The organism is Arthrobacter sp. 4R501 (assembly GCF_002929755.1).
Classification (GTDB): Bacteria; Actinomycetota; Actinomycetes; order Actinomycetales; family Micrococcaceae; genus Arthrobacter.
The window spans coordinates 57198-113227 of record NZ_PJIW01000012.1 but is presented as its reverse complement, the minus strand read 5'-3'; the positions used below and the strand labels follow the sequence as shown (position 1 = coordinate 113227).

Genomic DNA, 56030 nt, shown 5'->3' with positions numbered 1-56030 from the left:
TCGGGCTGGGCCTTGCCAGCGCCGTCGGGGCGGCCCGGGCAGTGGAGGACGGCCGCACCCTGGTGCTGGCCTCCGGCGACGGCGGTTTCCTGATGGGCCTGTCCGACCTCGAATCGCTGATCGGTGCGACGAGCAGCGCCGTCGTGGTGATGTACAACGATGCCGCCTACGGAGCCGAAATCCACCAGTACGGCTCCCAGGGCCTGACCCAAAAGCCCATGCTGATCCCCGAGGTGGACTTCAGCGGCATCGCCCGCGCGCTCGGTGCCGAGTCGGCCATCATCCGCTCACTGGCGGACCTTTCCGCACTCACGGACTGGATCGACGCCGGCGCCAAGGGAACCTTCGTGGCCGACTGCCGCATCACCTCGACCGTCAGGGCACCGTGGCTGAGCGAGTGGATGGAAGCCTCGAAGGCCGCGAAGGCGGCTGTGGCGGGCTAGCTGGTCGTGCCTGCCGCACACACCCGGCGGGCCGCCGTCGTACTTTACGACGGCGGCCGGCTGGCAGGGTGCCAAACTCCCCAATTGTCCCGGGCGCCTATTGTCCCGGGGCGCGGTAGGCCGGCGTCTTCTTGGCCGCTTCGTCGAGGTCTTCCACAGACGGGAGCGGCTTCAGGCGGACGTTGACGCTCCCCGTCGAATTGATGAGCAGCGACAGTGCTGCGGCACTGGCATCGTCCGGCGCCTCAAAAACGCCGAGGACGTCATAGTAGCCAAAGGCGTAGTAGAAGCTTTCCAGCGTTCCCCCAACGGAGCTGAGGGCCTCCACCAGGGCATCACGCCGCTTGGTTCCGCCTTCCTGCATGAGTTCCATGGCCGTGCAGGAGCGGCCCAGATCCGGCCCCTTATCCCGTGGAAACGGGGTGAATGACCCCGCTACCGCCGACGCTATTCCTCCGGATCCAGGCCGTCAATACACGGGGATACCTCTCCGGACCCGAACCTCGTCCCGGGCATCGGCGAGAGAATCAGCATCGGAGCGTTCCACCTGTGGGTGGCGGTCCTTGCGTCAGTGCGATGGCATCTGGGGAGATCCAGCAGCGGCTTTCCCCAAAAGCCAGCCCCACCAGATCAGGACGGCGCCGAAAAGCACGCCCGCGAGCAGGCCCAACACCGGAACGAACGGACCCTCAAGGGCGACGAACAGAATGCTGCTCACTGCCAGCAGCACCCCGGCTGCACGGGGGAAAACGGAGCAGCGGGCCGCCGCGGCACCGATCATCCCCAGACCCAGAAACCATCCGAGGGCTGCAACGCCGACGACGATCATCGGCCAGGAAGCCATTAGCGGCCCGTCAAGCCGAAGCAGGTCAGGAGCCCGCTCCGCAAGCACCGGAAATACTATCGCTTCGACGGCGGCAAGACCGCCGGTACAGCCTGCACCCACCAGAGTGACCACTAGGCCTGCATGTCCCAGCCTGCCCATTTGATCCCCATGGGCGGCAACAAGGCCGGTCGCTCCAAAAACTGTCAGAACAAAGACAACCAAGCCAGCCAGGTGCACGGGAACCCACCACGCCGCCGATTCCAGGACCACATCACCGACCGGCCGATCGAAAATACTCGGGTGCAGCAAGGTCACGGCGATGAGCAACACACCGGTTACCGCAAATGACACCGCTGATAAGCGAAGCGAAACCCTTAACATGGCCATGCCCCACTATAGATTTTGGCGCCGCCACTGGGAACGGCGCCGCCCTGGGAATCGAACTGCTCCTTCCCTATGGGGACATGACCCATAGGTTGCGGGCACAGTCCTGAGACGATGCAAGAGGTGTTACCCGGCTAACGTCGGAACAGCGAAAACCGGACAGCCGGTTCATCAGTTTTGGGAGCGGCAATGAGGTGCGTACCGGAGGAAGCGCAAATCGGCGACGGACACCTCCGGAAGAGGGCCCGTTCAGCGCTGACGGGATACTGGCTGACGGACCAGGGCATCGATCGATAGCTCGGGCTGGGCCTTGCCAGCGCCGTCGGGGCGGCCCGGGCAGTGGAGGACGGCCGCACCCTGGTGCTGGCCTCCGGCGACGGCGGTTTCCTGATGGGCCTGTCCGACCTCGAATCGCTGATCGGTGCGACGAGCAGCGCCGTCGTGGTGATGTACAACGATGCCGCCTACGGAGCCGAAATCCACCAGTACGGCTCCCAGGGCCTGACCCAAAAGCCCATGCTGATCCCCGAAGTGGACTTCAGCAGCATCGCCCGCGCGCTCAGTGCCGAGTCGGCGATCATCCGCTCGCTGGCGGACCTCTCCGCGCTCACGAACTGGATCGACGCCGGCGCGAAGGGAACCTTCGTGGCCGACTGCCGCATCACCTCGAGCGTCCGGGCCCCGTGGCTGAGCGAGTGGATGGAAGCCTCGCGGGCCGCGAAGGCGGCGGTGGCGGGCTAGTTGCGCACCTGCAAGTCCACCCGGTGGGCCGGCAGGCCGGACCTATGCCAAGCCGCGCGCCGGCACTTTCCCCGATGGCACGAAAAAGGAGGCCGATGACGACACCCAGTGTCGCCGTCGGCCTCCTTTTATGCCCGGCGGTGGTGCTATCCCCCGCAAGGCGCTGGACCCTAGGCCGCCGTCGGAAGCGTTACGTAGCTGCCTTCGATGACGCTGGCGGCAACAACGGGAGTGCCGTCTACTGTGACATAGCTGCCACGGGTGGTGGGGGGCAGGTTTCGGGCACCGGCGACGGTGACATAGCTGCCCTCGACGCCGGCGGGGACGCTGCCGGCGGGGAGAGTCACGTAGCTGCCGCCGCGTACTGCGGTGTCAGCGACAGTGATCCCGGTAGCGGTCTTGAGGGTGGTTTCGGTGGTGGATGAGGATGTTGCGGGGTTTTGGGTCAGCAAAGTCATGGGTTCTCCTTGGAGTTTCAGGATGAGGGCCATACAGGTTCTTGTGCCGCTCAAGCAGGAGGGCGGTTGCGCGTTGTGTCGCTTGCCCCGCTGGCCCGGGTATGTTCACCGGTGCGGCACTCAAGGGCTACGGTGGCCTGTACCTAACGTTACAGGCTTATCGTGAGCTACTCAGAATAAGGTGGGAAGGCTCACGTTTACGCAAGGCGGCTGTTCGCCATCCGATGCGGGGACTAGTCTGATCCGCATCAACGTCCACCGCCGTCAAGGAGCCGTCATGGCCGGGTTTGTGCAGATCATCGAATTCAAGACCTCCCGTATCAAGGAGATTGAAGAACTGGGCCGTCCCTCAAGAACCGAGGGGAGCGCTCCGGCCACGTTCCGCCGGATTGTTGCCACGGCGGACAGGGACCACCCGGGCACCTACTTCACCATCGTCGACTTCGAATCCTTTGAGTCGGCGATGGAGAACTCCGGCCGGCCGGAAACGTCGGAGTTCGCTGCCAAAATGGCGGAACTGTGCGACGGACCCGTGATCTTCCACAATCTGGATGTCATGTGGGAGGACACCGGAGACGGCGCGGGCAACGGCTAGCCAGCTTCAGCAGGCCGCCTGACGGGGCACCGGCGCAACCTTCCCGGAACGGTGGCGAACCCAGTTCGCCACGGGTGTAAGGGTCCCGTTGAAACCCCCTAGCCTTGGAACATCGGATACAAAGCCTCATCTGCTGTTCCCTGGGTCCTGTCCGCGGTAAACAATTTCGAAAACCACCCGAAAGGTATACACCCATGCGGATACTCGTCGTCGGAGCCGGAGCCACAGGCGGAGCGTTCGGTACGCTCCTGCAGGAAGCGGGACGGGATGTCACCTATTTGGTGCGTCCGCGCAAGCAGGAGGTCCTTCGCCGCGACGGGTTACGCTTCATCTCCCCCACCGCTGACCGGACGCACCCGGTAAAAACCATCACCGCCCCGGACGGGTCAGAGGCCTTCGATCTGATCCTCGTCACGGTCAAAGCCACCGCGTTCGAGGGCGTACTCGGCGAGATTGGCGCTTTCGTGGGGCCTGGAACGAGCATCATTCCCATCCTCAACGGCATGGCCCATGTGGACCGGCTTGAGCAGTTGTACCCGGGCCAGGTACTCGGCGGCCTGGCCCGGATCGTCGCCACTCTTGAGGGCGATGTGGTCCGCCAGCAGATGCCCCTCACTTCCCTCACGGTGGGCGGGCTCAACGGAAACCCTGTCCCTACGGATGTTTCCGAAGCTCTGGACGTGCCCGGCGTCGACTTCTCGGTAGTGGACGACGTAGCCGGCGCCCTGTGGGAGAAATGGGTATTCATCGCGGCCGCGGGGATCGTCAACTGCCTGTTCCGGGCGCCGGTTGGACGGATCATCGACGCCGGCGGGCGGTCCAGGATCCTGGAGGCCATCAGTGAAACCGAAGCGGTGGCGGCGGCGGCGGCAGGACATCCCGTTTCCGACGCGGGTCATGCACAGGCGGTCGGTATCCTGACTGAACCGGGATCGGCGTTCACTTCCTCCCTGTACCGGGACCTCAGCGCAGGGCTCCCATCGGAAGCCGAGCACATTTTGGGCGACCTCGCGCGCAGGGCCCGCGAGCTTAGCGTCCAGACGCCGCTGCTGGACCTCACCCTCATCCAGATCAGGGCGGGCCTTCCGGCCTGAACCACTCCGGCGCGGCCAGCACGCGGCGGAGCCAGCGACCGGAGCGGGCGAGCTGATCAACCGGCGACGCCGTGCTCTTCCCGCTGCACCGAAAGACCGGACAAGACTGCCACATCACATCGAGCGTCCGGCCCCGTGGCTGAGCGAGTGGATGGAGGCCTCGCAGGCGGCGAAGGCGGCGGTGGCGGGCTAGCAGCAATTCACAGGTCCACCGCCTAACATGTCCACATGAAGGCTGCCACGGACGCACGCTCTGCCGCCGTTGTAATCAACGCCGGATCACGCCGAGGGGCGGCACACGAACTTGCCGTGGACTCGATGCAAAAGGCAGGCGTGCCCATCTCCGCCGTGCACCACGTGATGTCCGGGGCAGACCTGGCCGGAACGTTTGACCGGGTGCTTGCGGACGGGCACGACCTGGTCGTAGTTGGTGGCGGCGACGGGACTGTGTCCTACGCCGCCGGTCAGGTTGCCGGCACCAACGTTGTGCTCGGCGTTCTTCCGCTGGGCACCGCCAACGACTTCGCCCGTACGCTGGAGATACCCAACAACCTTGCCGAGGCCTGCGCCACCATCGCCGACGGGAAAGTAGTGGACATCGACCTCGGCCGGGCCAACGGTGAGCCCTTCCTCAACGTCGCGTCCGTGGGCCTCTCGGTGGCTGTCACCGAAGCTCTCAGCCCCCGCCTGAAGCGGTACATCGGGCCATTGGCGTACAGCATCGCCACGCTAACGGCTTATGCCCGGCACAAGGCGTTCCGGGCCCGTCTCGAGTTCCCCGACGGGGACCACGAGCCGATGGAACTCGACAGCGTGCTTCAGGTGGCCGTCGGCAACGGCCGGCATTACGGCGGCGGCAACACGGTCTCCCCCACGGCAGGGATCGACGACCACACCCTCGACATCTACGCCATCCTGGCGGGACCGCTCCGGGAGCATGTGAGTATCGCGCGGTTGCTCAAGGACGGAAGCTTCATCAAACACGACCGGGTGTACCACCTGACCACCAGACGTGTCCGGCTGGTCACCGACCAGCCGCTGCCGGTGAACCTCGACGGCGAGATTGCGACCGCCACGCCCACCGACTTCACCGTCCAGCGCAACGCCGTCCACGTCGTGGTGCCCCAGAGCAGCACCAGCGCACTGTTCGACGGACCGGGCGCCGCGGACTAGCCGTCCACGTGAGTGAGCTCTTCCGCACTGAAGCCTCACCGGCTTGCAGCCTGCCGCCGCTAACCACTGGATAGGAGTTACCAGAGCAGTTCAAGGTTGCGTACGTCGATTCCCTGCCTGGCCGCCAGCCATGTCTCTATCACTTCGCCGAGGTCTGATTCGTGGCCGGCGAGCCCAAGTCGTTTCGTATCATCCGCCGTTGTCGGAATGTGGTCGTGTCCATCCTGGGGTGCGCCGTGCGAGCATTTCGAGCACATCAACCGGATCCCGGACCAATCGTCGAGTCCGAGCCCCCGCTGTCCAAAGAGGTTCGACAGTGCCTGGACATCGTCTGAGGTCGCACCGACTACCTGGGCCTGCCACGTCGGCAGGCCGGATTCTTCGAGACGTCCCAGCTCGTCGAAGACTGACACCTCCTGTCCGTCGAGCCGTCGGGTCCCTTTGGGTTCGCCGTCGTGCAGGACAGTGTCACGGAACCGATGGCCGGACTCCGGCAGCGGAACGCTCGCGATGACTGCGTGGGCCGGGCTCCGCCGCCAGCACCAGACCACCTCAGTGTTCCCGGCCGAAAACAGCACCTGGTGAGGGAGGCTGGGCTGGTCCGGGTTGAGTCGGACCGGAGCCATGCCGCAGTCGACGTCGATGGGCCCGGCCTCGGCCCGAAACTTGTCCAGTCCGTAGGCGACCCACGCACTCCTGGCGGCGGACCAGTCACCCAGTGCTGTTGACGCGATGCCCAGGTTCCATGCTGCCGGGTTGGCTCCGTTGAACTCCTCAGCATCCGCCTCCGTGAAGAGGTCCAGCGCCCGGGAGTTGCGGTCCAGGCTTTCCGGCCAGTTGCCAACGGCTTTGGACAGCAGACCGGCCTGAAACCAGCTGTAATAGGACTTCGGAGTCAGCTCCAGCAGTTCGGAGGCCAGCACTGCCGCTAGGCCGGCGTCTGCTGCAGCGTCCGCAGCCTTCCAGTCTGACCACACGTCGTGAGGTCTCCGCTTCTTCCTAAATCCCGCCCAAATTTGTCCCATCATCCGAACAATATGCAGCTCGCCCTGCTCTGCCGGGACGCCACGCGCTAGGGAGAATAATCCATCGGCCTCTCGGGTGCCCTAGATCCTGAGATCAGTTCGGCGGGCCGCCTGGATCGGCTACTCATGCTGCAAGTTTCGGCTGAACGTCAGCCCCCGCAACCGGTCCGTGAACGTGTTTCCAGCAGCCCGACCCCGCACGTAACAACCCCGTTCACCCGGTAAACTTATGGAGGAATTGTTCGGCCCGCAGAGCCCGGTTCCAGCCCCCTCCTCCTTGAATGGAACAACTCCCCCATGTCCTCCGCGACTTCCGCGCCGGCTGCCCAGCGTTTCCCGCTGCCCGCCATGATGGTCCTGGCCACCATCGCCTTCACCGCCATCACCACCGAACTGCTCCCCTCCGGCCTGCTCCCCCAGATCAGCACCGGCCTGAACGTCTCCGAACCGGTGGCCGGCTACCTCGCCGCCGCCTACGCCGCCGTCATCGTGGTCACCGTGGTGCCCGCCGCACGGCTGCTCGGCAAGGTCCCCAAGCGCCCCCTGCTCGTGGCGCTCGTGCTGACGTTCGCGCTCAGCAATGCCATGGTGGGCCTGGCACCCGACTTCACCTCCGCCATGATCGCGCGGCTGGTTGGCGGCCTGGCCCACGGACTGCTCTGGACCACCATGGCCCCCTACGTCGCGCGTGTGGTCCCGGCTGCCAAGGTGGGCAAGGCACTGGCCATCGTCTTCAGCGGCAACAGCCTGGGCCTGGCCATCGGCGCCCCGATCGGCACCGCGCTTGGCGGCTTCCTCGGCTGGCGCGCGTCGTTTCTGGCCCTCGCCGGCTTCAGCATGCTCCTCGCCGTCGTCGGGTTCATTCTGCTGCCGTCCGTCCGGCGCGCCGCCGGCGAGGCCCGCCCTTCCCTCCGCGCGGCCATCGCCCAGCCCGGCGTGAAACCGGTGGCCATCGCCTGGCCGCTACTGGTCCTGGCCCACTTCGCGCTGTTCACCTACATCGCCCCGTACATCCGAGACGCCGGCCTGCCCGACTACGCCATCACCCTCTCCCTCACCGTCCTGGGCGTCTCCGGCCTGCTGGGCATCTGGATCGCCGGCCTCACCGTCGATTCCCATCCCCGCCGTTCGCTTTTGATTACGACGGCGGCAATCGCCGTCTCGATGCTGCTGTTGCCGTTCGTGGGCGGCAGCCTTGCCTCCACACTGGTGCTGATGTCGGTGTGGGGCGCCGGTCTGGGTGCCATCGGCATCTACAACCAGTCGGCCATCCTCCGCGCCGGCCGCGAGAACAAGGACGCCGCGAACGGCCTCGCAGTCCTGACCATCCAGCTGGGCATCACCATCGGCGCGCTCTACGGCTCCGCCGCCCTGGTGGTGGCCGGACCGCTGCTGGTCCCGGCCGCCGCGGCCCTCCCTGTTATCGCCGCACTGGTCATCGCCTGGGCCGGAAAGACGGCGGCGTACCCGCCCGGCCTGCGTGAGTCGGTGTGGAAGAGCCCGCGGCCCATCGAGGAGCGGGCGGGCACGCGTTAGATCCCACTCACCTTGTGGCCGGCGGCGGCGACGGGCCAGTTGAGAGCCCCCTTGGGTGCGATCTAAGCTGCCGGGTCGCCGTCGCGTTTGGCCGCGTGGTGGCCGCCTATTGCGGCGCGGATGTCGCCCTCCTCGTGCCCGCCCTTCTTTTTGCCGAACGGCAGCGCGTTGAGCAGCGGATGCACGATGGCCATCACCACGAGGCCCCAGGCGAGTCCGACGACGGCCGAGCACAAGGTGTTCACGAGCCAGGCCAGGAAGCCGCCCACCACAGCGATCCCGGCGAAGGGGTGCTCGAGGACATGGACTATGTCGTAGGGCGCGTGCCAGCCGAGGTCGTGTGCACCCTGCACCATGATGTGGCCACCCACCCAGAGCATGGCGATTGTCCCGATAAAGGTGATCGCGGCCAGCACGGCGGGCATCCCCTTGACGAGCAGCTCACCGGTGCGCTGGGAGCCGGCAGAGTCTTTTGCGGCCAGGTGCATCCCGATGTCGTCCATCTTGACGATGAGTGCGACGGCACCATAGACGGCCACCGTGATCACCAAGGCCACGACCACCAGGATAATCGCCCGGGACAACAAGGAATCCTGGGCCACCTCGTTCATGGAGATGACCATGATCTCGCAGGAGAGGATGAAGTCGGTGGTGATGGCGCCCTTGATGACTTTGGCCTCGGCCTCCGGGCCGCGTTCAACCGCCGGCGCATCTTCCTCCGCGGTGTGGTGTCCGCGGAGCTTGTGCCAGACCTTCTCGGCGCCCTCGTAGCAGAGGTACGTGCCGCCCGCCATGAGGATGAACGGGATGGCCCAAGGGACGAACGCGCTGATGAGCAGCAGGGCCGGCAGGATGATCAGCAGTTTGTTGCGGAGCGAGCCCCAGAAGATCTTCTTGATCATCGGCAGTTCGCGGGACGGGTCCGCCCCGGACACGTACTGCGGGGTGACGGCGGCGTCGTCGATCACCACGCCGGCGGCCTTGACCCCCGCTTTGGCGGCTCCGGCCGCGACGTCGTCCACCGAGGCGGCCGCTATGCGGGCCAGGGCGGCGATGTCGTCCAGCAGGGCGACGAGACCGCCGCTCACAGTTCGGCCCCGAGCTGCTTGAGGGCGGACGGCTGAGTGTGGATACCTAGGTCAAGGCGCGAGATTGGCATGCTCCGAGTCTATTGTGGCCGAGAGCCTAGCGTGGAGTTCGCCTCCCTGCGGCTAAACTCCCGGCTTCCGCTTCCACGCGATCGCCAACCCCAGCACCACGGCGCCCAGCCCCAGCATCACCAGGACCATCAGTCCCCAGTTCGCCTGGTTCACGCCGGGCCCGTACAGCACACCGATCAGCACCGTCGCCGTGATGGCGCCGAGGTAGCGGCAGGTCTGGAAAATGCCGGCCGCCACTCCCCTCTCCGCCGGCCGGGCGGACACGTACAGGCCCTGGTTCGACGCCGTGCTCACCACCCCGTACGGCACACCCATCAACGCGGTCAGCACAAACACCAAGGGCGGCCACAGGGACAACGTCAACGCCCCCAGCCCGGCCGAGGCCACCAGCAGGATCAGCACACCGGCGATCAACACCGAACGCACGCCGAACCGCTCAATCAGCCGTACCGTCACCGGCGTGACCAACACGGACATCGCCGCCAGGGGCAGCATCAGCAGACCCACCAGCCCGGCGTCGTAATGTCCCGCCTCCTGCAGCAGCTGCGGCAGGCCGAAGAACGCAAAGTAGTAGACGCCGCTGAAGACGACGAACACCAGATACACCAGCAGCAGCGGCCGGTTCCGGCCGAGCAGCCGCAAGTCGAGGAATGGCGGGCGGAAGCGCAGCTCCCGCCACGCGAACAGCGCGGCAATGCCGGTCGCCGCGCCCAGGAGCCACCAGCGGTATCCCGGCATCACGTTCAGCAGCGCCATCATTGCGAGCATCAGCGAGGTGACGAAGGCCAGGATGCCGGGGATGTCGGAGTCGCGGATCAGGGCTGAGAGCTTCCCGGTTTCGCGTCCGGCATCGGCCGGCGCCGTCCGGTGCACCACAATCAGCGCCAGCAGCGCGAGCGGCACGTTGACGGCGAACAGCGCCTGCCAGCCCAGCAGGCTCACCAGCAAACCGCCGACGACGGGTCCCACCGCGGCCGACGACGTGTTCGCCATCTGGATCCGGCCCAGCGGGCGGGTGGCCGGCAGCTTCGCCAGCCGGCTCAGTTCGGTGACCATCACGACGGCGGACGGGTACGCCGTCGCCGTCCCCACGGCCATGAGCGCGCGGGCCACGCAGACCAGCGCAAAGTTGGGCGCAAACGGAGCCAGCGCACACGTCACCGCCACCAGGGCCATCCCGAACGTGAACAGGCGGCGCGGCCCGAAGCGGTCCGCGAGCCTGCCCATGAGCGGCTGCCCGGCCGCGGACGCGAGGTAGAACGACGTGATCACCCAGGTGACGGTGGCGACGTCGAGCGCGAAATCCTCCCGCAGAACCACCAGCGCGACGGCGATCATGGACGAGTTCAGCGGGTTCAGGGAAGTGCCGAGGCTGAGCGCAGCGATCGCGAGGCCGGGACGGGGTTTGTGCGTCACGCCCCTAAGTCTGGTGCATGGTTGCTTCGGGTCACGAACCTACTCAGGGGTGCGCGGCGAGTCGAGCTCGCCGGCAATCTTCTCCTCCAGGGCGGCCAGCGTCGCTTCGGGCGGGACGATCAGCCCATCCAGCTCGCGCCGGGCGCGCCTGTAGGCCGTCTGCCGCTCCGCCGGAGTGGCGGCATTGTCCGAGGCGATATTGAGCAGCTTCCTGGCCGTTGCCAGCCGCTGGCGTTCCAGCTCAGTGAAGTTGTGGTCCTTGATCCGCTTGGCCTCCCGCTCCGCGACGTCGAAGGCCAGCTCGAAGCCGTGCACGACTGTTCGGTACTCAGCCAGCCCGGCCGCCGTCGTAGTCGATAAGTTTCCCCACGTCCAGCTCGTAGTCCAGCCACCGCCGGTTCACGGCGTCGTGCACCAGGGCGGCGACCTGGGCCTGGCTGGCCTGCTCCGCCTCCACCGCCTGGTTCTTGAGCTTGTACAGCTCCAGCCGGCGACGGTGCCGGCGTTCGCTGGCCTTGGACCACTGCCTTGCCCACCCTCCGGCCATTCCGCTGAGAGGGAAGACCAGCCACCAATAGTGGCGAAGGAAGTCAAAGAATTGATCCACAGATTCATCGTCCCACCTGAGCGCGCCCACTGACACGCATTTCCCGGGTCAGGTCTTCGTGGGAACGGCATCTAAAACCCGTTGACATGTGACTAAATAGTCACCTATTCTTGAACCGTGGACGCCGTATTCAAGGCCCTCGCCGACCCCACCCGCCGGGACCTGCTCGATGAGCTCTTCCGGGAGGACGGGCAGACCCTGCACGCGCTCGAGGCCCGTTTCGAGATGACCCGCTACGGGGTCATGAAGCACCTCAAGCTGCTGGAGGAAGCCGGCCTGGTGGTCACCCGCCGTCGGGGCCGGGAGAAACTTCATTTCCTTAATCCGGTGCCCATCCGCCTGGTCCACGACCGCTGGGTCAGCAAATACGCACAACCATGGGCCGCTGCCCTCAGCGACCTCAAAACCAGATTGGAAAGTCCCATGGAAAAGATCTTCGAAATCTACATCAAGACCACTCCGGAGCGGCTTTGGGAAGCCATCACCACCAGCGAGATCCGCAGCAAGTACCAGTTCGGCAACAGCATCCAATCCGACTGGACCACGGGCAGCCGCTTCGAAATGGGCAACCCGAAGGCCGACGGAGCGCTGCTGGGCGAAGGCGAGAACATCGAAGTCGATCCCCCACGCAAACTCGTTCAGACCATGACTGCGCTTTGGGGCGAGGACGTGAAGGCCGAAGGCACCTCACGCATCACCTGGGAGATCGAACCGGTGGGCGATTCCTGCCATCTCACCGTCACCCACGACCAGCTCCGCGAAGGCGCCAACGAACAGCTCTACGGCGGCTGGCCGATGATCCTCTCCGGCCTCAAGACCTGGCTGGAAACCGGCGAAAAGCTCACCACGCCGGGCTCACTCATGTACACCTAAGGCGACCGTCGGCGCCCAACCCGGGGCGCCGCCGTCGTACTCCCCCCACGCCGAGAGGCGTGCATTGTTTTCGCACCTGGCGCTGGTACCGGTGCTCGCGCTGTCCATCATCTGGCCGGTCCGCCGAACGGTTTGGCTGCTCTCGAGGATGCGGGCAGGTCCGGGTGATGCAAGACGGCAGAGGATGGAACCGGCTGGCCCGCTCCGACGCGACCGGCGCACTCAGGCAAGGCGCCGCCGTCGTACTCCTACGCCGGCAGCCGCACTAAGCGGTCGGTCTTGACCACGGTGAAACGCACGGCCGAATCCTCCTAACCGCACCCACGTTGCCTGCGCTGCCGAGGGGGTGTCGGATGGAGAGCCCTTCGACAAAGAACAAGCTTGGATTCACCGGTGCCATGAAGACCACAAGGGAATTCTCCGCCTCTAAGATGAGGCATGGACTTCGAGGACGCGCTTTGGACGGTGATGGGCGCCGGGCTGATTCTGCTGATGGCCGCAGACGTCTTTCACACGCTCCTTTATCCGCACGGGTCCGGTCCTGTGGGCCGGACGATAATGCGCGGATTCTGGCTTCTGTCGAGAAGGTTAAGGGGCCGGGCCTCCACCATCGCGGCACCCCTGGCGATGGCTGCCGTTATCGGCGCCTGGGCCGGCCTGGCGGCCATAGGCTGGGCCTTGCTTTACCTGCCACATCTGCCCCAAGGTTTCGTTTACGAAGACGGGGTGCCACAGCGGGGCGACTTCGCCGAAGCGGTCTACCTCTCGATGGTCACTCTTTCCACCGTGGGGTTCGGCGAAATTGTCGCAGCGCATCCGCTGCTCAGACTCGTCGCGGCCTTCCAGGCCGTCACAGGGTTCGGGTTGCTGACGGCCACGGTCACTTGGATCCTGCAAACGTACCCGGCCCTTAGCCGGCGCCGGGCTGTTGCCCACCACCTGAACCTGTTCAGGGAAGCGGCAGGTCCGGAGGGCTTAACTTCGATGGAACCACGGCATGCCGCCGGGCTGCTCGAATCGCTGGCCCAAAACGTGGCTTCCGTCAGCATAGATTTGCTGTCATTCCATGAAACTTACTACTTCCGCGAAGTCGAGCAGAGGGGTTCCCTGCCCGCCACCGTTGCCTATGCCCACCAGTTGGCGTCTGAGGCCAAACTCAGTGAAAACCCGGAACTCCGGTTTGCCGGACGGATGCTTCATGCAGCGCTGGACGATCTCGCAGAGGTACTCCGCGGCAAGTTCGGCCATCCAGGGACGACATCGTCGGAGGTGTTTGACAGCTACGCGCTGCACCACAGACACCGACAGCCACGGAAACTTGACACCAAATAGCCTCCCAGCCTTGCAGTTGAGACGGGACGTCTGTGGCTACAAGGGCATCCCATCAAGCACTTCAGCAGTCGGAAGGTCGCGAATTCATCAAGTCACCAGTTGATGCGCCAGGACAAGTAATGCTGCGAAAACAGGACACTTACCGCTGAAAACTCACAAATACCTTGCCTCTCGGCGAACACCCCCCATGAGGGCCCGCGGCGACGTAGCATCAAGGTAGGCGGCAGCCAGGAGTGTGGTGACATGTTTGAACGATTTACGGACCGTGCCCGTCGCGTGGTTGTGCTTGCCCAAGAAGAGGCACGCATGCTGAACCACGGTTACATCGGTACCGAACACATCCTCTTGGGTCTGATCCATGAAGGTGAGGGCGTTGCCGCCAAGGCTCTTGAGTCCTTGAGCATTTCGCTCGACGGCGTGCGCGAGCAGGTACAGGAGATCATCGGCCCGGGCCAGCAGGCCCCGTCCGGCCACATCCCCTTCACCCCGCGGGCCAAGAGAGTGCTGGAACTGGCCCTGCGCGAGGCCCTGCAGCTGGGCCACAACTACATCGGCACGGAGCACATCCTGCTGGGCCTCATCCGTGAGGGTGAGGGTGTGGCCGCGCAGGTGCTGGTCAGGCTCGGGGCGGACCCGGACCGCGTCCGCCGGCAGGTCATCCAGCTGCTCTCGGGCTACCAGGGCAAGGAAACCACCGGCGCCGGCGCGGGCGCGGGCCCGGGCCAGGCGGAGGTAACTCCTGCGGGTTCGGTGGTCCTGGACCAGTTCGGCCGCAACCTCACCCAGGCTGCGCGCGAGAACAAGCTGGACCCGGTGATCGGGCGCGAGTCCGAGATGGAACGCGTCATGCAGGTCCTGTCCCGGCGCACCAAGAACAACCCGGTGCTGATCGGTGAGCCCGGGGTCGGGAAGACGGCCGTCGTCGAGGGCCTGGCCCAGGCGATTGTCCGCGGCGATGTGCCGGAGACTCTCAAGGATAAGCAGCTGTACACCCTGGACCTGGGCTCCGTGGTGGCCGGTTCCCGGTACCGCGGTGACTTCGAGGAGCGGCTGAAGAAGGTCCTGAAGGAAATCCGCACCCGCGGGGACATTCTGTTGTTCATTGATGAGATCCACACCCTTGTCGGTGCCGGTGCGGCCGAGGGTGCCATCGACGCGGCGTCGATCCTGAAGCCGTTGCTGGCCCGGGGCGAGCTGCAGACCATCGGTGCCACGACCCTGGATGAGTACCGTAAGCACATCGAGAAGGACGCCGCGCTGGAGCGCCGCTTCCAGCCGATCCAGGTCAAGGAGCCCTCCGTGGCCGACGCGATCGAGATCCTCAAGGGCCTGCGTGACCGGTACGAGGCGCACCACCGGGTCACCATCACCGACGGCGCGCTGGTCGCCGCCGCGAACCTCGCCGAGCGTTACATCTCGGACCGCTTCCTGCCGGACAAGGCGATCGACCTGATCGATGAGGCCGGCGCCCGGCTGCGTATCCGCCGGATGAGCGCCCCGCCGGAGCTCAAGGCGATGGATGAGCGGATCGCTGCGCTGAAAATGGAGAAGGAGTCCGCGTTGGATGCGGAGGACTATGCGGGTGCCGCTTCGCTGCGCGACCAGGAGCAGAAGCTCGTCGAGGTGCGCAGAGAGAAGGAACGCCAGTGGAAGACCGGCGGCATGGACGACATCTCCGAAGTTGATGAGGAACTGATCGCCGAGGTGCTGGCGAATGCCACCGGCATTCCGGTGTTCAAGCTCACCGAGGAAGAGTCCTCGCGCCTGCTGAAAATGGAAGCCGAACTGCACCAGCGCGTCGTGGGCCAGGACGAGGCGATTAAGTCGGTTTCGCGGGCTATCCGCCGCACCCGTGCCGGCCTGAAGGACCCGAAGCGTCCGGGCGGCTCGTTCATCTTCGCCGGCCCCACCGGTGTCGGCAAGACCGAACTGGCCAAGGCCCTGGCCGAATTCCTGTTCGGCGAGGAGGACGCCCTCATCACGCTGGACATGTCCGAGTACTCGGAGAAGCACACGGTGTCGCGGCTCTTCGGTGCCCCTCCGGGCTACGTCGGCTACGAAGAGGGTGGCCAGCTCACCGAGAAGGTCCGCCGTCGTCCGTTCTCCGTGGTCCTGTTCGACGAAGTGGAGAAGGCGCACGCTGACCTCTTCAACTCACTCCTGCAGATCCTGGAAGACGGCCGCCTGACCGACTCCCATGGCCGCGTGGTGGACTTCAAGAACACCGTGATCATCATGACCACCAACCTCGGCACCCGGGACATCTCCAAGAGCGTCGCCACCGGCTTCCAGTCCGGCACAGACACCCAGACCGGCTACAACCGGATGCGCGCCCGCGTCACGGAGGAACTCAAGCAGCACTTCCGCCCCGAGTTCCTGAACCGCGTCGACGACGTCATCGTCTTCCCGCAGCTCACCCAGGACGAAATCATCCAGATCGTGGACATGTTCCTCGGCCGCCTCGAGCAGCGCCTTGCGGACAAGGACATGGGCATCGAGCTCACCACCGCGGCCAGGGTGCTCCTGGCAACCCGCGGGTACGACCCGGCCATGGGTGCCCGGCCGCTGCGCCGCACCATCCAGCGCGAGATCGAGGACCAGCTCTCCGAGAAGATCCTCTTCGGCGAGCTCCACCCGGGCGACATCGTTGTGGTGGACGTGGACGGCGAGGGCGACGACGCCAAGTTCACCTTCGCAGGAAACACGAAACCCCGGATCCCGGACGCACTGCCCGCCGCGACCTGAACAGCAACCACGGCTGACCGCCGTTGAGGCGGGCTGGGAGTCCGGCGTCTCACCACAATGCCCTGCAGGCGAATGATTCCATGACGCCCTGAGGATCCAGCCGGGGTGCTGCCACGGCATAGCCAAGGCGGGGCGTGCGGTCCGACCGGACTGCATCCCCGCTTTCCGGCCTCGTGGATCAGTGCTTCCTGAAGGCGTCTTTAACATTTTCGCCCTTCCTTGATGGCCCAGCGGGCTCCGGCAACCCGGGCCAGTTCGATCAGGGTGACGTTTTCCGGCGTGTGCGGGGCCGTTGATGCGGATCCTTGCCCAGGCGTAGAGCCGTTCGCCCTGCGTTGAGCAGCAGCGCGGGGGCAGCATCAGCTCCAGAGGGCCACGTGGATCTTCGACCCACGACGCTCAAGTCCACGTGAGCCGCCCGGGGCGATCATCGCGGCGGTGGCATCCGCTGTGGTGACGAAGCGCTGTAGCGTCCGTGCCGTGGTGGTTGTCCGGCGGCGGTCCAGGGTAGTCACCCACCAGAGACCGGACACCGGAGTTCCCACGACGGGCACACGGACCAAGGCCCCGCTCTGTAATTCCGCCCGGACAATGTGCCCGATTGCGAGCATGGTGCCTTCGCCCGCCCTGACGGCGGCGAGGGCGTCGGTTTCACTGCTGAGCCGGATGATCTCCGGCGCCACGCCCGTCGAGGCAAGCCACCGGCCTTCATCCGATTGCTCCTGGATCCCTGAGGGCCCGGCGAACCACGGACGGTCCAGCAACTGCGCGAGCGCCACCGGGCCGTGCAGCCCCGCGAGGGGATTCGTTGCCGCCACTAGAAAGACCCGCTGGTAGCGGAGGAAGGGGATCATCTCCAGCTCCCGGCCGGCTACAGTGGCGACGGTCTCCGCTGGCCGGGCTCCAAGGGCGATGTCGTAGGCGCACTCCAACAGCAGAGAGGCAATATCGGCCGCAGACTCCACGACCACATCAACCGAAACCCCGGGAACCCGTTTTGTGAACAGGTCCAGCAGCCTCCCCGCAGCATGTTCCGCGAAAGGAGCCGTCGCTACGATCCTCAGCCGCCCCGTGTCCGTCGAGGCGTGGGAAACCTCCCGCCGGGCCCGGTCTGCCAGGCCGGTGATTTCCTGGGCATAGTCTGCAAGCGCCCGGCCGCCGGCCGTCAGAGCGATGCCGCCATGGGCACGCACAAAGAGCGGGTCGCCAAGGTCCTGCCGAAGCGCAGCGATGGCCGTGGACACGGCGGGCTCGCTGACGCCGAGGGCAGCCGCGGCGGCATGAAGCGAGCCAAGCTTTGCCACGAGCGCAAAGGTCCGCAATTGGCTCAACGTCATCGACACGGCTTCATAACCTTTCGCTTATGACGATATTGACACCCCGTTTCCGCCGGGGCAACACTTGCCTCAATCCGGTGCTGCCCAACGCCGCCCGGCCACTTCGGAGTGAGGTAGGGACTATGCAGATTCCGGCTCCATTTGACTATGTCCGGGCCACGACGGTGGACAACGCCCTGGAACTTCTCGCACGCCATGGGCCCGATTCCCGGGTAATTGCCGGGGGGCACAGCCTCCTGCCAATGATGAAGCTGCGGCTGGCCCGGCCGGAGTGGCTGATCGACATCAACGACCTCTACGAGCTCGATTTCATCCTCCGCGACGGTGACCGGCTGCGTATCGGTGCCATGACCCGCCACACGACGCTCCTGGAGTCCGCCGAGGTCGCCGGACATTTCCCCATTGTCCGGGACGCCGAATCTGTGATCGCCGACCCGATTGTGCGCAACCGCGGAACCATCGGCGGTTCGCTCTGCCAGGCCGACCCGGCCGAGGACCTGTCCACGGTCTGCAAAGTCCTCGGTGCGGAAGCGGTCATCCGCGGACCCGGCGGCGAGCGTATCCTCTCCATGGTCGACTTCCACCGTGGCCCTTACGAGACCGCGGTGGGTCCGGACGAGCTGCTCTGCGAAGTCCGGTTCCCCATCCGCACCCGCTCGGGCAGCGCCTATGAAAAGGTTGAACGCCGCGTGGGCGACTGGGCTGTCGGCGCGGCCGGAGCGGCCGTCTCGCTCGCCGAGGACGGCACCATCGACGACGCCTCCGTCGGACTCACCGCGCTCGGCCTCGACCACACCGTTGCCGAGGCCGCGGCCCTGCTGCGGGGGCAGCTCCCCCAGGAGGAGCTGTTCGTTGAGGCCGGACGGCTGGCCGCCGCTGCCTGCGATCCGGTGCAGGACCAACGCGGGCCGATCGACTACAAACGACATCTGGCCGACGAGCTCACCCGGCGGGTTTTGCGGCTTGCCTGCTCCCGCGCCGCCCAGACACAGGAAAGCTGAAGCAGATGCAGATCAGCATGACCGTGAACGGAAACGAAGTCACGAGCGAGATTGAACCCCGAGTTCTCCTGGTCCACTACATCCGCGAGGTCTTGGGCCTGACCGGCACCCACTGGGGCTGCGACACGAGCAACTGCGGGACATGCGTGGTCTTGATGGACGGGCAGCCGGTGAAATCCTGCACCGTCCTCGCGGCCATGGCCGCCGGGCACGACATCCGCACCGTCGAGGGACTGGCCACGGGAGGGACACTCGATCCCGTCCAGCAAGGGTTCATGGAGGAACACGGACTGCAGTGCGGATTCTGCACCCCCGGAATGATGCTGACGGCCCGCGCCCTGCTGGATAAAAACCCGCATCCGAACGATACCGAGATCCGGCAGGCCATCTCCGGACAAATCTGCCGGTGCACGGGCTACGCAACAATCGTCCGCTCGGTGCAGTGGGCAGCCGCCCACCCGGCTGGCGTCACCGACAGCACAGACACAGCAGACACAGCCACTGTCGGCGCAGAAACACAGGACACAGAGGTGAAGGCATGACCGTCATCCACGAGCGGCCGAGCAATCCGGGGGCCGGCGACGAGGACCGCCCGATCGGCTTCGGCCGCATCCAGCGGAAGGAAGACCCGCGCTTCGTCCGGGGCAAGGGCCACTACCTCGACGACATCGTCCTGCCGGGGATGCTGCACGGCGCCATTCTGCGGGCCCCGGTAGCGCACGCCCGCCTGGTGTCCATTGACACCACCAACGCCCTGGCGCATCCCAAAGTGGTGACCGTCATCACCGGCAAGGACCTGCTGGACCTGAAGCTCGCGTGGGCGCCCACCCTCTCCGCAGATGTCCAGGCAGTGCTGGTGACCGACAAAGTGAGGTTCCAGGGGCAGGAGGTCGCCTTCGTTGTTGCCGAGGACCGCTACGCCGCACGCGATGCCCTGGAGTTAATCGACGTCGAATACGACGTGCTGCCCCCGCTGGTCGACGCGCGCAAGGCCCTCGACCCGGACGCGCCCGTGATCCGTGATGAAATCGAGGGCCGGACGGACAACCGGATCTTCGACTGGGAAATAGGCGACAAAGCCGAAACCGAGGCGGTGTTCGCCTCCGCCGACGTGGTCGTCAGCCAGGAGATCGTCTATCCGCGGGTGCATCCCGCGCCTATGGAGACCTGCGGCGCCGTCGCCGACTACGAACCGGTCGAGGGTAGGCTGACGCTGTACGAGACGACGCAGGCACCCCATGCGCACCGGACCCTGTACGCGATTGTCGCCGGCATCCCGGAGCACAAAATCCGCATCGTCTCTCCCGATATCGGCGGGGGGTTCGGCAACAAAGTGGGCATCTACCCCGGCTACATTCTCGCCGTCGTCGGCTCGATCGTCACCGGCCACCCGGTGAAGTGGGTGGAGGACCGCTCCGAGAACCTGATGTCGACGTCGTTCGCGCGCGACTACATCATGCAGGGCGAGATCGCGGCCACGAAGGACGGCAAGATCCTCGCCGTGCGGACCACCGTGCTGGCGGACCACGGCGCATTCAACGCCACCGCGCAGCCGACCAAGACCCCGGCCGGCTTCTTCTCGATCTTCACCGGCAGCTACGACCTGAAGGCCGCATACTGCACCGTCACTGGTGTCTACACGAACAAGGCCCCGGGCGGGGTCGCGTATGCCTGCTCGTTCCGCGTCACGGAGGCCGTCTACCTGGTCGAACGGCTGGTGGACATCCTGGCCCGGAAACTCGAGATGGACCCGGCGGAACTGCGGCTGAAGAACTTCATTAAACCGGAGCAGTTCCCCTACACCAACAAGACCGGCTGGATTTACGACTCGGGCAACTACGAACCCGCCATGCGGCTGTCCATGCAGCTGGCCGGCTATGACGAGCTCAGGCGTGAGCAGAAGGAAAAGCGGGCCCGCGGCGAACTGATGGGCATCGGCGTCGCGTTCTTCACCGAGACCGTCGGCGCCGGACCCCGCAAGCACTTCGACATTGTGGGCCTGGGCATGGCCGACGGCGCCGAGCTGCGCGTCCATCCGACCGGCAAGGCCGTCGTCCGCATCTCGGTGCAGAGCCAGGGCCAGGGCCATGAAACGACGTTCGCCCAGATCGTCGCAGAGGAACTCGGCATCCCGCCGGAGAACGTCGATGTTGTCCACGGCGACACGGACCAGACCCCCTTCGGCCTGGGCACCTACGGCAGCAGGTCGACGCCGGTCAGCGGCGGCGCCGTGGCCCTCGTTGCCCGCAAGGTCCGCGAGAAGGCGAAGCTGATCGCCGCGGCCATGCTGGAAACCCGTCCCGAAGACCTGGAATGGGAAAAGGGACGCTGGTTCGTCAAGGGTGACCCCAGCGTCGGGAAGACCATCGCCGAGATCGCCATGGGCGCCTACGGCACGGTGGCCCTGCCCGAAGGAATCGACGGCAACCTGGACGCCGAGGTGACCTACGACCCGCCGAACCTGACCTTCCCCTTCGGCGCCTACATCTGTGTGGTCGACGTCGATCCGGGCACCGGACACGTCAAGGTGCGGCGCTTCATCGCGGTGGACGACTGCGGGACGAGGATCAACCCGATGATCATCGAGGGCCAGGTGCACGGCGGACTGACCGATGGCGTCGGCATGGCCCTGATGGAAATCATCGAGTTCGACGAGGCCGGGAACTGCCTCGGCGGATCCTTCATGGACTACCTGATCCCCACGGCCATGGAAGTGCCGGACTGGGAGACCGGTTTCACCGTCACCCCGTCCCCGCACCACCCGATCGGCGCGAAAGGCATCGGAGAGTCAGCCACCGTCGGCTCACCGCCGGCGATCGTGAACGCCGTCGTCGACGCCCTGGCACCCTTCGGCGTCACGCACATGGACATGCCATGCACCCCGGCCCGCGTCTGGGCCGCCATGCAGGGCCGGGCAAGGCCTCCGATCTGACATGACCTCCACCGCAGAATCCCTTGCGGCCCGCGCGAACGAACTCGCCGGCCGCCGTGAGCCGTTCGTCCACGCCACCGTTGTCCGCGCCCAGCGGCCGACCATCGCGCACGCTGGCGATACCGCACTGGTGCTCTCCACCGGCGAGATCCAGGGCTTTGTGGGCGGGAACTGCGTCGAGGCTTCGGTGCTGGAGTACAGCCTCCAGGCGCTGGCTACGCAGGAACCGCTCCTCCTGCGCGTGGTTCCCGGCGAACCCTCCCGAACCGCTGAGGAGGGCGCCGTCGAGGTTTCCAACCCGTGCCTGAGCGGAGGGGCAATCGAGATCTTCCTTCAGCCGCGCATTCCGACCCCCCGCGTCCTGGTGGTGGGCACGACGCCGGTGGCCCAGGCCCTCGCGACGCTGGGATCCGGCGTCGGCCTGGCAGTCGAGCTCACCGACGGCGACTCTGCGGACCCCCGGACGGACGATGCCGCGCTGATCGTCGCCTCGCACGGCAAGGCGGAGGAAGGCGCCCTCGAAGCGGCCCTGCGCGCCGGGGTGCCCTACGTCGCCCTCGTGGCCAGCGAGATCCGCGGGGCCGCCGTGCTGGACTCCCTCGACGTCGACGACGTATTGCGCGGGCGGGTCTTCACACCCGCGGGCCTGCAGCTCGGGGCCCGCACCCCCGGGGAGATCGCGCTCTCGATCCTTGCCCAGCTCATTGGGGAGCGATCCAAGACGAGGCACGCCACACCGGCGGCGGCCGTACCGTCGGCAGAATCTCACGCGGCTCCATCTCCGGGAACTGCCGTACCGGCCGCGCCGGCGAGCGCGGTCGACCCCGTCTGCGGCATGAACGTTCCGGCTGTTGAGTCGTCACTGCATGTCCAGCACAACGGTGTCACCGTGTACTTCTGCTCGCCCGGCTGCCGTGCCGCCTTCCGCAAGGATCCTGAGCGTTATGCCCTTGTTCCCTGAGCCCAGGACTGCAGGCATCATTCTGGCTGCAGGAGGATCCCGGCGCCTCGGCCGGCCGAAACAGCTACTTCCCTACGGCGAGGGCGTCCTGCTCGACGCCGTCCTGGCGACTGCCCGGAACTGCGGCTTCGCCCAGACGGTCCTGGCGCTGGGAGGCTCCGCCGAGGAGGTGCGGCAGACCGTCGACACCAGGGACTGCGACATCGTGCTCAACCCGGACTATGGCGACGGTTGTTCCTCCTCCATTGCCGCGGCTCTTGCGGTGCTGCAGCCGGAGACGGATTCTGTGGTCCTCCTGCTCGGGGACCAGCCCGGGGCCCGTTCCGAGAACGTGCGAGCGTTGCTCGGTGCCCTGTTCAGCGGCCCGTCGAACGTTGTGGGCGGCGGCATCGCCGTGTGCCGCTATGAGGACGGCATCGGCCATCCCCTCGCGTTCGCCCGGCGGCTCCTTCCGGAGCTAGCGGCCCTGCACGGCGACAAGGGGGTCTGGAAGCTGCTGGAGCAGAGGGAGGCCGACGTCGTCGAGGTCGCCACCACGGGCTCCATCCCCCTGGACGTCGACACCGAGGAAGACTACCGGCGGCTCCTGGACAGGTTGCAGGGGGCGGCATGACCACGGCGGCGCGGTCCGGAGCGGAGGAGGATGTGCAGCGGCGGGTCCCCGACGTGGCGTCCCTGATGGCAGCGCTGGACCGTAACGACTACCTGGCCGACGTCGGACTCGCCACGGCGCTGTTCCTGGCCGTGCGCCTCCCGCAGCCCATCCTCCTGGAGGGCGAAGCCGGGGTGGGCAAGACGGAGGCCGCGAAGGCGCTGGCCCAGCTCCTCGATACACCGCTGTACCGGCTGCAGTGCTACGAGGGGATCGACGCCGGAGAAGCGCTCTACGAATGGAACCACCAACGCCAGCTCCTCGGGATCCGGCTGGCCGAGGTCCGCGATGCCGCCGTGACCGAAACCGACCTCTTCGGGCCGCAATACCTGCTGCGCAGGCCGCTGCTGCAGGCGATTGAGCACCCCGGGCCCCGACCGGCAGTGCTCCTCCTCGACGAGATTGACCGTGCCGACGCCGAGTTCGAGGCGTTCACCTTCGAGCTGCTGGCCGAGGCCGCGGTCACCATCCCGGAGCTGGGCACGATCCGGGCTACCCATCCCCCGATCGTCGTCCTGACGTCCAACCGGACCAGGGACCTGCACGACGCGCTGACCCGCCGGTGCCTCTATCACTGGATCGACTACCCGGGGCCGGGCCGCATCGCCGAGATCGTGCGCCGCCGGGTGCCGGCCAGCAGCGGGCCGCTGGCGCTGCAGGCTGGTGCCGTGGTCACCAGACTCCGTACCTTGGACCTCGCCAAGCCCCCGGGGATTTCGGAGGCAATCGACTGGGTTTCCGCCCTCGCCGTGCTGGGCGTGGAACGCATCGACGCCGGGACGGCGGAGCAGACCTGGGGCTCGATCGTCAAGAACCGCGACGACCTGGAGCTGGTCGGCGCGCGAGGGGCAGCCTGGCTCGTGGGCGGCACCGATGGCTGAGGGCACCGGCTCCGTGCCGCCGACGGTTGAGGCAGCCTCCCTGTCCGCCGCCTTCGTGACAGCACTGCGGCGGGCCGGGCTTTCGAGCTCCCCGTACCAGGCAGCACGGCTGGCCGAGGCACTCCAGATGGTCCCGCCGACCGCCCTCGAACAGCTGTACTGGACGTGCCGGGTGGTCCTGGTGTCCACCCGCGAGCAGCTGCCGGTTTTCGACGCCGTGTTCAACGCCGTGTTCCGCAACGGATTTGACCCCGCCGCGCAGCTGGGCGGCCCGGCTGCGCCGGCCGCATCGCCGTCGCTCGGCCCCGATTCACGCATCACGCCCTCTCCCGCCGACGCACGGGCAGCGGAGAATCCGCCCAGCCGGCAGCCGCTTCCGGCGGTGGCGTCAGCGGGCCGGGACGGCTCCGAGGACCGCGCCGGCCCTGGACGGGAGGCCGTCCTCGCCATGGCCTCGGCCGAGGAGCACCTGCACGAAATGTCCTTCACGGAGCTCTCCCCTGAGGAAGTCCTAGAGGTCAGGCGGCTGGCCGCCCGGATGCTGCTGGCGACACCGGCGCGGCTGAGCCGCCGCACCCGCAAGTCCGCACACAGCAGCGCCCGGCTGGACGTCCGGGCCACGGTACGAGCGGCCCGGCGGTCCGGTTCCGACGCCACCCGGCTGCTCTATGCCCGGCGGCGTGAGCAACGGCGCAAGCTCGTGTTCCTGTGCGACGTCTCCGGTTCGATGGAACCGTACGCCCGCATCTTCCTGTCGCTGCTGCAGGGCGCGGTGGCGAGTACGGGGGCCGAGGCCTTCGTGTTCTCCACGCGGCTGACCCGGCTGACCAGGCAGCTGTCGCAGCGCGATCCTGACCAGGCGCTGGCCCGCGCCGCTGCCACCGCCCCCGACTGGGCAAGCGGGACCCGGATCGCCGAGAGCATTCGACGGTTCGTGAACGAGTACGGCCGCCGCGGACTGGCCCGGGGCGCGGTGGTTGTGGTGCTCTCCGACGGCTGGGCGCAGGAGGACCCGGAGCAGGTGGCGGTGCAGATGGCCCGGCTGCGGAGGCTGGCGTACAGGATCGTCTGGGTGAATCCGCGCAAGGCTGCGCCACAATACCAGCCGCTGGCGGGCGGGATGGCAGCCGCCCTGCCGTACTGCGACGCCTTCGTCAGCGGCCACAGCTACACGGCTTTGGCAGAGGTGGCAGCCGCAATCCGCGCCGACGGCCGGTCATCACTTGAGAGGCAAAGGACGAGCTAATGCAAATTGACAGCACATTCTCGGTAGTCGCCCCGATCGACAAGGTATGGGACACGCTCATGGATTTTGAACGGGTGGCAGGCTGCCTCCCCGGGGCCAAGATCCTGAACAAGCTCTCAGACGACGCGTACCAGGTGGGCATGACGGTGAAACTGGGCCCCGTGAGCATGCAGTACAAGGGCCTGCTGAACGTCGTCGAGCGCAATCCGGCCGAACACCGCGCCGTGCTCGGCGGAAAGGCGCAGGAGACGCGCGGGCAGGGCACCGCCGAGGCATCGGTCACCCTGGTCCTGGCGGAAGATGGCGGCACCACGCGCGGGACGGTCTCCGCAGATCTGGCACTCTCCGGGAAGGCCGCCGCCATGGGAAAGGGCGTTATCGGCAGCGTCACGGAGCAGATGATGTCCCTCTTCGCCGGAAACCTGCAGGCCATGCTGGCAGAGCCGGCTCCGGAGCAGGCCGCTGTTTCCGAGACGGCTCCGCCGCCGGTCTCAGCGCCCGAGCCCGTCATCGCGGCGGGTTCGGCGGCGGGTTCGGCCCCGCCGTCGTCGGAGTTCCCGGGCCCCGCTCCGGCGCGCGTCCCCCCGGCAGCCAGCCGGCCCTCGGCGCACCCGGCCGGCAGCCTGGACGCATTGAGCCTCACGAAGGGCATCGCCGCGGATCAGCTCTCCAGCCCCGGCAAGGTCCTCGGCCTCGTGGCTGTGGTTGCGTGCCTCGCCTACTGGGCCGGCCGCAGGTCGGCATTCCGCATGCTCCGGCGCTGCGGCAGGCTCTGAGGACCGCCATGCGTGATGTTCTGGCCGCAATGATGCCGGACTGGCGGAAGGGCAGCACCTCCGGCCTGGCCACTGTCGTGAGCACTTTCAAGTCCGCCCCTAGGCTCCCGGGGGCGTCCATGCTGGTCACTGCCGGAGGCGATGCTGTCGGGTCGGTCTCAGGTGGCTGCGTCGAAGGCGCCGTCTATGAGCTCGCCACACAGGTCAAGGAGGAGGGCAAGCCGGTCCTGGTGCGCTACGGGATTAGCGACGACGATGCGTACGCCGTCGGCCTGACCTGCGGCGGGATCATCGACATCTTCGTGGAACCGGTGTCGCGGCAGAGCTTTGCCGAGCTCGACGACGTCGGACAGGACATCGCCGCCGAGCGCCGGGTGGGGGTCGCAACGGTGATCGAGCACCCGGACAACAGCCGGCTTGGCCGGCACCTCGTCGTAAGGCCGGAAGGATTCGACGGTGACCTCGGCTCCGAGCGGTCCAACCACGCCGTCGGCGATGATACTCAGGGCCTCCTCGCCGCCGGCCGGACCGGCATCCTGAACTACGGCCTGGACGGCGAGCGGCTCGACACCGGCATGCGGGTCTTCTTCGCAAGCTACGCCCCGCCGCCGCGGATGCTCGTCTTCGGAGCAATCGACTTCGCCGCGGCGCTGGCCAGGCTGGGGACCTTCCTCGGCTACCGCGTCACGGTCTGCGACGCCCGGGCCATCTTCGCCACTCCCGCCAGGTTCCCCGAGGCGGCGGAAGTCGTCAATGCGTGGCCGCACCGCTATCTGGTCGAACAGCTCTCCAAGGGCCTGGTGGACGAACGGACTGTCATCTGTGTCCTCACGCATGATCCTAAATTCGATATCCCGTTGCTGGAAGTGGCCCTGCGCGGCGGCCCCGTGGCCTTCATCGGAGCCATGGGTTCCCGGCGGACCCATGAGGACAGGATTGCCCGCCTGCGCCAGGCGGGGCTGGGCGAGGCTGAGCTGTCCAGACTCCACAGCCCGGTGGGGCTGGACCTGGGCGCACGTACCCCCGAGGAGACGGCGGTGTCCATCGCCGCGGAGTTCATCGCCAAGCAGTGGAGCGGGAGCGGGGAGCCGTTGAGGCAACTCGACGAGCGGATTCACCACGACGAGCTACGTTGATTGCCAACGACGCCGTTCGCTGGGCAATGACCGCTGTGCTGCTGGCGGCGACGTTGTACTCGGCCTTCTGCGCCAGCAGGAAATCCTCGCTGGCCGCGCGGATCGGCTATGGCCTCCAGGCGGTGATGATGTCGGCCAGGGTTCCCCCGCTGGCGCCCGGCGGCCAGTGGCCCGTGCTCCCGCAGCTTCTCCTTTTCGTCCTTGCCTCCTGGTGGTTCGTCATCCGGGCCGCGTCCCTGCGGTCAATCCACGGAGCCCGCCTGGTACTACAGTCGCGTTAAAGCCTCCACACCGCCGCAGACAATCGGAACTACTCATCAGGCAGGGATGGCACCGAGCTGCTGCATGAGGCTCAGATTGTCCGTGGTTCCCCAATGCTCGGCCACCTTGCCGTCCTCGACGCGAATAATGTCGGTGGTGCCGAATTCGACGCTTTTGCCGGTTGCAGCCATGCCGGCCATCTCGCCACGATGTGTGCCCGTGAGAATTACGTGGCACGCCTCCATGTTTCCGTCAGCCAGTGACGCTTCCATCGTCTTGACTTTAATATCGGGGAACGCCGTCCGGATCGCATTCACGAAGTACCGGACGCCGTCCTTGCCGGGCGGTTGCCCTGGAAGAGCCTCTTCGTGGTCGACGTAGTCATCCGTCGCCAACTCGTCAATGAGGGACAGATTTCCGCCCTCGATTATCTCCTTGTAAAACCGCTGGATCAGTCCATTCCCGTCAGACATTTCCGACTCCTCTAGTCACGAGACCATTCAAGAACCCCCCGTTTTACATCCCCATCCCGACCGACGCCGCTGGCGTGAGGGCAACTCCGAGCGCAATCGCGGCCAGGGCCACCGCAACCGAGCGGTTGGCGAGCCGCTTCCACGGGAGCATCTTCTCTCCTGCAATGAAGGCCCCAATCAGCGCCATCCAGCCGACGCTCATCACACCGAGCGCAAACAGCGCCACCATCAGCGCCCAGCAGCATGCGACGCACCACGCCCCGTGCTCAACTCCCATGCGCAGCGCGCCACGGTATCCCGGGCGCATGCGGTGCAGGATGAAGTCCATGGGCGTCCGGCATTTCATCAGGCTGACGTTCTTGGCGGGCGTGAGCTGATAGGCCGCCGCCGCCATAATCACCCCGGCCGCCAGGTACCGGCCGCCTTGATCCGAGGCGAAGAGCCCGGGAGCCAGCGACGCTACTGACATGTACAGGAAATACGCCACGACGCCGAAGACCGTCCACGTGATCAGGTAACCGGCCACGAAAACGGCGGTGGATCCTGCCGGAGCATACCGCGCCATCTTGCGTCGGTGGCTCTGAATCCGGGCATATGCGACCACCATGGGTGCCGCGGACGGGAACATCATGGCCGCCAGCATCACCACCCACGTGGCGACGAAGAATCCCAGCGGCCCCGGCGAAGTCCACCGGTCCATGTCCATCCCGCTCAGCTGAGTGGACGTGAAGACCCAACTCGCCGCGGCGAGTATCAGCAGGACCGCGATCAGGCCGGCCTCCCGCGGGTCGACCCGGGACGTGGCTGCCGTAGAACCGGCCGCTGTGGCAGGCGAAACGGCGGCGCGCGCAGACGGGCGCACCCCGCCTCTGGTGGAGTGCTTCCTGCGCAGCATCAGCTGTCGGCGCTCATGCCCGGCCCTTGGGGGCGTTTTCGGCCATCGCGCTGGCGAAGGTGAAGTCCGCGGTCTCACCGTAGACGCCGTCGAAGTCAAGGCCAAAGAGGTCCGAGTGTACCTGCGCTTTGCCGATCCGGAATTCCGGGGCGAACCCGAACATCGCGTTCTTGACGGTGGTGACACCACCGTCGGGTCCCGGCAGGGACTCGAACGTGTAGCTCACCCGCCCGGCAACCGAGGCGGACGGGGTGTCGCCGTCCGAGAATGTGACGCTGGCGCGCTCCACTCCCAGCCATTCTCCGTACAACGCCGCAAAATCCGCGAACGGGCCGCCGGCCTCGCCATGAAGGATGCTTTCCAAGGCAGCGGCTTGCGGAGCCGATGCGCCGTCGTCGACGACAACTCCCACCTTCCAGCCGCCGGCCGAGAGGTTCGACGGGAACCAGTTGCAGAAGGCGAAGGCGATGCCCGACAGATCGGTGTCATCGAGTTTTCCACTCGCGATTTGGAACACAGCCACGCCGCGGCACTCGCCATCCGATCCCGTGGGCGTACCATCCACCGGGCACGGACAAATCAGCTGGCAATTGCAGTTGGCGACATACTTTCCGGTCATTTCCCAGGACATCAGTACTCCTTGCTGGCGCCCTCGCCTAGCAGAAGCGGCCCAGACTCCGGCGCCGAAAATACTCAGGAACGGGGCGGAAGGCCCCGTTAAGGCAGACAGTATTCCGGCGAAATCTGGGTGTCAATACGCCGCGGAAATAGGGCGCCGAAGGGGTGCCTTGTGGTTGATACACCAGGGGTGCTGTCGTCGGGTTCAGAAGTACTCACTGCTAATACGGACACAGTCATGCCAGTGGCCTATGGTGGCAGTGGGATTCAGAAATTTCCCGGCACCGCAGGCGGCGGAAACAAACGGCAGGACAGATTTGAAAGGGAGCACGAATGGGTAACGCGATGCCTCTCCTTCCGCTCGATAATTACTTCCGGAGGCTGGACCTTAGGGGTCGGATGGTGTTATTCCAGTTGCCGCTGTCGCTGACGATGCTGCTGGTTACCGTCCTGGCGGAAGCACTTCGCCCCGGGCTCCTGCATCCCGGTCCGTTCCTGTACAGCCTGGGCGCCCATCTGGTCCTTCTGGCCGCGTGCGCGCTGGTGCCGTGGGGGCGGCTGCCGACCCGCGCCTGGGTAGTCATTCCGGTCCTGGACTGCCTGGCCATCGGGTTCTCCCGCGAAGCGGCGGATCACTACCTCACTGTGCTGGGTTTCCTGCTGGTTTTTCCCGTCGTCTGGCTATCCCTCGGCCGCCACCGTAGCGGGGTTGTGATGGCGGTATCGGCCACGATTCTCAGTGCCGTCCTTCCGCCGCTGATCCTTGGAATGGACTTCACAGGGCCGTCGTTCATCCGGATCGTACTGCTCCCGGTCATCCTCGGGGCGATCTCGCTCACCGCGCATTTGGTCTCCAACGCTGTCCTGCGTCAGCGGCTGCAGCTGGAAGAACAGGACAAGGAACTGCAGGAACTGCTCGCGGCCAGCGAACAGCGAGAGCGGTTGCTGGGCACCATCATGGACACCGTCAGTGTCGGCGTGTGCGCGGTCGATGAACAGGGCCGGAAAATTCTCATGAACAAGCAACAAAGCCACCACCTCGCCGGTACCCTCAGCGAAAACCCGCCGGCGCCAGGGAATGAGGAGGTGCCGGTGTTCGGCGTTGACCGGAGCAGCCCGCTGCCGCCGGCCCGACACCCGCTGCGCCGAGCGGCCAGGGGAGAGGCGTTCACCGACGAATTGATCTGGATCGGCGCCGGCACCAGTCAACGCGCCTTCTCCGCAACGTCTCGGCTGATCAAGGACGGCACCGGCCGGAGTTCCGGCGCCGTGCTGGCTTTTACCGACGTGACGGCGCTGGTCACAGCCCTTGCAGCCAAGGACCAGTTCGTCGCCAGTGTCTCGCATGAGCTGAGGACCCCCCTGACCTCGATCCTGGGCTACATTGGCCTGGCCCTGGACGAACACCCCGACCTTCCCGCCGACCTGGACCAGTACCTGGTCGTGGCCAAACGCAATGCCGAACGGCTGCTGCACCTGGTGACCGACCTGCTCTCAGTCGCCTCGGACACCCTGGCCATCAACCTCCAGCCAGCTGACCTGACCAGAGTGATCCGCCACAGCATCGAATCCGCCACTCCGCGTGCCAGTGCCGCGGGCATCAGCCTGCACCTTGAACCGTCCGGACCCGTGACCGGCCGGTTCGATCCGGCCCGCATCGGCCAGGTGATCGATAACCTGCTCTCCAACGCGATCAAATACAGCCCCAACGGCGGGGCCGTTACGGTCCGAGCCCGCCGGGACGGGGACAACATCAGATGCGAGGTCGCCGATACCGGGATCGGGATGACCCAGGAAGAACAGGCCCAGGCCTTCACCCGATTCTTCCGCGCCGCACGCGCACACGCCTCCGCCATTCCCGGTGCGGGCCTGGGACTGCCGATCACCAAAACCATCATCGAAAACCATGGCGGGACGATCGCCCTGGCCAGCAGCCCCGGACGGGGGACCACCGTCACCCTGACACTGCCGGAGGCAGACGGCGGCTCCTTGGATGCCGGCGAAGTGCCGGCGATGTCATAGGCCAGTAACCCAGCCTCGCAGAGCGCGATCGGGGTCAGCCGGAAAACCGATTTCCGCTCCCGCCACAGCAGCGTCACGCCGAACGCGACGGCGCCGAGCACCAGCGCGGTGATCACCATGAGTCCCCAGTGGCCTGGGTCACGCCGGTGCCGTAGAAGATGCGGATCATCACCGTGGCTGTGATGGCGGCCAAGGTAGCGGCAGGTCTGGAAGATACCGGCGGCCACTCCGCGCTCATATGGCTGGGTGGACACGTACATGCCCTGGCTCGAGGCGATGCTCACCACGCTCCACGGAATGCCCATCAGCGCGGTGAGCGCCAGCGCCTGCGGGACGGCGAAGGAGCCTGCTTCTGTCCGGTGGCTGGCGCGCGTTGTGGCGAAGCCTGTGACTATCGGGGAACAAGCCGCCACAGGGACGTGACCTCGGCCGCGCGCGCCTCGAACAGCGGATCGTCGCGGTCCGATGCCTTCGGATGCGTTGGCTTGGTGTCGAGCCGTTCCACCACCTTGAGCCCCGCCGCGTTGACGGCGGCCAGCAGATCGTCACGCGACCGCAGGCCAAGGTGCTCGGCCAGGTCGGAGAGGACAAGCCAGCCCTCACCGCCCGGTTCCAGATGGTCGGAGAGTTCGTTCAGGAAGCGGAACAGCATCCTGCTCCCGGGGTCGTAGACGGCACTGTCCAGGGTGGAATGCGGCGTGGCCGGAATCCAGGGCGGGTTGCACACAATGAGGGGCGCCCGTCCGGGCGGGAACATGTCGGCCAGGACGGCCTCGGCACGGTCCTGGACACCGAGGTTCCGGAAATTCTCACCGGCGCAGGCGATGGCCCGCGGTTCATTGTCCGTCCCGATCACGCGGCGGACGCCACGGCGCGCGAGGACAGCAGCGAGCACACCGGTGCCGGTTCCGACGTCGAACGCCAGCGTGTCAGAGGGCAGCGGCGCGGCGGCCACAAGATCCACATACTCACTCCGGGTGGGGAAGAACGTGCCATAGTGCGGGTGGATGCTGCCCTGCAGGGCATCGACGTAGACGCCATTCCGTCGCCACTCGTGGGCGCCAATTGCCCCGACAAGCTCATGCAGGGACACCACGGAAGATTCGCCGATATCGCCGTACGCTTCAGCGGCGGCCTCCCGGATATCCGGTGCGCGGCGCAGCGGCACCACGGGGCCCGGATCAAGAGGAATCAGCAGCAGGCCGAGAATGCGAGCACGATGCGAGCGGGACTGGCGATGCCGATAGAACTTTTCGGCCGGAGTTCCCGCGATCTTCTTTCCGGCGCCTACCCGCCGGTCCATGGCGTTGAGGATCTGCCGCGCGTTGTGGAAGTCACCGTGCCAGAGCATCGCGATCCCCTGTGACGCCATCCGGTTCGCCTCATCGGCTGTGAGGGAGTCGGTGACCACTTCGACGCGCGTCGGCGCCGGTCTGCCGTTCGCCGAACGCCAGCGCGCGGTCATGTTGTCACCGGCCTCGGCCCAGGTCACGACGGCGGGATCATCCACCGCAGCTGTGCGCGCGGGCTGGAGGACTGGCGTCGGGATTCCCACGGGAGCTGGTGTGTCGGTAGTGATTTAGATCCATTCCAAGAGTCCGGGGGCCGGCGGCTGACGATTGCGGTGGTGATTCCACGACGCGGAAGGCGACGACCCAGGATCCCAGACCGTCATCCGGCCGCGAACCGAGCCTGGTTGATGGCCGCTGGAGCCATTCAACCTGCCTTGTCAGGATACATGTGTGCCGTGGCCGCCACCCGCAGCCGGACCCGGGCACGTGAGGCGACCGCCGGCGCCCAACCCGGGGCGACGCCGTCGTACTCCCCCACGCCGAGGCATGGATGCATTGTTTTCCACCTGGCCAGGCCATACCGTGAAGGGACGGTCAGCCGAAGTGCAGGTGCGGGCATGCGAGCTATTTCCTGGTCAGCGCGCTGTCTCCTGTTGTGCTTGCTGACCGTGGGGATCCTCGGCGCCGCCACCACGCCGGCACCGGCCCCTCCCGGCCCGCCGGCCACTGGACCCGCGAGCCCCGAGCAGACTTACGACGCGCTGGACTCCTTCCTCCGGGAGCAGCTAGACACCCTCGGGATTCCGGGCGCCGCCATCGCCGTCGTCCGGGACGGCGTCCAGGTGCACTCCGCCGCATTTGGGCACGCCGACGACTCCGGACGGCCGATGACCACCCAGACGCCGGTGCTGCTGGCGTCCACCAGCAAGTCCCTCACGGCCATCGCGGTGATGCAGCAGGTGGAGGCCGGGCGGCTGCGGCTGGACGAGCCGGTGCAGACCTACCTGCCCTGGTTCACCCTCGACGACAGCCGCTCGCAAGCCCTCACGGTCCGTCACCTGCTCCACCAGGCCAGCGGCATGTCATCCAAGGACACGGCCTTCGAAGCCTCAGACGCGCAGGGCCCGGAGGCTCTCGAAGAAGGGGTCCGCGCTCTGGCAAGTTCCCCGCTGGCCGGCGAACCCGGCCAGGCCTTCCACTACGCCAGCGCCAACTTCAACGTCCTGGGTCTGCTGGTGCAGACGGTTTCCGGCCAGCCGTTCGGCGAGTATCTGGAGCAGCACGTCTTCGGGCCGTTGGAGATGGCCCACAGCCATCCGACCAGGGCCGCCGCACGCGCGGACAATGCGGCCGCCGGCTACTCGCTGTGGTTCGCCTCGTTCTGGCGCCAGACCGACGTGCCCGCACCCACCACCGGGATGCCGTCGTCCACCCTGTACGCCTCGGCGGAGGACCTGGGACATCAGCTGATTGCACTGCTCGACGGCGGACGCTACGGCAATGCCTTGATCCTCCGGCCCGAGAGCGTGGCGGCGATGTTCGAGCCGGCCGTGCAGGTGGACGGGTCCAAGGGGTACGCCATGGGATGGTTCACCCGGCCGCTCGTGGAGTCCGCCGATCCCGCAGCACCGCCTGTCCCGGAGGCGGAGCTGCCGCGACTGCTGGAGCATCAGGGCGAATGGGGCAACAGCCACACCTACCTGGGCATGGTTCCGGAGTCCGGCCTTGGCGTCGCCCTGGTCATCAACGGCAATGACACCGCTGCCCCGTCACGGCTGAAGGCCATCGATACCAACGTCCTGCGGATCCTCCACGGGCAGTCACCCGTGCCCGCTGTTGTCTTCGAGGACTGGCTGCAGCGCTACAGCTGGGCGGTGTCGCTGGCCCTGCTGCTGGCGGAGTTGGTAAGCCTGTGGCTGGCGCTGCGGTTTCTGCTCCGGCGGCGTGCTCCGTCCCGGAAACGCTGGGTGCTTCTGGTTTGGGGAGTTGCGGCTCTCGTGCTCGACGGGTTCGCGCTGTGGCTGTGCCTGGTCTACGCCCCGGCCCGGTTCGACACCCACCTGTTTGTGATCGTCCGTCAGTTTCCCGACGTCGGCGCTTCTCTGGTGCCGGTGCTCGCCTTGGCAATTGTCTGGCCGGTCCCGCGGACGGTCTGGCTGTTGCAAAAAATTCTTACGGCTAAGCGTTCTTTGTAAACGGCCGGTCACCTCATTCCGTCAAAAGCTCCGTTGCGTACTTATTCAGAGGAACTCCATGGTTTGCGGCTTCCATGGCCAGCTTTCGGTGCAGCTCAGGGGATACCCGAAGGTTGAGCCTGCCGCTAAATGTTTGGCCGGAAATGGGCTGAGGCACTGGTTCGCCAGACTGGGTCAGTTCCTCAATGACAGCAGACACTAAGCGTTCGATGCCCCGGAGAGCCTCGAACTGATCCTCGTCCAGCCACGACAACGAAGGGAACTCAAGGACGCTGGCAACGAACTCCTCGTCCTCTGGTGACCACTGCACTGAGTAACGGTACTGTGCAACCGTGGAAGGGGCGGCTCCTTTTCGAGTGGACATCTAGGTCTCCTTACTCCGATCGATGGCGGCTATGGCTTGCCTCACTTGGTAGGGCTTCGCTTTGCCATTCTTGTTCTGAAGGTTGATTCTGGGATCACCTTCCCATGGCATCTTGAAGATTGCATTGTGGCTGCCAGTGCCAGATCTTGGCTCGCCAAAGTGAATTTCTAGCTCTGGCCTCGATCTTCGCGATACTCCCCCACAACATCAATGGTGCCACTTTTGGCACCGCCCCTCAAGGGTGTCCTCCACCACTCAGAGCGCCGCCAAATCGTGCGGTCCGATGACGGCGTCCGAGAGGGCGGCCCCGGCGCCAGTCGCATGCTCAGCCGCACCAAGGCCCGGAGCAGGTGGCACAGGATACGACGGTGTTCCTCAGGTCCCTCGTTTGAGGCCCGTTCCCCCTGCCGGGCAGGCCACCTTGATCCAGCCCAGCATCACGTCGTTGACCGGCTGGGAGATCGGGAGTCTAATCGGAAGAAGATGGCGCTGCTCGCGCCGACTTACTCATTTTCGGGGTTGATTATGGCCGCTGGAGCAGAAGTTCGGGAGGGTCGGCTGGAGGTTCCCGGCGGCGGTGTCTGGTACCGCGTCGTCGGTGACGGCCAGGCCACACCGCTGGTCATTGTTCACGGCGGCCCAGGTGCCACCCATGACTATCTTGAACCGTTGGAGGCCCTGGCCGATGAGCGGCCAGTGGTTTTCTACGATCAGCTCGGTGCGGGAAAATCGGATGCGCCCGACGATATCGAAATGTGGAACAACGAACGCCTGGTTGACGAGCTGGGCAGGATCCTTGACGGCCTCGCGTTGGGCCCCGTCCACCTCCTCGGCCAGTCCTGGGGGACGATCATCGCAACCGAGTATGCCCTCCGGACGCCGAAAAGGCTGGCGAGTCTGGTCCTGGCGAATCCGTGCCTGAGCCTGCCCCGCTACGCCGCCGGTGCAGCGGCGCTGCGCGCTGCCCTGCCCGCGGACGTCCGCACTGTGCTGGACCGGCACGAGGCGGCAGGCACTACGGACTCCGATGAATACCAGGCAGCTGCGATGGAGTTCTACCGTCGGCACGTCTGCCGGCTGGACCCGTGGCCGGATTCTTTGATGCGGACTTTTGACCAGCTGAACCAGGCTATCTATGAGCGGATGCAGGGGCCCAACGAGTTCCAGATCACAGGCATCCACAAGGACTATGACGTGACCGGTCGCCTGGGCGAACTCACCGTTCCCGCACTGTTCCTGTGCGGCCGTCACGATGAGATGCGGCCGGAGGACACGGCATGGTACCACAGCCTGGTGCCGGGATCGGAGCTGGTCATCTTCGAGGAGAGCAGCCATGTTCCTCACCTTGAGGAACCTGACCGCTTCCAGCAGGTGCTGCGCGATTTCCTGCTCCGGGCGGAACATGCGCCCACGGAAACGCCTCAAGCCGGTGGCCGCTGATACCGTCCAAGCGAAAGGTATCGGCGGCATCCTTCAATCAAAATGACCAGGGGCTGTTCCGTGCAAGCTCCCGATCTGCTTACTTATCGCACCCGATTCCGTCGCGGTCTCTGTCGAGGTGCGTCCCATATCCCGGTGTACCGGCATAGATGGGCGCCGCACCTGCTGCGCGTGCCGCCGTGCAGTTCGCGTAGTACACGGCTGCAGGTGCCTGGGCTGCCGGGGCTGGTGCCGGTGCTACTGGTGCTGGCTTTGCGGCCTGCTGGGCAGCCTGCTGTGCCGCTGCCTCGGCTGCTTTCTGGGCCGCCACCTGCGCGGCTGCCTGATCTGCCGCAGCTTTCTCAGCCGCAGCCTTGTCCGCCACCACCTTTACTGCAGCGGCCGCCTCTGCTGCCACCTTGTCGGCGGCGGCCTTATCCGCCGCGGCCTTTTCCGCCGCAACTTTCTCAAGGTTCTTGACGCCGAGGTGAACGGTGGAGCCCTTTGCCGCCTGTGCGCCGTCCGTGGGGTCTTGGGACGTCACCTCCCAGTTCTTCTCTATGATGATCGACTTGCCGTCGACCGTATCCACAGCCTCGACCTTGAACCCGAGATCTTCCAGTTGATCCGTGGCTTTGTCCAGGGTCAGGCTCAGCAACCCTGGAACAGTGACAGTCTCAACCGCCACTGCGTCAGCGCTTGAAATTGCTGAAGCCTGCTTGCCACTGCATCCCGTCAGCATCAGGCCGGTCAGCACAATTAATGTCAGTGTCTTCTTCATTTTTCCCCCTTGGAAAATTTTGAAACGGTGGAGTGATTGGCGTGGCTAGCTAGCTCTCGCAGGCCACGCCGTCGGAGTCGCGATCCAACGCCGCGCGGTAGCCGGCCTGCCCGGCATAAATCGGTGCGGCGCCTGCGGCCTTGGCCGCCGTGCAGTTGGCGTAGTAAGTGGCGGCCGGAGCTGCAGGAGCCGGAACAACGGGCGCGGGGGCAACCGGGGCAGGGGCGGGTGCCGCAGCCGCCGGGGCAGGAGCGGGAGCCACCGGAGCAGCTGCCACCACCGGTGCAGGCTCAGGTCCGGGCGCCTGCGTAGCGGCGACTGGTGCCTGCTGGTTTGTTGGTGCGAGCTGGCCGGAGCAGTCGGCCAGAATCCTGGCCATCGCGTCGTGCTCTGCCTGGGTGACCCACAGGCTGTACGTTGCCTTCACCGAAATCTGCCGCGCCACGTATTCGCACCGGAAGCTCTTGTTCGGCGGCAACCAAGTGGCGGCGTCGCCGTCGCCCTTTTTCATGTTGGTGGGACCGTCCGTGGACTGGAGGTTCAGAGAGTCATTGGCGAAGGCTGTCCGCTGCTCCGTGGTCAGCTGCTGCGCGCCCTTCTGCCAGGCGTCGCTGAGGGCAACAACATGGTCGATCTGGACGGCGCTGCTGGTGGCACTCCCCCGCAGGAAGCTGATGGTGGTACCGGTGTAGGGGTCCGCCAGAGTGCCGGACTGCACCTTGCAGGGCACGCTGTTGGTGTAAGTGATACCCGTGAGGTCGCGCTTGAGGGTGTCATTCCGTGTGTCGCAGCCGTTACGGTCTACGTCCGCCCATGCCTGGCCGAAGAGCGCACGGTCATAACCCGTCTTCGGTGCCCGGCCCTTGATGGGAAGGGTTGCCAGCACGTCGATCGCCTTGGTAGCAAAGGCGGGCTGCGTCTTCGGAGCCGTGACGTCGTTCGCCACGAGGCTTGGGGTCTCAGGATCAAGCGGGGCGCCCGTCGCCTGCGCGGTTGGAACGGACGACGGCGTCGGCGTCGCTTTTGCAGATGCGCTCGCTGTGGCGGTTCCCGGCGAGGCATTCCAGTCCGAGGAGGCTGCCTGAAGGTCCTCCGCGTTGGTCTGCGGCAACGCGACGGCGCCGCCGATGAAGAGAGCGGAGGAGACCGCAAGGGCTATGGCCCCTGACCTCCGCTTCGCCGGGAGCCACGCCCAGGAACGGCGCCCGGTCACCAGAATGTAGAGGCCGGTAAGTGCACCGGAGATGGCCAGGAATACCAGCGCGCCCCCAACCCCGCCGCTGAACGCCCCGATGATCACGAAGAGCGCAGTAATACCTCCGACAATGAACGTGGAAGCGCGCGGCTTTCGTGGTGGTCTTGGCCCGGGACCAGCTGCTGCCGGAGCCCAGACCACTCCATTGTTCGACATTATTTCCCCCAAATAATAAAGGCCCGACAATTAGCCGGGCTTTTACCCTGTCGACAGCTTGCGTCACTGAAGACCCTATTTCTCCGGCGGATGCGAACCTTGGATACTGCGCGGATCCTCTTACAACCTTGATTGAGCCTTGAGCTGATCTTGAGCCGTTCGTCGATCGGGGAATTCGAGGCTTAATAATGGAAATAGGTGCTAAGGGATGACGTAATTTGCTGTTTTCCCATATTTACGGCGGTCGTCCTTTCACCCAACGTTTCCTGGCGCAGGCCACCATCACCGAGCGCTATCGCCTATCGTCTATCCGGACCGAGTGCAGTACGGTGGCCGTACGAATAGCGTGGTGCTGGGCACCGTATTCCGGCCGCCAACTCTCCAAAATTGCGATCCAGAGAAGCGAACTCATGAAATCTGCAACCCTTCCCCGCTCCCGTCAAAGCCCCCGCACCCGCTGGCTCGTACCTGCCGCCCTGATCCTCCTCAGCCTCGTCCCGGTCATCGCCGGGGCCGTGCGCCTTACCGAGCTCTCGGGAGGTCAGATCACGCCGGATAACGCGCGGTTCTTCGATTCGCCAGTCCCCGTGCTGATCCATATCCCCACCGTCACGGTGTATCTGGTGCTGGGGGCGTTTCAGTTCGTTCCCTCGCTTCGACGGGGCACGCGCGGCAGGGCCAGCTGGCACAAAATCGCGGGACGCATTCTTGCCCCCACCGGCCTGCTCGCCGCCCTGTCGGGTTTGTGGATGGCAGTTTTCTACGATCTCCCGCCCCTGGACGGGCCGCTTCTACTTGTCCTTCGGCTGGCCTTCGGGTCCGCCATGGTGGCGTTCATTGTCCTGGGATTCATCGCCGTGCGGCGCCGGAACTACGTCCGGCACAGCGAATGGATGTCGCGGGCGTACGCCATCGGCATCGCCCAGGGAACCATTGTTGTGGTGACCATTCCATGGATTCTCCTGGTGGGACCGGTTGACGAACTGACCCGGGCACTTCTGATTGGCGCATCATGGGTACTCAGCCTGGCGGTGGCCGAATACTTCATCCACCGGCGCGCCCAAGTACCAACGCGAGCGGCGCTCCCAAGCCGTGCGCCGTCGTCGTAATTCCCGACGGCGGCCGCTGGCCAGGTGCCTAACGTTTAGTAAGTGCACCTACGGATTCGGATCTAAAATTAATCATGGACACGATCCCGGCGGTTTTCCTCGTTATGGGGGCAGCGTTCGCCTGGCTGGGCGTGACGCTAGTGGTTATCCTCCGGACTCGGCGCCGTAGGAGTGGAACGAGGCCGGTGCATCCGGCGCATCCCACTGACCAGGTTCGCCTTCGTAACGGCATCCGCTGGCGCCGCCTCCGCCGGATCGCGGACCAGAACACCGGAACTCCGTCGAGACGACGCGGCCTGAGAGTCAGGAAGGTCCGCCACTAAGGCCTGGTGGTTGAGCCTGTCGAAACCGCGGTTTCGACAGGCTCAACCACCGAAACCGTCAGGACACGCGGCGGAATTCCCCTGGCCGGAGCTGGACAAGGATGGGCAGCACCAGCTGGATATGGGTGTCGCCGATGGGCTTGTCGAGCAGCTCGTTGATGGAGGTCTGCCCTTCCAACTCGCTGTGCTGGTTTTTGCCCATGTATCGAGCTTATGTGCGCCACGGCGGGAGTGAATCCTAAGACACGCGTGAGCTATGGCCTCTTGTCTGCGGCAGTGCCAGTATGTGGAGAATCAGATTCGCTGCAGGCGCCCCATAACCGGGCAGTAAGGACGCGCGGTCATGACCTACGTCAACAGTTTGGCCGATATGGGAGCAGCCGACATCGCCATGGCCGGCGGCAAGGCCGTGGGCCTGGGCGGCCTCTTTCAGGCCGGGCTGCCGGTCCCCCCGGGCTTTGTGCTGAGCACCGCAGCGTATTCGCATTTTGTGGAAGCCAACCACCTTGAGGCACGCATCCAGGAACTGGCCAATCTGTCCCCGACGGCGGCGCCCCAGGACTACGCGGACGCCTCGGAGCGGATCCAAAATCTGTTCACGGCCGGCACCATGCCTGCGGACATCGCAGCGGAACTCGGCGCCGCCTACGGGCGGCTCAGTGACGCGCGTCTCGACGACGGCGGGGAAACGGCCGTCGCCGTGCGCTCCTCCGCCACGGCCGAGGACCTCGCCGTAGCCAGCTTCGCCGGGCAACAGGAAACCTACCTGAATGTCCGCGGGGCCGAGGCATTGAACGCGGCCGTGATCGAATGCTGGGCCTCCCTGTGGACGGCGCGCGCCATGGCCTACCGCGCCCGCGAAGGCATCGGACCGGACTCGGTGCGCCTCGCCGTCGTGGTCCAGCGGATGGTCGAGGCCGAGGCCGCCGGGGTGATGTTCACCGCCAACCCGGCCAACGGGCGCCGCGACCAGATCGCCATCAGCGCCGCGTGGGGCCTGGGCGAATCCGTGGTCAGCGGAACAGTCACCACGGATGACGTGACGGTCGACGCCGGGACGGGCGCCGTGCTGTCGCGGCGGACAGCTGACAAGGAAGTCATGACTGTCTACGCGGAGAACGGCACGCGGGAGCAGCCGGTGGCGGCAGCCCGCCGTCGTGCGCCCGTACTGGACGACCGGGCCGCAGCCGAGCTCGCCGGCTACGGAACGCGGAGTGCGGATCATTTCGGGGCACCGCAGGACATTGAGTGGGCGCGGACCGGCGACGGGTTCTTCATCCTGCAGTCCCGCCCCATCACGGCGCTGCCCGAACCGGCGGCCGACACCCCGGACACGTGGCCCGTGCCATATCCGAAGGGGATGTACTTCCGGGCGAGCATCGTGGAACAGCTGCCGGACCCGCTCTCGCCGCTGTTCGCCGACCTGATTGACGGCTCGGTGTCCCGCTCGTTGCGGGCCTTGATGAACGAGGCCGTGGGCACGAACGTTATCCGCGAGGACGACGTGGGGCTGCCCACCATCAACGGCTACGCCTATTACTACTACCGCACGTCGGGGATGTGGCGGGTGATGGGCAAGGCGCTGAAGGCGGTACGCGCGCTGGCCCGCGGCCAGGCGCACATGGGGGTGGCCGGCTGGCGCGAATTCTCGCATCCCCGCTACGAACGCGTGATCAAGGACTGGTCCGCGAAGCCCGTTGCGGAGCTCTCCGGTGCGGAACTGCTCGAGGGTGTTCAGGCGCTGCTGGACGCCGGCACCGTGTACTACACAGCCGTGCAGTCAGTCATTCCGCTCGCCGCAACCAGCGAAATCTCCTTCGGGGCGTATTACGACAAGTTCGTCCGGCGCGAGGGGGATCCCCCCGCCCTGACGTTCATCCTCGGCTACGACAGCGAACCCATCCGGGCGGAGAAGTCGCTGTTTGATCTCGCAGCCTGGGCCCGCGGCGTCCCCGGGCTCGCTTCTGCGATCCTGCATGAACCGACGACGGCGTTGGCCGAGTCCCAGCGCACGGGATTCCCGCCTGCCGGGTTCAGTGAGCCGTTGTGGCAGTTGTGGCGTCTTCGCTTCCAGGACCACCTCGGCCGGTTCGGCCACGCGGTGTACAACCTGGACTTCGCCAGCCCGGTGCCGGCCGACGATCCGTCAGCGCTGCTGGACACGGTGAAGTTCTACCTGCGCGGGCAGGGCACTGACCCGCACGAGCGGCAGCGGCTGTCGGCCGACCGCAGGGAGATCGCCACCAGCCGGATCTTCACCCGGCTCGGGCCGCGCCGCCGGGCCGCGTTCCTCCGGCTGCTCCGCTGGGCACAGAACACCGCCCCGATCCGCGAGGACGCGCTGGCCGACGTCGGGCTGGCGTGGCCGCTGCTGCGGCGGATGCTGCTCGAACTCGGGCAGCGGCTGGTGGACTCCGCGGTCATCGCCGAGCCCGCCGACGTGTTCTGGCTGCGGCACCAGGAGCTGCGCAGCGCCGTCGAGTTCGGCCTGGCCGCGCCGGGCGCACCGGGGACCCCGGGCGCACCGGGCGCACCGGCGGCCGTGGCCATTACCGGGGCCGACCGGCCCGTCCGCGCCGCCGCCGTCGAGGAGCGCAAGATGCTGTGGCGGGGCCAAGTGAAGGCCGCTGCCCCGCAAATGCTCCCGGAGAGCCGGTGGATGGAAAAGGCCTTCGGGTCCATGATGCCTGCAGGCTCGCAGCACCAACTCGGCGACATCATCAAGGGCACGGGCGCGAGCTCGGGCCGGGTCACCGCCCCGGCTCGCGTCCTGCGGGGGCCGCAGGATTTCGCCCTGATGGAGCCCGGAGAGGTCCTGGTGGCTCGCATCACCACTCCCGCCTGGACCTCGCTGTTCGCGATGGCCTCCGCCGTGGTGACCGATGTGGGCGGACCGTTGAGCCACGGCTCCATCGTGGCCCGGGAGTACGGAATCCCGGCCGTGCTCGGCACCGGAGTGGCCACCCAGCGGCTCACCAGCGGCCAGCAGATCCGCGTGGATGGCGACGCCGGCACCGTCACGATCGAGCATCCGAGCCCTACGCAGGAGCCGTGACCGGGTGGCATGATGGGCGCATGAGCCGAGTCACATGCGACCTGACCATCTCCCTCGACGGCTTCGTCGCCGGCCCGCACCAAAGCCCGGCGGAGCCGCTGGGCGAGAACGGCGAGCTCCTGCACCGGTGGATGTTCGAGGAACCCGAGGCCAACGCGGCCGCGATCGAAGGCATCCTCGCTTCCGGCGCCTACATCATGGGACGGAACATGTTCGCAGGTCCCGGGGCGTGGGATGAGAACTGGCGGGGATGGTGGGGTGAGGAGCCGCCCTATCACGCACCGGTGTTCGTGCTCACCCATCAGCCACGCGAGCCCCTGCAGATGCAGGGCGGCACCACGTTCAACTTCGTGACCGACGGGATCGAATCGGCGCTGGCCCAGGCGCGGGACGCGGCCGGCAGCAAGGACGTGGCCATTGCCGGCGGAGCGCAGACCGCCCAGCAATACCTCTCGGCGGGGCTGATCGACGAGCTGCGGCTCCACACCGCGCCCATCCTCCTCGGGGCGGGCGAACGGCTGCTCGACGGCGTCGCGAACCTCAAGCTGGAGCCGACGGAAGTAAGCGGTACGAGCCTCGTGACGCACGCGCGGTATCGAGTGATCCGATAGACAGAGCGTCCTCCCGCAGCTGGCTTAGCCCAGGACGGCCCACCCCCGCGGCGGCACCAGGACGGCGTTCGCACCGACATCGAAGGTGGCCTGTCCGGCGACGACGGAAGTGGCGCCGGCGGCGCTGATCCGCTGGGTGTCGGGCGAGAGGTTCAGTGCGACCACGAGCGCATCGGCGTCAACCGCGATGCGGTATGCAAGCACCTCGTTGGAGAGCTGGAGGATGTCCGTGGTCGCACGGTGCAGCCATGGGTTCCGTCTCCGCACCCCGATGAGCTCCTGGTGCACGGCGAAGATGGGTCTTCCCACGGCCGAGAGCTGGTCGGGGGAGGACGGGAAGAGGGGCCTCACGTCGTCGTCGCCCCCTGCCCTGTCCTCCTTGACGCCCCGGTAGCCTTGCTCGTCGCCGTAGTAGATGGACGGCGTTCCGCCGACCGTGAGCAGGACAACGACGGCGTGCGGCACGAGTGCGGCATCGGTGAGCTTGCTCGCGATGCGGGTGACGTCGTGGTTGCCGATGAAGGTGAGCGGTGCGTAAGAGCCCAGGAGCGCGTTGTGTCGCTCGAGTGCGGCTGCGAGTTCGAAGAAGTTCGCGTCATTGAGCGAACTCCAGACAGCCTTCCAGAGCTCGTATTGCGTGGCGGAATCGAGTCCGCCGGACCGGACCTCCGCCGCATAGTCGCCGTGGATGTACTCGCCTACGAAGTACGCGTCCGGATGGGATGACCGGACGCGCGCGGTGACCGGAGCCCAGAACGACGACGGGACGGCATAGGCGGCGTCGAGTCGCCAGCCGTCCGCACCCCGGCGCAGCCAGTGCTCCATGACCTCTACGACGAAATCGGCGACGGCCGGCTCGTCATGGTTGAGCGCCACGAGGTGGTGGTGGCCCTCGAAGTCGCGGTACTCGGGTTCGACGCCGGGAGCGGCACCGTCGGGCCACTCCAGCGAGAACCAGGAGGCGGTGTCCGCCTCCGGCCCGCGCGCGAGGACATTTTGGAACGGCGCAAAGGAGCGCCCGGTGTGGTTGAAGACGCCGTCGAGCAGTATGCGCAGTCCGCGACGGTTTGCCTCTGCCACCAGGGTGTCGAAGTCCTGCTCGGATCCGAGCCTGGGATCGATTCGGAAGTAATCCGTGGTGTCGTACCCGTGCGTCTCCGACGCGAAGATGGGGCCGAGGGCCAGTCCCGACGCCCCGAGTTCCACCGCGTAGTCGAGCCACGGGACAAGGTCCAGCAACCGGTGGTCAGCGGCGGGATCCGGCGTGGCGGTCTTCTCCGCGCCGACAAAGCCGAGGGGATAGACCTGCCACCAGATGGCGTGCTGGACCCAGCCAGGTTCGTTCATGGCGCTGATACCCTTCCTTCCGTCCGTTCCTGGCCGCCCGGGAAAGCGGCAGGTCAGCCCGGGCGGGCCGGCGTCCCGTCCAGCCTATATCGGCCAGGACGTGCCGCCCGGTGGACACCAAGGATGCTGCGACCGTCTTTCTGGAGCGGCTGAGCAGCCAGGTGTGGGATAACCCGGAAGTGATAGGGCAACTGATGTCGGCGCCGCCGTCAGCCAGGCTTCTGGAGGAGGTGGCCCGCGAGGGTCAGGCCGCGGGCTGACCGCAACGGAGGGCCTGATCGGCTGGACTCACATTAGTGAAAGGGAAGCTCTGTGCCCTGTTGGAAAGGCAACACTCCTTGTGCGGGGGTCATGGTGAACCAGTCGCCGCCCTGCATGGTCGCAAAAATGATGACTCTCTGATTGGGATCGAGCGGATCGCCGTCCGGGTAGGACTCTCCTCCAGTGCATGTCGGGGGCATGGAGGAGATGCGCAGGTTCCCATCTCCGGGATCACCTTTGAGTACCTGCTCGACTTCCACAAGGTGGGTCGTGGCCTGGTGACCGTAAATCCTGGTCTCACCGGCCCGGCTTACAGGCTTTCCGATGAGCACCACGCCAGCATTGTCGTATTGGCCTTGAGGGGTCTCAAACCGGACCCAGTCAACGCACGCGAAGGGGCCGGCGCTTGGAACGAGGCTGCTGGTAGAACCAAGGATTGAGCCGGTGGGCGTTGGGGAGTTGTTGGAGGCAGCGGAGCTGGTGGAGTCCGGCGTGGGTTCCGCAGCTCCCGGTCCGCCCGCCATCTTGTCGCCGCATGACGTCAGCACCATGGTGAGAAGCAGGTAGGGAACTATGCATTGCCAGAACCGAATGCGCGTCATTATGCTCCCGTCGTCAGGGCCGCTCAACGCACACGGTTGATCCACCCATGCTGCCCTTCGTCAGGCGTTGGCTTTCCGCTTATTAGTCCCATAGCGGCATCCTACGCTCCCGGCGGATCCGGCCGTCTAGGACGCGGGCTCGTTCAGATGTGCATCCCGGACGTCAGATGGTGTTGCGCCCTGAATGACCCAGCGGTTGCCATCCGGGTCAGCAAAGTACGCAAACTGCACTCCGCCCATGTCCTGTATTTCGCTGACATCGGCGCCCCGGCGGACGAGCTCGGATCGGACCGCGCCAATGTCGGGCACCACAAGCTGCAGGCCCTCGAGGCTGCCCGGCGTCATGCTCGTCATTCCTGTACCAATGACTATCGAGGCAGCCGAACCCGGCGGCGTCAGCTGCACGACCCGCATTCCAGGGATGTGCTCCACGTCGTGGTCAAGGACAAAGCCCAGCTTCTCGGTATAGAACGACTTCGATTGGTCGACATCGGCCACAGGTACTTGCACAACTTCAAGGCGCATCTCCATGCGCCTCACAGTACCGCCACTGGATGTGCCGTGCGCTGCGAACACTCAATATTTTGCTTCGACCAGGGATACCGACAAATGATCACCATGCGTATTACTGACTGGCGTTAGGCCTCAGACCAGGCTCGGCTGGCTCGAGTGATGCATTCGGCAAGGAAGCGCGTGTACTTCGAGTCGATCACACATAGGCAGGCGGAACATAGTAAGTTGCCTTATGATTTTAGGTGACAGTGCCGCAGCGCACCGGGAGGAACGGATATGGTGGCGGAATCGCCCAGGTCCATCAGGACTGAAGTGCTCGGCGGACGTTACCGGCTGGGCGAGGTGATCGGTCGCGGCGGCATGTCGTCCGTGTACTGCGCTCGGGACGAAAACCTGGGCCGGGACGTGGCGTTGAAGCTCTTCGCACCCCAGGCTCCCGACGCAGACGCGTTGAAACGACAAGAAGCTGAAATTACGCTGCTGGCGACGCTGAACCACCCCAGCCTCGTGACCCTGTTCGATGTCGGCGTCGACGAACGCGTCCCGGAGGAGCCCCGGCCGTTCCTGACGATGGAACTGGTGGAGGGCCAGGATCTGCGCAGCCGGATCAGGCACAGCCAAGTCCCCTTGGACGAACTCGCCGTCATAGGAGCCGGCATCGCGGACGCACTGGCCTATGTCCACGGCCTTGGCATCCTCCACCGCGATATCAAGCCGGGCAACATCCTCTTGGTACAGACCCGGCCCGGTGAGCCACTGCGGGCCAAGGTGGCCGACTTCGGCATCGCACGAATCGCCGACGCAACCCGCCTGACCGCAACCGGAGCAATGGTGGGCACCGCGGCGTACCTCAGCCCAGAACAGGCCATGGGCTCCCCGCTCACCCCTGCCACAGACATCTATTCGCTGGGGCTGGTCCTGCTCGAATGCATCAAGCAGTCGATGGAATACCCCGGCAGCGCTGTGGAATCCGCCGTGGCCAGGCTGCACCGCGCGCCCAGAATTCCCGCGGAGCTCCCTGCCGAGTGGGCCGACCTGATCCGCTCCATGACGGCAATCGAGCCGCTGGAACGCCCTGCAGCTGCGGACATCGAGACGGCGCTGCGGCAGGCCCTTGTCTCACCGACTTCCACTCCCGGCGAACTTGTCCCGGAAACCACGCGTGTGCTGCCGGCCATGCCGTTCAGGACGCCGTCCGTCACAGCAGAATCACCCTCCCCTGATCTGCGGGCATGGCCGGCGCCTGGTGCCGATCAGCCCAGCAGCCCCCGGCGAACGCGCCGGCGGAGGCCGGCCCGTGCGGGACAGAAAATGCGACTCCCGGTGCTGGCCATCCTGATCGTTGTTGCGCTGGCAGGCGGGGCCGCGGCACTGACAGCGGGCCAGGCGCCAGAGTCCACTTCCGACGTCGTGCCCTACCCTGCGGTAAGCGGGACGCTGGGTGACCACCTTCAGGAACTTCAGAAGAGTGTGGAGCCATGACCCCGTTTCGGTCCAAGAACCAAAGCGCCGGAGCACGGGGAGCCGGCCTTGCCGCCGCACTTGCGCTGACGGCCTCCCTCGCCGGCTGCGGCCCGGCCGCCACCGGCCTGCAGCGCGACACGGCCTCCCATCTCCAGGAAGTCGTGCTCGGCGTGAGCCAGGCTGCGGCCGCCAACGATCACACGGCCGCGCTCACGGCACTGGAGAGTCTGGAAGCGGACGTGGCATCTGCGGCCGGCAGCGGCCAGGTTTCCGAGGAACGGCGCCGGCGCATCATGGCCGGCATCACCGCCGTCAGGTCCGACCTCAATGCCGCCGCAGAAGCCGCCGTGGCAGCGAAAGCCGCCGAAGAAGCCGCGGCTGCCGCCGAGAAGACCAAGGCCGACGCGGAAGCCGCCGCGCAGGCCGCCGAGGAAAACACTGCGCCCGTGGTACCGGCACCTGTACAGGCACCTGTACAGGCACCGGAAGAGGGAAAAGGAGCCGAGGGCAAAGGCAAAAACAAGAACGGCTGACCGGGGAAGGGCACCAGGCCGGCCCGGGATCACCGTGCGGATCGTTCCAGGGACGAAGAGCTGGACTACGATCGAGTGATGCCTGTTCTTATCGCTCCGGACGTCAGCTATCACGCCTCCTGGCTGGAAGGGTCCGCGGAATTTGACGGCGCCAACCGGGACGGCGGAGGCCCGGCGGACTGGTCCTTGGCAGAACTCAACGATGCCCAGACGTTCCGCCGCTTTGTCGATGCCCTTGTCAAGGATGCCCTGCCGGAGAGCCCACGCAAGCCGGAGCACGTGCCCTGCACGTACTTATGGATTGTGGAGGGTGACACGTTCCTTGGCTCGCTGGCCATCAGGCACGAGCTGAACGAATTCCTCCTCAACGAGGGCGGGCACATCGGCTACAGCGTGAGGCCCTCTGCCAGGCGTCGCGGCCACGCAGCTGCCGCTTTGGCCGACGCCCTGCCGATGGCAAGGGAACTGGGAATCCCCCGGGTTCTTCTCACCTGCGATGAGAACAACGCCGGCTCCCGGGCGACCATCGAAAAGAACGGCGGTGTCTGCGAGGATACGCGCAACGGCAAGCGACGCTACTGGATCAATACCGTCTGACCGGTTGAAGTCATGCTGCAGTCCGGCACCGGGCATCTTCCATTAGAGTTTTGTCGCTGGCCAAGCATCCAAGGCCACGTCCACCACGTCATGGAGCGTTGAGCGCTGGACTCCCGTTTCGGCCGAGGCGGATAGCCCGAGCCAAATCGCCATGACGAATTCGGTGAGCAGCTGGGCGTTGCAATCTGGCGGCAAGTCCCCCGCCATGGCCGACAATTCAATTCGGGTCTGCAGGACAGTGGCGTTGGCTCGCTGCTGTCGAGCTACTTCGGCGCGCACATCCTGTGTTCCGGAGCCTCCGGACATTGCGGCGCTCGTGGTCAAACAACCTCCGGGCTGGACCGCTGATCATTATCCCCGGGGTCATGAGCGACGCTGAGGCCTGGGGTACCGTCGCGAGCCTCATGGGCACTGACCGAGAAGTCCACGTCATTAATCGACGCGGCCGGCAGCCAAGCAGCAATCTTCCGGATGATTATTCATTTCTGACCGAGGTTGAAGACCTGAAAGCGGTCTTTGAGAACGTGGCCCAGCCTGCCCATGTCTTTGGCTGGAGCCTGGGCGGCCTGATCGCAATCCACGCTTTGGCAACGGGAGCCGACGCGTTGTCGCTGGCGCTGTACGAACCTGTGATGTCGCCGTTTGGACGGGAACAACTGGGAGCCCTGCGTGCAGCACGCACCTGGGACGATTTTGACACCATGGTTGAAATCGTCAACCGGGACATCTCGGGTTATAGCCAAGGACATGTCGACGCACTTCGCCAGAACCGGAAGTCCTGGACCCGATTGTGCCTGCTTGCTTTGCTCTTGGCGGATGAAATCCAAGCGCTGAGCGCGTTCGTCCCGACTTGGAAAAGTACCTCACAATTCAGACGCGTGTAACCGTGATTCATGGGACCAAAAGTGGCTCTGTCTATGAAGCGCCACGCGTGAGAATCGTCAGGTGCCTACCGCACGCCAAGGTCTTGGCACTTCGAGATCAGGACCACCTGGTGCATGTTGCCGCTCCGGACATTCTCGTCGAAGCAATCCGCAACTCGATGGCCGATTGAGAATAATCCGCACCATGCGGATCTCGCGCACGCCGTCCTCCACATTCACGGTCCCGTCCGCCACGAACCCGTGCTTGCGGTAGAACGCCTGCGCCCGAGGATTCGGAAGGCCACCCAGAGCGCTGCCGAATCTCTACTGGCGCCCAACTGGAAGGTCCCTAAGCTGCTTGGGATGCGGTGCCCGTGCGGGCTTTCCGGCGCGAGCCGTAATTGGCCGCCTTGATGCGGTTGCCGCATTCCTCCATGCCGCACCAGGTTCTGGTTCCGCTCCGTGAGCGGTCGATGAACACGCGCGTGCAATTTGCGCGCCCGCATTCCTAGAGCCTGGCCCGGTCTTCGCTGGTGAGCAGTTCGGCGGCTGCAACCGCGATGCTCGCCGCGAGACTGGTGGCGCCCCCGGTCCTGACGAGCGCGCCATGCTCAAGACGGAACTGAGGCGCCCTGGCTTCGATTTTCATATTTAGGTCCTCAGTTGGTGGCCAGTGTCGCGTCGAGCTCGTCGTCGTTTTCTGAGAGTTGCCGGCATAGCGTCCAACGAGTCCTTCTCCGGAGGAACAAAACCTTCACCGACCCGCGCCGCTGCGCCGCGATCGTGACCGGCTGACCTTCAACGGCGCCATCATCCAAACCGGCACTGACTCCTACCGCCTCGCCCATACCATCGCCCAACCAACCGTGGTGTAGCCATGCGGTCTTGGTTAAAGACGCCCCACGGTCTGAACCGAACTAAGCATCTCGCGCTGTGGAAGGCTTGAAGTAGCAGGTGAGCATCCCCACTGTTCAAGTTCTCGTGGATTTTCCACCATCCGGCTGCCCCCAGAGAATGTGTGTCATATCCGGTAGAACAAATTTCACGGTCGCCCGTCACCCCTTGACTGCATGAACGTGCCACTGAGTTGGATTCTCTGCCGGAAGCACGGTGAGACAGGCGCCAGGGAAGTTTGTCGCTCTCAGAGGCGAACACTTCACCCCGCTGTCCAAAGTCTGGGTTATCTGAGCTTTCGCCGATTCAGGAGAACAAGCGCAAGACCTCCCAATTCGATTGACAGATTTGTCAATTACAATTCATGTTTTGTGATATGTTATCCGCATCACGCTAAATTGATAGTGTGATCTCACAAAGGAAGGATTGAGGTCTTATGCTCAATGTTGCACTTCGAGGTATTGCCGAAGGTCGGTTGGACCGGAGCTCTGTTGACATCCAGCTTCGGGACGGACTAACGGTCGCCGATGTTCTGGGAGAGGTCAGCGCGCTGGATCCGGAACTCAAGCGCGCGATCAGTGATGAAGGCTCACAGCCGCGTCAGATGTTCCGCGTCCTGGTCAACGGTGCAGTAGCTGGTCCGGAGCAGGTGCTCTCTGAGACTGACCGAGTAATGGTCGGTAGCCCCGTCCCCTGCGACGGTTAGCCATAAGAACACACTGGACGGGGGCGCAGCGACTGGTACTCGCTGCGTCTTTCCAGTTGAAGGAGCGAGTGGGGACATGAGTTTTACGAATACGAGATATAACCGTCAGGAAGTTATGCCCCAGCTAGGGCTCGAAGGGCAAAACAAGATTAGCGCGGGAAGGGTTGTGAGCGTCGGGGCGGGTGGGGTGAAGTCCTCCCTGCTGTACCACCTCGCTTCCGCGGGCGTTGGAACAATTCATATCGTGGACTTCGACAGGGTCGAACTTAGCAACTTGAACCGTCAGATCCTTTACCGCCAGCATGACATCGGCAGGTACAAGGCCGAGGCCGCTGCCGAGGAACTGCGCGAACTCAACCCGGACATTGCTGTGAGCTACTCCCTTGACCGGATCGACGCCTCGAACGTTGACGAGTTTCTTGGCGGATACGATGTAATCCTCGAGGGTGGTGACGGCCCAGAACAACGTCTCCTCGTTAACAAGTTTGCCGTCGACACCAGAACGCCGATGGTTCATGTCAGTGCACAGTATGCCCACGGTTATGTCTTCACGATGGTTCCACCGGATACGGCGTGCCTGAACTGCGTCTATCCGGACCTACCTGAAAGCAGGAAGGGCCCCGTTCCTGTTTGGGGACTCGCTACCGGTATGGCCGGAGTCATGGGTGCCAACGAGGTCGTGAAGCTACTGCTTGGCAAAGGTGAACTAGCTACCAATCAGCTTCTGTCCTTCTCTAACTTTCAAAATGACACCTACACCATCCCCGTTGCCAGGAGGACGGCTTGTCCTACGTGTCAACGCTGACTGTCCCGCAAGCTCGCCGCTTCCAACGCGCGGCCCTGACCGCGACCGGCATCGATTCCTTGGGGACTGGCTCGTATGTCAGTGCAGCGGTTGTACTCTTCACCCAGCACCTCAGCGTAAATCCTGCCGCAGTAGGATTCGGTTTGACGCTCTCAGCGATATCTGGGATGCTCGCCTCGCTGCCGATCAGCGCCCTCGCCGACCGGTGGGGGAACCTGAGAGTCTTTACGTGTTCCTATATTTTGCGGGCTCTCGGGACCCTTGTTTGGGTGTTCATATCGGGCGACGCGCAATACCTCGCGTACAGTCTGCTGTTCGGAGTCATTGATCGCTCGGCGGCTTCCCTGACGCGCAGCCTTATGGTTGCTCCGTTGTCCAAGGAAGACAGCATCCGCCTCATTGGGCTAACGGCGTTACCCGCGAACATCGGCTACGGACTGGGAGCCGGACTCAGCGCCCTTGTCCTCTTCCTGAACTTGCCGATCATTGTCATACTCGGACTGAACTCCGCGACCTTTATCTTCGTAATCATCCTCTATCGACTTACCCTCAGGGACTTGGACCTTTCGAAGGCTGATGTCAGTCCATCAGTCATCACTTCTTGGACCCGGATTAAGTCATCACTTGACTCGAGCCACCGCAGACGCATCGTCTTCGACAACTTCCTTTTTTCGTTTCACAGGACGTTCCTGAACGTCTACTTTCCCCTCGCTGTCGTGGTCTATGCACCGAACTACGTATGGGTCGTCCCGGTCCTGTTCGTTGTAAATGCCGTTGTGGTTGCCCTGACTCAAGCGGCGGTGAATGCTTGGGCAGACCAGAGAAACCGGCATCAGAAGCTGTGGGGAATTAGCGGACTGCTGCTTGGTATCTCCATGTTTCCAGTCCCGTTGTTCGCTGCCGTAGGTGAAGATGTTGCGGGAAAGCTGCTAATCGGGCTGCTCATAGTTCAGATCGCTGCTGAGATCGCTCAGTCGGCCGCTCTCACCGTCTACATGGTGAGAATGAGCAGGGAAGAAAATTTGGCCACGGATCTCAGCGCAATAAACCTCGGTGGCCAGTTTCAAAACATTACTGGCCCGGCAATTTTCAGTTCCCTGGTCGTTCCGGAGCGCTGGCCCCTCGCCATCCTAGCCGGCGCCGTAATAGGCGCCCGTGGGGTGCTCGTACTGCGAAGGCCGAGTAATCCTAGTCTGTAAGGAAGAGCATGGACATAACAACTCGCAATCTGGCCCTTTCGTACGACTGGTCCTTCGAGTTTCATGAAGGCGACAGCACACCCCTCCCCGTCGTGGATATCGCTAGGAAGCACCTGACCAAAACAACCACGACCCTATACATCGGCTTCGGGAACGGACGAAACGCGAGACCACTGTTGGAAGAGTCATACGACGTCTACGCCTGCGACGCCTCGAAAGTGGCTGTGAGCAAAGGCCAAACCGACCTTCCGTCCTACAAGGAACGCATTCAGCACGCTGACTTCCGCGATGCATTCCCCGAGATCCCTCAATTCGATGCAGTCATCCTGTCGCGGGCCTTAATCGAAGCGTCTGTCGAGAGGGCCACGCACAATCTCAGAGACCTCAGCCACAGGGTGAAACCGGATGGACTTCTCTTGTTCCAACTGCCAGCCATTGGCACAGATTTGTGGCCAGCCTGGTCAAAAATCAATATGGATTGTGGTGGCAACATCACCGTCGGCTACCCATTCGGGGCGGTCGACAAGCTCTACCTGTCCTTCAATGGCGCCACCTCCATCCTTTCAAAAGCAGGATTCCAGCCGGAGAACGGCCCAGTGCCTGCAGATGTTCCACGCCTCGCCCACCCGGGAGGGTTAGTCCGAAATTGGTTAGGCACCGCAAGAAAAAGAGGGTGAGGCATCTTGGACTCTTACTCGGGGGAGGCCAAGCACGGAGAGATCGAAGCGTCGCCGCTGTTATCGATTTGCATCTGGACGGGAAAAGTTCGCATAGTCATCTCCTATGCCAATCATGGCCGCCATAACGACGAACACCTGACCGACACAAGGAGAGAACCCGTCGTCCACCAAGCAAGCGATCACGCTTGTGCCACAGTCCACCGTGGCGATGGGACCCCCATAGCACCGTGGACAAGGGACGACCATGCGCCGTAAGCCCCACGCCCTGTGGACCTGGAGATAGGGTGGAGCCTTTCCACGACGACAGGTAAATCGATGGGGGACACTGTTTTGTCGCTCCGTCTGCATCCGAGCGCCGTCGACCTCAGCCGCCACCCGGAGACCTCCCAGGAGATGTTGGCGACCCGGATCGCGGCGGGCGAGGCGGCAATGCGCGAGGCCGGGTTCGACATCGTGCCGTGCCAGGTTTCAGCCGACCCTGACGAGTCCGAAAAGATGGTCCGCGAATGCCTCGCCGCCCGACCCGTCCAGGTGGCCATGATCGGCGCGGGTGTGCGGATGGCCGAGGAGCACACCCTGCTGTTCGAGCGCGTCGTCAACCTGCTTAGCGAGCTCGTCCCCGGCATCGTGTTCTGCTTCAACACCTCGCCGGAGGCCACCATCAACGCATTGCGCCGAAGGGCACGCCCCAGCAACTGACGCGACTGCAACTGAGACGACAAACCCCGGCGAGGCTTTCGTTTACGCGGCCGGGCCCAGCGTTGCCCCGGGTACGAATTCACCGGTGAATTTTTCGTGCCGGACCTCGATCCCGCCCCGGTTGCTCATGAGACTCTCAAGGACGTCAACCCCGCGCGCCGCGACTTGTTCCACCGGGATGCGCAGCGTGGCCAGTCCGATCAGGTCCAGGCCCGGGATGATGCCGTCGCAGCCCGTCACCGATACGTCGCCGGGGACATCCAGGCCGGCGGCGCGGGCGGCCCGGAGGAAGATCATGGCCCTGATGTCGTTGGGGAACATGGCGGCCGTGACCCCACCGTCGCGGACAAGGTCCAGGATCCGGGCGATGCCGGCCTCCGGCTGGCCGAAGGCGTCGGTCTCGATTCGGTGGACCGTCAGCCCGCGGCCTTCCAGGTGGACCGCCATGGACCGGCCACGGCGGTTCTCCGCGGTGGAGACCGACACCGTCGGAACCAGCACTGCCACGGACCTGTGCCCCGCCGAGGCGACCCTGTCTGCGAGCATGGCCCCGTGGACGTCCTCGTTATAGGACACCCCGTGGATCCGGGGATGGTCCTCCACCCTGCCCACCGAAACCACCGGCACACTGTCCAGGAACGGTTCCAGATCCGCGGCCTTGATGACACCGGTGGAGACCAGCAGTCCGCCCACGCGCAGTCCGAGCAT

Annotated in this window: 54 protein-coding genes and 5 pseudogenes (1 of these 59 only partly in view); 36 read left to right on the top strand and 23 right to left on the bottom strand. The window is 65.4% G+C overall.

All coding sequences use genetic code 11. The features are described 5' to 3' along the window. Positions 1 to 443: thiamine pyrophosphate-dependent enzyme (locus CXR02_RS13590; RefSeq protein WP_258060959.1), on the top strand; the 443-nt coding region annotated here is incomplete at its 5' end. Between the two features lie 97 nt (positions 444 to 540). Here the strand turns inward: CXR02_RS13590 and CXR02_RS13585 are convergent. Both CXR02_RS13585 and CXR02_RS22170 read right to left on the bottom strand, forming a co-directional pair. Beyond that, entirely contained in the window at positions 541 to 816 is a 276-nt protein-coding gene (locus CXR02_RS13585) for a GYD domain-containing protein (protein WP_104062490.1), read from the bottom strand. A 195-nt stretch (positions 817 to 1011) separates the two neighbouring features. Further along, positions 1012 to 1620 carry a hypothetical protein gene (locus CXR02_RS22170; RefSeq protein WP_146072545.1) on the bottom strand — a complete coding sequence of 203 codons (609 nt, stop codon included), beginning with the start codon at positions 1618 to 1620 and terminating at the stop codon, positions 1012 to 1014. A 330-nt stretch (positions 1621 to 1950) separates the two neighbouring features. Between CXR02_RS22170 and CXR02_RS13575 the strand changes: the two are divergent. Further along, positions 1951 to 2394, top strand: a pseudogene (locus CXR02_RS13575) (thiamine pyrophosphate-dependent enzyme); the annotation flags it as partial. Between the two features lie 170 nt (positions 2395 to 2564). Here the strand turns inward: CXR02_RS13575 and CXR02_RS13570 are convergent. Further along, complete coding sequence (locus CXR02_RS13570) at positions 2565 to 2852, bottom strand: hypothetical protein (protein WP_104062489.1); 288 nt, start codon at positions 2850 to 2852, stop codon at positions 2565 to 2567. A gap of 277 nt (positions 2853 to 3129) precedes the next feature. On the opposite strand from CXR02_RS13570, the gene CXR02_RS13565 reads away from it, so the two are divergent. The 3 genes from CXR02_RS13565 to CXR02_RS13555 all read left to right on the top strand — a co-directional run bounded on the left by CXR02_RS13565 (position 3130) and on the right by CXR02_RS13555 (position 5714). Beyond that, a complete protein-coding gene (locus CXR02_RS13565) occupies positions 3130 to 3447 on the top strand; it encodes a hypothetical protein (protein ID WP_104062488.1) in 318 nt (105 codons plus the stop codon). A gap of 194 nt (positions 3448 to 3641) precedes the next feature. Further along, complete coding sequence (locus CXR02_RS13560) at positions 3642 to 4541, top strand: ketopantoate reductase family protein (RefSeq protein WP_104062487.1); 900 nt, start codon at positions 3642 to 3644, stop codon at positions 4539 to 4541. Positions 4542 to 4769: 228 nt separating this feature from the next. Further along, positions 4770 to 5714: a lipid kinase gene (locus CXR02_RS13555; RefSeq protein WP_104062486.1), complete on the top strand. Its 945-nt coding sequence runs from the start codon at positions 4770 to 4772 to the stop codon at positions 5712 to 5714. A 77-nt stretch (positions 5715 to 5791) separates the two neighbouring features. On the opposite strand, the gene CXR02_RS13550 is transcribed toward CXR02_RS13555, so the two are convergent. Continuing rightward, complete coding sequence (locus CXR02_RS13550; protein ID WP_104062485.1) at positions 5792 to 6691, bottom strand: hypothetical protein; 900 nt, start codon at positions 6689 to 6691, stop codon at positions 5792 to 5794. A 345-nt stretch (positions 6692 to 7036) separates the two neighbouring features. Between CXR02_RS13550 and CXR02_RS13545 the strand changes: the two genes are divergently transcribed. After that, positions 7037 to 8275 carry an MFS transporter gene (locus tag CXR02_RS13545; protein WP_104062484.1) on the top strand — a complete coding sequence of 413 codons (1239 nt, stop codon included), beginning with the start codon at positions 7037 to 7039 and terminating at the stop codon, positions 8273 to 8275. Between the two features lie 62 nt (positions 8276 to 8337). Here CXR02_RS13545 and CXR02_RS13540 read toward each other — a convergent pair whose 3' ends face one another. The 3 genes and pseudogenes from CXR02_RS13540 to CXR02_RS13530 all read right to left on the bottom strand — a co-directional run bounded on the left by CXR02_RS13540 (position 8338) and on the right by CXR02_RS13530 (position 11458). Then, entirely contained in the window at positions 8338 to 9363 is a 1026-nt protein-coding gene (locus CXR02_RS13540) for a DUF808 domain-containing protein (RefSeq protein ID WP_104062483.1), read from the bottom strand. A 123-nt stretch (positions 9364 to 9486) separates the two neighbouring features. Further along, positions 9487 to 10851: an MFS transporter gene (locus tag CXR02_RS13535; protein WP_104062482.1), complete on the bottom strand. Its 1365-nt coding sequence runs from the start codon at positions 10849 to 10851 to the stop codon at positions 9487 to 9489. A 39-nt stretch (positions 10852 to 10890) separates the two neighbouring features. Further along, positions 10891 to 11458: pseudogene (locus tag CXR02_RS13530) on the bottom strand (hypothetical protein). A gap of 117 nt (positions 11459 to 11575) precedes the next feature. On the opposite strand from CXR02_RS13530, the gene CXR02_RS13525 reads away from it, so the two are divergent. The 3 genes from CXR02_RS13525 to CXR02_RS13515 all read left to right on the top strand — a co-directional run bounded on the left by CXR02_RS13525 (position 11576) and on the right by CXR02_RS13515 (position 16408). Next, positions 11576 to 12331 (top strand): metalloregulator ArsR/SmtB family transcription factor, encoded by a 756-nt coding sequence (locus tag CXR02_RS13525; RefSeq protein ID WP_104062481.1) that lies wholly within the window; start codon positions 11576 to 11578, stop codon positions 12329 to 12331. Between the two features lie 438 nt (positions 12332 to 12769). Next, positions 12770 to 13663 (top strand): potassium channel family protein, encoded by an 894-nt coding sequence (locus CXR02_RS13520; protein ID WP_104062480.1) that lies wholly within the window; start codon positions 12770 to 12772, stop codon positions 13661 to 13663. A gap of 243 nt (positions 13664 to 13906) precedes the next feature. After that, the gene (locus CXR02_RS13515) at positions 13907 to 16408 is read left to right on the top strand and encodes an ATP-dependent Clp protease ATP-binding subunit (RefSeq protein ID WP_104062479.1); all 2502 of its coding nucleotides are present in this window, start codon (positions 13907 to 13909) and stop codon (positions 16406 to 16408) included. 359 nt (positions 16409 to 16767) lie between these two features. On the opposite strand, the gene CXR02_RS13510 is transcribed toward CXR02_RS13515, so the two are convergent. Further along, on the bottom strand, positions 16768 to 17745 hold the full coding sequence (locus tag CXR02_RS13510) for a LysR family transcriptional regulator (RefSeq protein WP_104062478.1): 978 nt from the start codon (positions 17743 to 17745) through the stop codon (positions 16768 to 16770). 122 nt (positions 17746 to 17867) lie between these two features. Here CXR02_RS13510 and CXR02_RS13505 point away from each other — a divergent pair, with 122 nt between their 5' ends. From CXR02_RS13505 to CXR02_RS13460, 10 genes are read left to right on the top strand one after another with little or no spacing between them, the layout of a single operon-like run. Beyond that, positions 17868 to 18746, top strand: coding sequence for a xanthine dehydrogenase family protein subunit M (locus CXR02_RS13505; RefSeq protein ID WP_104062477.1), 879 nt, complete (start codon positions 17868 to 17870; stop codon positions 18744 to 18746). A gap of 5 nt (positions 18747 to 18751) precedes the next feature. Beyond that, positions 18752 to 19288: a (2Fe-2S)-binding protein gene (locus tag CXR02_RS13500; protein WP_058932301.1), complete on the top strand. Its 537-nt coding sequence runs from the start codon at positions 18752 to 18754 to the stop codon at positions 19286 to 19288. Continuing rightward, a complete protein-coding gene (locus CXR02_RS13495) occupies positions 19285 to 21678 on the top strand; it encodes an aerobic carbon-monoxide dehydrogenase large subunit (RefSeq protein WP_104062476.1) in 2394 nt (797 codons plus the stop codon). The genes CXR02_RS13500 and CXR02_RS13495 overlap by 4 nt, the downstream gene beginning before the upstream one ends. 1 nt (position 21679) lies before the next feature. Continuing rightward, positions 21680 to 22639 (top strand): XdhC family protein, encoded by a 960-nt coding sequence (locus CXR02_RS13490; protein ID WP_104062475.1) that lies wholly within the window; start codon positions 21680 to 21682, stop codon positions 22637 to 22639. Further along, a complete protein-coding gene (locus tag CXR02_RS13485) occupies positions 22623 to 23252 on the top strand; it encodes an NTP transferase domain-containing protein (protein WP_104062474.1) in 630 nt (209 codons plus the stop codon). The genes CXR02_RS13490 and CXR02_RS13485 overlap by 17 nt, the downstream gene beginning before the upstream one ends. Further along, the gene (locus tag CXR02_RS13480; RefSeq protein WP_104062473.1) at positions 23249 to 24172 is read left to right on the top strand and encodes a MoxR family ATPase; all 924 of its coding nucleotides are present in this window, start codon (positions 23249 to 23251) and stop codon (positions 24170 to 24172) included. Before CXR02_RS13485 ends, CXR02_RS13480 begins: the two co-directional genes overlap by 4 nt. Then, positions 24165 to 25418, top strand: a complete 1254-nt coding sequence (locus CXR02_RS13475; protein ID WP_104062472.1) for a VWA domain-containing protein — start codon at positions 24165 to 24167, stop codon at positions 25416 to 25418. The genes CXR02_RS13480 and CXR02_RS13475 overlap by 8 nt, the downstream gene beginning before the upstream one ends. Next, the gene (locus CXR02_RS13470; RefSeq protein ID WP_104062471.1) at positions 25418 to 26194 is read left to right on the top strand and encodes an SRPBCC family protein; all 777 of its coding nucleotides are present in this window, start codon (positions 25418 to 25420) and stop codon (positions 26192 to 26194) included. The genes CXR02_RS13475 and CXR02_RS13470 overlap by 1 nt, the downstream gene beginning before the upstream one ends. Positions 26195 to 26202: 8 nt before the next feature. Continuing rightward, a complete protein-coding gene (locus CXR02_RS13465) occupies positions 26203 to 27330 on the top strand; it encodes an XdhC family protein (protein WP_104062470.1) in 1128 nt (375 codons plus the stop codon). Then, positions 27327 to 27611 (top strand): hypothetical protein, encoded by a 285-nt coding sequence (locus CXR02_RS13460; protein WP_104062469.1) that lies wholly within the window; start codon positions 27327 to 27329, stop codon positions 27609 to 27611. The genes CXR02_RS13465 and CXR02_RS13460 overlap by 4 nt, the downstream gene beginning before the upstream one ends. A 36-nt stretch (positions 27612 to 27647) precedes the next feature. On the opposite strand, the gene CXR02_RS13455 is transcribed toward CXR02_RS13460, so the two are convergent. The 3 genes from CXR02_RS13455 to CXR02_RS13445 are packed head-to-tail and all read right to left on the bottom strand — an operon-like array spanning position 27648 to position 29578. Further along, a complete protein-coding gene (locus CXR02_RS13455) occupies positions 27648 to 28064 on the bottom strand; it encodes an ester cyclase (RefSeq protein WP_104062468.1) in 417 nt (138 codons plus the stop codon). A gap of 43 nt (positions 28065 to 28107) precedes the next feature. Further along, positions 28108 to 28926: a DUF2182 domain-containing protein gene (locus tag CXR02_RS13450; RefSeq protein WP_258060958.1), complete on the bottom strand. Its 819-nt coding sequence runs from the start codon at positions 28924 to 28926 to the stop codon at positions 28108 to 28110. Positions 28927 to 28972: 46 nt separating this feature from the next. Beyond that, the gene (locus CXR02_RS13445; RefSeq protein WP_258060965.1) at positions 28973 to 29578 is read right to left on the bottom strand and encodes a DUF1326 domain-containing protein; all 606 of its coding nucleotides are present in this window, start codon (positions 29576 to 29578) and stop codon (positions 28973 to 28975) included. A 398-nt stretch (positions 29579 to 29976) separates the two neighbouring features. On the opposite strand from CXR02_RS13445, the gene CXR02_RS13440 reads away from it, so the two are divergent. Continuing rightward, positions 29977 to 31599: a cell wall metabolism sensor histidine kinase WalK gene (locus tag CXR02_RS13440; protein ID WP_104062465.1), complete on the top strand. Its 1623-nt coding sequence runs from the start codon at positions 29977 to 29979 to the stop codon at positions 31597 to 31599. A 50-nt stretch (positions 31600 to 31649) separates the two neighbouring features. Here the strand turns inward: CXR02_RS13440 and CXR02_RS22980 are convergent. Continuing rightward, positions 31650 to 31916: pseudogene (locus CXR02_RS22980) on the bottom strand (MFS transporter); the annotation flags it as partial. A 74-nt stretch (positions 31917 to 31990) separates the two neighbouring features. Beyond that, positions 31991 to 33154 carry a class I SAM-dependent methyltransferase gene (locus CXR02_RS13430; RefSeq protein ID WP_258060957.1) on the bottom strand — a complete coding sequence of 388 codons (1164 nt, stop codon included), beginning with the start codon at positions 33152 to 33154 and terminating at the stop codon, positions 31991 to 31993. Positions 33155 to 33508: 354 nt separating this feature from the next. Here CXR02_RS13430 and CXR02_RS13425 point away from each other — a divergent pair, with 354 nt between their 5' ends. Next, on the top strand, positions 33509 to 35086 hold the full coding sequence (locus CXR02_RS13425; protein WP_104062464.1) for a serine hydrolase: 1578 nt from the start codon (positions 33509 to 33511) through the stop codon (positions 35084 to 35086). A 13-nt stretch (positions 35087 to 35099) separates the two neighbouring features. On the opposite strand, the gene CXR02_RS13420 is transcribed toward CXR02_RS13425, so the two are convergent. Then, positions 35100 to 35450: a type II toxin-antitoxin system HicB family antitoxin gene (locus tag CXR02_RS13420; RefSeq protein WP_104062463.1), complete on the bottom strand. Its 351-nt coding sequence runs from the start codon at positions 35448 to 35450 to the stop codon at positions 35100 to 35102. Between the two features lie 525 nt (positions 35451 to 35975). On the opposite strand from CXR02_RS13420, the gene CXR02_RS13410 reads away from it, so the two are divergent. Continuing rightward, a complete protein-coding gene (locus tag CXR02_RS13410; protein WP_104062536.1) occupies positions 35976 to 36890 on the top strand; it encodes a proline iminopeptidase-family hydrolase in 915 nt (304 codons plus the stop codon). A gap of 79 nt (positions 36891 to 36969) precedes the next feature. Here the strand turns inward: CXR02_RS13410 and CXR02_RS13405 are convergent, their stop codons facing one another. Then, positions 36970 to 37650 (bottom strand): excalibur calcium-binding domain-containing protein, encoded by a 681-nt coding sequence (locus CXR02_RS13405; RefSeq protein ID WP_104062461.1) that lies wholly within the window; start codon positions 37648 to 37650, stop codon positions 36970 to 36972. Positions 37651 to 37699: 49 nt separating this feature from the next. Further along, positions 37700 to 39061 (bottom strand): DUF1524 domain-containing protein, encoded by a 1362-nt coding sequence (locus CXR02_RS13400; protein ID WP_104062460.1) that lies wholly within the window; start codon positions 39059 to 39061, stop codon positions 37700 to 37702. 410 nt (positions 39062 to 39471) lie between these two features. Here CXR02_RS13400 and CXR02_RS13395 point away from each other — a divergent pair, with 410 nt between their 5' ends. Then, entirely contained in the window at positions 39472 to 40170 is a 699-nt protein-coding gene (locus CXR02_RS13395) for a DUF2306 domain-containing protein (protein WP_104062459.1), read from the top strand. Between the two features lie 381 nt (positions 40171 to 40551). On the opposite strand, the gene CXR02_RS22410 is transcribed toward CXR02_RS13395, so the two are convergent. Then, the gene (locus CXR02_RS22410) at positions 40552 to 40695 is read right to left on the bottom strand and encodes a hypothetical protein (RefSeq protein WP_181037228.1); all 144 of its coding nucleotides are present in this window, start codon (positions 40693 to 40695) and stop codon (positions 40552 to 40554) included. Between the two features lie 141 nt (positions 40696 to 40836). Between CXR02_RS22410 and CXR02_RS13390 the strand changes: the two genes are divergently transcribed. Both CXR02_RS13390 and CXR02_RS13385 read left to right on the top strand, forming a co-directional pair. Beyond that, on the top strand, positions 40837 to 43548 hold the full coding sequence (locus CXR02_RS13390; RefSeq protein ID WP_104062458.1) for a PEP/pyruvate-binding domain-containing protein: 2712 nt from the start codon (positions 40837 to 40839) through the stop codon (positions 43546 to 43548). A 20-nt stretch (positions 43549 to 43568) separates the two neighbouring features. Beyond that, on the top strand, positions 43569 to 44159 hold the full coding sequence (locus CXR02_RS13385) for a dihydrofolate reductase family protein (RefSeq protein ID WP_104062457.1): 591 nt from the start codon (positions 43569 to 43571) through the stop codon (positions 44157 to 44159). A 24-nt stretch (positions 44160 to 44183) separates the two neighbouring features. Here the strand turns inward: CXR02_RS13385 and CXR02_RS13380 are convergent, their stop codons facing one another. Continuing rightward, positions 44184 to 45506: an alpha-amylase family glycosyl hydrolase gene (locus CXR02_RS13380; protein WP_104062456.1), complete on the bottom strand. Its 1323-nt coding sequence runs from the start codon at positions 45504 to 45506 to the stop codon at positions 44184 to 44186. Between the two features lie 110 nt (positions 45507 to 45616). On the opposite strand from CXR02_RS13380, the gene CXR02_RS22405 reads away from it, so the two are divergent. Further along, on the top strand, positions 45617 to 45766 hold the full coding sequence (locus tag CXR02_RS22405; RefSeq protein ID WP_181037235.1) for a hypothetical protein: 150 nt from the start codon (positions 45617 to 45619) through the stop codon (positions 45764 to 45766). Between the two features lie 33 nt (positions 45767 to 45799). On the opposite strand, the gene CXR02_RS22165 is transcribed toward CXR02_RS22405, so the two are convergent. Then, positions 45800 to 46102: a hypothetical protein gene (locus tag CXR02_RS22165; protein ID WP_146072544.1), complete on the bottom strand. Its 303-nt coding sequence runs from the start codon at positions 46100 to 46102 to the stop codon at positions 45800 to 45802. A 393-nt stretch (positions 46103 to 46495) separates the two neighbouring features. Further along, on the bottom strand, positions 46496 to 46900 hold the full coding sequence (locus CXR02_RS13370; protein ID WP_104062454.1) for a VOC family protein: 405 nt from the start codon (positions 46898 to 46900) through the stop codon (positions 46496 to 46498). Between the two features lie 258 nt (positions 46901 to 47158). Here CXR02_RS13370 and CXR02_RS13365 point away from each other — a divergent pair, with 258 nt between their 5' ends. The 4 genes from CXR02_RS13365 to CXR02_RS13345 all read left to right on the top strand — a co-directional run bounded on the left by CXR02_RS13365 (position 47159) and on the right by CXR02_RS13345 (position 50360). Then, positions 47159 to 48364, top strand: coding sequence for a serine/threonine-protein kinase (locus CXR02_RS13365; RefSeq protein WP_104062453.1), 1206 nt, complete (start codon positions 47159 to 47161; stop codon positions 48362 to 48364). Next, the gene (locus tag CXR02_RS13360; protein WP_104062452.1) at positions 48361 to 48879 is read left to right on the top strand and encodes a hypothetical protein; all 519 of its coding nucleotides are present in this window, start codon (positions 48361 to 48363) and stop codon (positions 48877 to 48879) included. The genes CXR02_RS13365 and CXR02_RS13360 overlap by 4 nt, the downstream gene beginning before the upstream one ends. Before the next feature lie 78 nt (positions 48880 to 48957). After that, positions 48958 to 49476, top strand: a complete 519-nt coding sequence (locus tag CXR02_RS13355) for a GNAT family N-acetyltransferase (RefSeq protein WP_104062451.1) — start codon at positions 48958 to 48960, stop codon at positions 49474 to 49476. 284 nt (positions 49477 to 49760) lie between these two features. Further along, positions 49761 to 50360 carry an alpha/beta fold hydrolase gene (locus CXR02_RS13345; protein WP_258060956.1) on the top strand — a complete coding sequence of 200 codons (600 nt, stop codon included), beginning with the start codon at positions 49761 to 49763 and terminating at the stop codon, positions 50358 to 50360. A 328-nt stretch (positions 50361 to 50688) separates the two neighbouring features. Here CXR02_RS13345 and CXR02_RS23270 read toward each other — a convergent pair. Both CXR02_RS23270 and CXR02_RS22640 read right to left on the bottom strand, forming a co-directional pair. Continuing rightward, positions 50689 to 50835 (bottom strand): annotated as a pseudogene (locus CXR02_RS23270) (CGNR zinc finger domain-containing protein); the annotation flags it as partial. Between the two features lie 12 nt (positions 50836 to 50847). Beyond that, positions 50848 to 50988: a hypothetical protein gene (locus tag CXR02_RS22640; protein WP_219816431.1), complete on the bottom strand. Its 141-nt coding sequence runs from the start codon at positions 50986 to 50988 to the stop codon at positions 50848 to 50850. A 66-nt stretch (positions 50989 to 51054) separates the two neighbouring features. Between CXR02_RS22640 and CXR02_RS22635 the strand changes: the two are divergent. From CXR02_RS22635 to CXR02_RS13305, 6 genes and pseudogenes are all read left to right on the top strand, one after another. Beyond that, positions 51055 to 51214: pseudogene (locus CXR02_RS22635) on the top strand (ATP-binding protein); the annotation flags it as partial. A 455-nt stretch (positions 51215 to 51669) separates the two neighbouring features. After that, entirely contained in the window at positions 51670 to 51939 is a 270-nt protein-coding gene (locus CXR02_RS13325) for a MoaD/ThiS family protein (RefSeq protein WP_104062448.1), read from the top strand. A gap of 76 nt (positions 51940 to 52015) precedes the next feature. Next, the gene (locus tag CXR02_RS13320; protein ID WP_104062447.1) at positions 52016 to 52744 is read left to right on the top strand and encodes a HesA/MoeB/ThiF family protein; all 729 of its coding nucleotides are present in this window, start codon (positions 52016 to 52018) and stop codon (positions 52742 to 52744) included. Then, positions 52732 to 53943 (top strand): MFS transporter, encoded by a 1212-nt coding sequence (locus tag CXR02_RS13315; protein ID WP_258060964.1) that lies wholly within the window; start codon positions 52732 to 52734, stop codon positions 53941 to 53943. Before CXR02_RS13320 ends, CXR02_RS13315 begins: the two co-directional genes overlap by 13 nt. Positions 53944 to 53951: 8 nt before the next feature. Continuing rightward, complete coding sequence (locus CXR02_RS13310; protein ID WP_104062445.1) at positions 53952 to 54620, top strand: bifunctional 2-polyprenyl-6-hydroxyphenol methylase/3-demethylubiquinol 3-O-methyltransferase UbiG; 669 nt, start codon at positions 53952 to 53954, stop codon at positions 54618 to 54620. Between the two features lie 318 nt (positions 54621 to 54938). Further along, entirely contained in the window at positions 54939 to 55322 is a 384-nt protein-coding gene (locus CXR02_RS13305; RefSeq protein ID WP_104062444.1) for a hypothetical protein, read from the top strand. 42 nt (positions 55323 to 55364) lie between these two features. Here the strand turns inward: CXR02_RS13305 and CXR02_RS13300 are convergent, their stop codons facing one another. Then, positions 55365 to 56030, bottom strand: partial view of a LacI family DNA-binding transcriptional regulator gene (locus CXR02_RS13300; protein ID WP_104062443.1) — the 3' portion only. 420 nt of this gene lie beyond the right edge of the window; only the last 666 of its 1086 coding nucleotides appear in the window; the start codon falls outside the window, past its right edge; it ends in the stop codon at positions 55365 to 55367.

Bases quoted from the DNA above. Each gene is read 5' to 3' on its own strand.
- CXR02_RS13560 (WP_104062487.1), top strand. From the start codon at position 3,642: ATGCGGATACTCGTCGTCGGAGCCGGAGCCACAGGCGGAGCGTTCGGT.
- CXR02_RS13470 (WP_104062471.1), top strand. From the start codon at position 25,418: ATGCAAATTGACAGCACATTCTCGGTAGTCGCCCCGATCGACAAGGTA.
- CXR02_RS13510 (WP_104062478.1), bottom strand. From the start codon at position 17,745: ATGACGTTGAGCCAATTGCGGACCTTTGCGCTCGTGGCAAAGCTTGGC.
- CXR02_RS13325 (WP_104062448.1), top strand. From the start codon at position 51,670: ATGCTCAATGTTGCACTTCGAGGTATTGCCGAAGGTCGGTTGGACCGG.
- CXR02_RS13565 (WP_104062488.1), top strand. From the start codon at position 3,130: ATGGCCGGGTTTGTGCAGATCATCGAATTCAAGACCTCCCGTATCAAG.
- CXR02_RS13425 (WP_104062464.1), top strand. From the start codon at position 33,509: ATGCGAGCTATTTCCTGGTCAGCGCGCTGTCTCCTGTTGTGCTTGCTG.
- CXR02_RS13405 (WP_104062461.1), bottom strand. From the start codon at position 37,650: ATGAAGAAGACACTGACATTAATTGTGCTGACCGGCCTGATGCTGACG.
- CXR02_RS13500 (WP_058932301.1), top strand. From the start codon at position 18,752: ATGCAGATCAGCATGACCGTGAACGGAAACGAAGTCACGAGCGAGATT.
- CXR02_RS13360 (WP_104062452.1), top strand. From the start codon at position 48,361: ATGACCCCGTTTCGGTCCAAGAACCAAAGCGCCGGAGCACGGGGAGCC.
- CXR02_RS13480 (WP_104062473.1), top strand. From the start codon at position 23,249: ATGACCACGGCGGCGCGGTCCGGAGCGGAGGAGGATGTGCAGCGGCGG.
- CXR02_RS13505 (WP_104062477.1), top strand. From the start codon at position 17,868: ATGCAGATTCCGGCTCCATTTGACTATGTCCGGGCCACGACGGTGGAC.
- CXR02_RS13305 (WP_104062444.1), top strand. From the start codon at position 54,939: ATGGGGGACACTGTTTTGTCGCTCCGTCTGCATCCGAGCGCCGTCGAC.
- CXR02_RS13410 (WP_104062536.1), top strand. From the start codon at position 35,976: ATGGCCGCTGGAGCAGAAGTTCGGGAGGGTCGGCTGGAGGTTCCCGGC.
- CXR02_RS13490 (WP_104062475.1), top strand. From the start codon at position 21,680: ATGACCTCCACCGCAGAATCCCTTGCGGCCCGCGCGAACGAACTCGCC.
- CXR02_RS13395 (WP_104062459.1), top strand. From the start codon at position 39,472: ATGAAATCTGCAACCCTTCCCCGCTCCCGTCAAAGCCCCCGCACCCGC.
- CXR02_RS13465 (WP_104062470.1), top strand. From the start codon at position 26,203: ATGCGTGATGTTCTGGCCGCAATGATGCCGGACTGGCGGAAGGGCAGC.
- CXR02_RS13355 (WP_104062451.1), top strand. From the start codon at position 48,958: ATGCCTGTTCTTATCGCTCCGGACGTCAGCTATCACGCCTCCTGGCTG.
- CXR02_RS13400 (WP_104062460.1), bottom strand. From the start codon at position 39,061: ATGTCGAACAATGGAGTGGTCTGGGCTCCGGCAGCAGCTGGTCCCGGG.
- CXR02_RS13485 (WP_104062474.1), top strand. From the start codon at position 22,623: ATGCCCTTGTTCCCTGAGCCCAGGACTGCAGGCATCATTCTGGCTGCA.
- CXR02_RS13390 (WP_104062458.1), top strand. From the start codon at position 40,837: ATGACCTACGTCAACAGTTTGGCCGATATGGGAGCAGCCGACATCGCC.
- CXR02_RS13495 (WP_104062476.1), top strand. From the start codon at position 19,285: ATGACCGTCATCCACGAGCGGCCGAGCAATCCGGGGGCCGGCGACGAG.
- CXR02_RS13515 (WP_104062479.1), top strand. From the start codon at position 13,907: ATGTTTGAACGATTTACGGACCGTGCCCGTCGCGTGGTTGTGCTTGCC.
- CXR02_RS13420 (WP_104062463.1), bottom strand. From the start codon at position 35,450: ATGTCCACTCGAAAAGGAGCCGCCCCTTCCACGGTTGCACAGTACCGT.
- CXR02_RS22410 (WP_181037228.1), bottom strand. From the start codon at position 40,695: ATGGGCAAAAACCAGCACAGCGAGTTGGAAGGGCAGACCTCCATCAAC.
- CXR02_RS22640 (WP_219816431.1), bottom strand. From the start codon at position 50,988: ATGAAAATCGAAGCCAGGGCGCCTCAGTTCCGTCTTGAGCATGGCGCG.
- CXR02_RS13320 (WP_104062447.1), top strand. From the start codon at position 52,016: ATGAGTTTTACGAATACGAGATATAACCGTCAGGAAGTTATGCCCCAG.
- CXR02_RS13475 (WP_104062472.1), top strand. From the start codon at position 24,165: ATGGCTGAGGGCACCGGCTCCGTGCCGCCGACGGTTGAGGCAGCCTCC.
- CXR02_RS13445 (WP_258060965.1), bottom strand. From the start codon at position 29,578: ATGACCGGAAAGTATGTCGCCAACTGCAATTGCCAGCTGATTTGTCCG.
- CXR02_RS13555 (WP_104062486.1), top strand. From the start codon at position 4,770: ATGAAGGCTGCCACGGACGCACGCTCTGCCGCCGTTGTAATCAACGCC.
- CXR02_RS13585 (WP_104062490.1), bottom strand. From the start codon at position 816: ATGGAACTCATGCAGGAAGGCGGAACCAAGCGGCGTGATGCCCTGGTG.
- CXR02_RS13310 (WP_104062445.1), top strand. From the start codon at position 53,952: ATGGACATAACAACTCGCAATCTGGCCCTTTCGTACGACTGGTCCTTC.
- CXR02_RS13380 (WP_104062456.1), bottom strand. From the start codon at position 45,506: ATGAACGAACCTGGCTGGGTCCAGCACGCCATCTGGTGGCAGGTCTAT.
- CXR02_RS13545 (WP_104062484.1), top strand. From the start codon at position 7,037: ATGTCCTCCGCGACTTCCGCGCCGGCTGCCCAGCGTTTCCCGCTGCCC.
- CXR02_RS13385 (WP_104062457.1), top strand. From the start codon at position 43,569: ATGAGCCGAGTCACATGCGACCTGACCATCTCCCTCGACGGCTTCGTC.
- CXR02_RS13370 (WP_104062454.1), bottom strand. From the start codon at position 46,900: ATGGAGATGCGCCTTGAAGTTGTGCAAGTACCTGTGGCCGATGTCGAC.
- CXR02_RS13455 (WP_104062468.1), bottom strand. From the start codon at position 28,064: ATGTCTGACGGGAATGGACTGATCCAGCGGTTTTACAAGGAGATAATC.
- CXR02_RS13520 (WP_104062480.1), top strand. From the start codon at position 12,770: ATGGACTTCGAGGACGCGCTTTGGACGGTGATGGGCGCCGGGCTGATT.
- CXR02_RS13440 (WP_104062465.1), top strand. From the start codon at position 29,977: ATGGTGTTATTCCAGTTGCCGCTGTCGCTGACGATGCTGCTGGTTACC.
- CXR02_RS13570 (WP_104062489.1), bottom strand. From the start codon at position 2,852: ATGACTTTGCTGACCCAAAACCCCGCAACATCCTCATCCACCACCGAA.
- CXR02_RS13365 (WP_104062453.1), top strand. From the start codon at position 47,159: ATGGTGGCGGAATCGCCCAGGTCCATCAGGACTGAAGTGCTCGGCGGA.